The sequence below is a fragment of the Actinomadura coerulea genome (assembly GCF_014208105.1).
Taxonomy (GTDB): domain Bacteria; phylum Actinomycetota; class Actinomycetes; order Streptosporangiales; family Streptosporangiaceae; genus Spirillospora; species Spirillospora coerulea.
Genome location: NZ_JACHMQ010000001.1, coordinates 7300646 through 7357354, shown reverse-complemented (window position 1 = coordinate 7357354; position 56709 = coordinate 7300646). Strand labels below are relative to the sequence as shown.

49 protein-coding genes, 2 tRNA genes and 2 pseudogenes (1 of these 53 running past the window's edge) are annotated in these 56709 nt (G+C 72.1%); 23 read left to right on the top strand and 30 right to left on the bottom strand.

Going from position 1 to position 56709, the window contains the following annotated elements:
- Nucleotides 1–54 precede the first annotated feature (54 nt).
- Together BKA00_RS40955 and BKA00_RS34185 are read right to left on the bottom strand one after the other, a co-directional pair.
- A pseudogene (locus BKA00_RS40955) lies at nucleotides 55–339 on the bottom strand (relaxase/mobilization nuclease domain-containing protein); the annotation flags it as partial.
- 197 nt (nucleotides 340–536) lie between these two features.
- A complete protein-coding gene (locus BKA00_RS34185) occupies nucleotides 537–953 on the bottom strand; it encodes a plasmid mobilization protein (protein WP_420829704.1) in 417 nt (138 codons plus the stop codon).
- Between the two features lie 1499 nt (nucleotides 954–2452).
- Here BKA00_RS34185 and BKA00_RS34180 point away from each other — a divergent pair.
- Complete coding sequence (locus BKA00_RS34180; protein ID WP_185032103.1) at nucleotides 2453–4081, top strand: competence protein CoiA family protein; 1629 nt, start codon at nucleotides 2453–2455, stop codon at nucleotides 4079–4081.
- Nucleotides 4082–4273: 192 nt separating this feature from the next.
- On the opposite strand, the gene BKA00_RS34175 is transcribed toward BKA00_RS34180, so the two are convergent.
- The 6 genes from BKA00_RS34175 to nagA form a co-directional block, all read right to left on the bottom strand.
- Complete coding sequence (locus tag BKA00_RS34175) at nucleotides 4274–4828, bottom strand: PIN domain-containing protein (RefSeq protein ID WP_185032101.1); 555 nt, start codon at nucleotides 4826–4828, stop codon at nucleotides 4274–4276.
- A complete protein-coding gene (locus BKA00_RS34170; protein ID WP_185032099.1) occupies nucleotides 4825–5967 on the bottom strand; it encodes a helix-turn-helix domain-containing protein in 1143 nt (380 codons plus the stop codon). Before BKA00_RS34170 ends, BKA00_RS34175 begins: the two co-directional genes overlap by 4 nt.
- Nucleotides 5968–6912: 945 nt before the next feature.
- A tRNA-Ala gene (locus tag BKA00_RS34165) sits at nucleotides 6913–6986 on the bottom strand.
- 47 nt (nucleotides 6987–7033) lie between these two features.
- Entirely contained in the window at nucleotides 7034–7597 is a 564-nt protein-coding gene (gene sepX, locus BKA00_RS34160; protein ID WP_185032097.1) for a divisome protein SepX/GlpR, read from the bottom strand.
- A 215-nt stretch (nucleotides 7598–7812) separates the two neighbouring features.
- Nucleotides 7813–8466 carry a GNAT family N-acetyltransferase gene (locus tag BKA00_RS34155; protein WP_185035183.1) on the bottom strand — a complete coding sequence of 218 codons (654 nt, stop codon included), beginning with the start codon at nucleotides 8464–8466 and terminating at the stop codon, nucleotides 7813–7815.
- A gap of 58 nt (nucleotides 8467–8524) precedes the next feature.
- Nucleotides 8525–9652: an N-acetylglucosamine-6-phosphate deacetylase gene (gene nagA / locus BKA00_RS34150; protein WP_185032095.1), complete on the bottom strand. Its 1128-nt coding sequence runs from the start codon at nucleotides 9650–9652 to the stop codon at nucleotides 8525–8527.
- A gap of 94 nt (nucleotides 9653–9746) precedes the next feature.
- On the opposite strand from nagA, the gene BKA00_RS34145 reads away from it, so the two are divergent.
- Entirely contained in the window at nucleotides 9747–10580 is an 834-nt protein-coding gene (locus BKA00_RS34145; RefSeq protein ID WP_221493415.1) for a DeoR/GlpR family DNA-binding transcription regulator, read from the top strand.
- Between the two features lie 18 nt (nucleotides 10581–10598).
- Here BKA00_RS34145 and BKA00_RS34140 read toward each other — a convergent pair whose 3' ends face one another.
- The 4 genes from BKA00_RS34140 to galU are packed head-to-tail and all read right to left on the bottom strand — an operon-like array spanning nucleotide 10599 to nucleotide 13718.
- Entirely contained in the window at nucleotides 10599–11072 is a 474-nt protein-coding gene (locus BKA00_RS34140) for a MogA/MoaB family molybdenum cofactor biosynthesis protein (RefSeq protein ID WP_185035179.1), read from the bottom strand.
- Nucleotides 11073–11080: 8 nt separating this feature from the next.
- Entirely contained in the window at nucleotides 11081–11551 is a 471-nt protein-coding gene (gene moaC / locus BKA00_RS34135; protein WP_185035177.1) for a cyclic pyranopterin monophosphate synthase MoaC, read from the bottom strand.
- Between the two features lie 5 nt (nucleotides 11552–11556).
- A complete protein-coding gene (gene glp / locus BKA00_RS34130; protein ID WP_185035175.1) occupies nucleotides 11557–12765 on the bottom strand; it encodes a molybdotransferase-like divisome protein Glp in 1209 nt (402 codons plus the stop codon).
- A 26-nt stretch (nucleotides 12766–12791) separates the two neighbouring features.
- Entirely contained in the window at nucleotides 12792–13718 is a 927-nt protein-coding gene (galU, locus tag BKA00_RS34125; protein ID WP_185032093.1) for a UTP--glucose-1-phosphate uridylyltransferase GalU, read from the bottom strand.
- Here galU and BKA00_RS34120 point away from each other — a divergent pair.
- The 8 genes from BKA00_RS34120 to mscL all read left to right on the top strand — a co-directional run bounded on the left by BKA00_RS34120 (nucleotide 13717) and on the right by mscL (nucleotide 22210).
- Nucleotides 13717–14334: a 5-formyltetrahydrofolate cyclo-ligase gene (locus tag BKA00_RS34120; protein WP_185032091.1), complete on the top strand. Its 618-nt coding sequence runs from the start codon at nucleotides 13717–13719 to the stop codon at nucleotides 14332–14334. The two genes, galU and BKA00_RS34120, sit on opposite strands and share 2 nt — an antisense overlap.
- Before the next feature lie 92 nt (nucleotides 14335–14426).
- Complete coding sequence (locus BKA00_RS34115; RefSeq protein WP_185032089.1) at nucleotides 14427–15416, top strand: NAD(P)-dependent oxidoreductase; 990 nt, start codon at nucleotides 14427–14429, stop codon at nucleotides 15414–15416.
- 103 nt (nucleotides 15417–15519) lie between these two features.
- Nucleotides 15520–17004: a potassium/proton antiporter gene (locus BKA00_RS34110; RefSeq protein ID WP_185032087.1), complete on the top strand. Its 1485-nt coding sequence runs from the start codon at nucleotides 15520–15522 to the stop codon at nucleotides 17002–17004.
- 191 nt (nucleotides 17005–17195) lie between these two features.
- Nucleotides 17196–17561, top strand: a complete 366-nt coding sequence (locus BKA00_RS34105; protein WP_185032085.1) for an FmdB family zinc ribbon protein — start codon at nucleotides 17196–17198, stop codon at nucleotides 17559–17561.
- Between the two features lie 398 nt (nucleotides 17562–17959).
- The gene (locus BKA00_RS34100; protein WP_185032083.1) at nucleotides 17960–20086 is read left to right on the top strand and encodes an MMPL family transporter; all 2127 of its coding nucleotides are present in this window, start codon (nucleotides 17960–17962) and stop codon (nucleotides 20084–20086) included.
- A gap of 119 nt (nucleotides 20087–20205) precedes the next feature.
- Entirely contained in the window at nucleotides 20206–21033 is an 828-nt protein-coding gene (locus BKA00_RS34095; protein ID WP_185032081.1) for an S-methyl-5'-thioadenosine phosphorylase, read from the top strand.
- Nucleotides 21030–21644 (top strand): Flp pilus assembly protein CpaB, encoded by a 615-nt coding sequence (gene cpaB / locus BKA00_RS34090; protein ID WP_185032079.1) that lies wholly within the window; start codon nucleotides 21030–21032, stop codon nucleotides 21642–21644. Before BKA00_RS34095 ends, cpaB begins: the two co-directional genes overlap by 4 nt.
- A 146-nt stretch (nucleotides 21645–21790) precedes the next feature.
- Nucleotides 21791–22210 (top strand): large conductance mechanosensitive channel protein MscL, encoded by a 420-nt coding sequence (gene mscL / locus BKA00_RS34085; RefSeq protein WP_185032077.1) that lies wholly within the window; start codon nucleotides 21791–21793, stop codon nucleotides 22208–22210.
- 16 nt (nucleotides 22211–22226) lie between these two features.
- Here the strand turns inward: mscL and BKA00_RS34080 are convergent, their stop codons facing one another.
- Entirely contained in the window at nucleotides 22227–23264 is a 1038-nt protein-coding gene (locus BKA00_RS34080) for a D-alanyl-D-alanine carboxypeptidase family protein (RefSeq protein WP_185032075.1), read from the bottom strand.
- An 82-nt stretch (nucleotides 23265–23346) separates the two neighbouring features.
- A complete protein-coding gene (locus BKA00_RS34075; protein WP_185032073.1) occupies nucleotides 23347–23784 on the bottom strand; it encodes a hypothetical protein in 438 nt (145 codons plus the stop codon).
- Between the two features lie 130 nt (nucleotides 23785–23914).
- Here BKA00_RS34075 and BKA00_RS34070 point away from each other — a divergent pair.
- Nucleotides 23915–23987: transfer RNA gene (locus BKA00_RS34070), tRNA-Arg, on the top strand.
- A gap of 386 nt (nucleotides 23988–24373) precedes the next feature.
- Here BKA00_RS34070 and BKA00_RS34065 read toward each other — a convergent pair.
- The 3 genes from BKA00_RS34065 to BKA00_RS34055 form a co-directional block, all read right to left on the bottom strand.
- On the bottom strand, nucleotides 24374–24775 hold the full coding sequence (locus tag BKA00_RS34065; protein ID WP_185032071.1) for a hypothetical protein: 402 nt from the start codon (nucleotides 24773–24775) through the stop codon (nucleotides 24374–24376).
- A 475-nt stretch (nucleotides 24776–25250) separates the two neighbouring features.
- Entirely contained in the window at nucleotides 25251–26537 is a 1287-nt protein-coding gene (locus BKA00_RS34060; RefSeq protein ID WP_185032069.1) for a hypothetical protein, read from the bottom strand.
- A 338-nt stretch (nucleotides 26538–26875) separates the two neighbouring features.
- Entirely contained in the window at nucleotides 26876–27565 is a 690-nt protein-coding gene (locus BKA00_RS34055) for a TetR/AcrR family transcriptional regulator (protein ID WP_420829703.1), read from the bottom strand.
- Between the two features lie 164 nt (nucleotides 27566–27729).
- On the opposite strand from BKA00_RS34055, the gene BKA00_RS34050 reads away from it, so the two are divergent.
- The 4 genes from BKA00_RS34050 (at nucleotide 27730) to BKA00_RS34035 (ending at nucleotide 31129) form a co-directional block, all read left to right on the top strand.
- The gene (locus tag BKA00_RS34050) at nucleotides 27730–28971 is read left to right on the top strand and encodes an oxygenase MpaB family protein (protein WP_185032067.1); all 1242 of its coding nucleotides are present in this window, start codon (nucleotides 27730–27732) and stop codon (nucleotides 28969–28971) included.
- Nucleotides 28972–29323: 352 nt separating this feature from the next.
- Nucleotides 29324–29842, top strand: a complete 519-nt coding sequence (locus tag BKA00_RS39520; protein WP_185032065.1) for a GNAT family N-acetyltransferase — start codon at nucleotides 29324–29326, stop codon at nucleotides 29840–29842.
- A 200-nt stretch (nucleotides 29843–30042) separates the two neighbouring features.
- The gene (locus BKA00_RS39515; RefSeq protein WP_230298889.1) at nucleotides 30043–30366 is read left to right on the top strand and encodes a YchJ family protein; all 324 of its coding nucleotides are present in this window, start codon (nucleotides 30043–30045) and stop codon (nucleotides 30364–30366) included.
- A gap of 112 nt (nucleotides 30367–30478) precedes the next feature.
- A complete protein-coding gene (locus tag BKA00_RS34035; protein ID WP_185032061.1) occupies nucleotides 30479–31129 on the top strand; it encodes a hypothetical protein in 651 nt (216 codons plus the stop codon).
- Between the two features lie 15 nt (nucleotides 31130–31144).
- Here the strand turns inward: BKA00_RS34035 and BKA00_RS34030 are convergent, their stop codons facing one another.
- Complete coding sequence (locus BKA00_RS34030; RefSeq protein WP_185032059.1) at nucleotides 31145–32365, bottom strand: MFS transporter; 1221 nt, start codon at nucleotides 32363–32365, stop codon at nucleotides 31145–31147.
- A 60-nt stretch (nucleotides 32366–32425) separates the two neighbouring features.
- On the opposite strand from BKA00_RS34030, the gene BKA00_RS34025 reads away from it, so the two are divergent.
- Nucleotides 32426–33595, top strand: coding sequence for an ROK family protein (locus BKA00_RS34025; RefSeq protein ID WP_221493414.1), 1170 nt, complete (start codon nucleotides 32426–32428; stop codon nucleotides 33593–33595).
- Between the two features lie 24 nt (nucleotides 33596–33619).
- Here BKA00_RS34025 and BKA00_RS34020 read toward each other — a convergent pair whose 3' ends face one another.
- Genes BKA00_RS34020 through BKA00_RS34010 form a run of 3 tightly spaced genes read right to left on the bottom strand, consistent with a single transcriptional unit; the run spans nucleotide 33620 to nucleotide 36044 of the window.
- Nucleotides 33620–34027 carry a cupin domain-containing protein gene (locus BKA00_RS34020; RefSeq protein WP_185032057.1) on the bottom strand — a complete coding sequence of 136 codons (408 nt, stop codon included), beginning with the start codon at nucleotides 34025–34027 and terminating at the stop codon, nucleotides 33620–33622.
- On the bottom strand, nucleotides 34027–34848 hold the full coding sequence (locus tag BKA00_RS34015; protein WP_185032055.1) for a phosphoenolpyruvate hydrolase family protein: 822 nt from the start codon (nucleotides 34846–34848) through the stop codon (nucleotides 34027–34029). Before BKA00_RS34015 ends, BKA00_RS34020 begins: the two co-directional genes overlap by 1 nt.
- A complete protein-coding gene (locus BKA00_RS34010) occupies nucleotides 34845–36044 on the bottom strand; it encodes a Tm-1-like ATP-binding domain-containing protein (protein ID WP_185032053.1) in 1200 nt (399 codons plus the stop codon). Before BKA00_RS34010 ends, BKA00_RS34015 begins: the two co-directional genes overlap by 4 nt.
- 99 nt (nucleotides 36045–36143) lie before the next feature.
- On the opposite strand from BKA00_RS34010, the gene BKA00_RS34005 reads away from it, so the two are divergent.
- A complete protein-coding gene (locus BKA00_RS34005; protein ID WP_185032051.1) occupies nucleotides 36144–36869 on the top strand; it encodes a hypothetical protein in 726 nt (241 codons plus the stop codon).
- A gap of 19 nt (nucleotides 36870–36888) precedes the next feature.
- On the opposite strand, the gene BKA00_RS34000 is transcribed toward BKA00_RS34005, so the two are convergent.
- From BKA00_RS34000 to BKA00_RS33980, 5 genes are all read right to left on the bottom strand, one after another.
- Complete coding sequence (locus BKA00_RS34000) at nucleotides 36889–37581, bottom strand: ABC transporter ATP-binding protein (RefSeq protein ID WP_230298888.1); 693 nt, start codon at nucleotides 37579–37581, stop codon at nucleotides 36889–36891.
- Nucleotides 37578–38507 (bottom strand): ABC transporter ATP-binding protein, encoded by a 930-nt coding sequence (locus BKA00_RS33995; RefSeq protein WP_185032049.1) that lies wholly within the window; start codon nucleotides 38505–38507, stop codon nucleotides 37578–37580. Before BKA00_RS33995 ends, BKA00_RS34000 begins: the two co-directional genes overlap by 4 nt.
- Entirely contained in the window at nucleotides 38507–41071 is a 2565-nt protein-coding gene (gene cas5, locus BKA00_RS33990) for a CRISPR-associated protein Cas5 (RefSeq protein ID WP_185032047.1), read from the bottom strand. The genes BKA00_RS33995 and cas5 overlap by 1 nt, the downstream gene beginning before the upstream one ends.
- Nucleotides 41068–44418, bottom strand: a complete 3351-nt coding sequence (locus tag BKA00_RS40730; protein WP_185032045.1) for an FtsX-like permease family protein — start codon at nucleotides 44416–44418, stop codon at nucleotides 41068–41070. Before BKA00_RS40730 ends, cas5 begins: the two co-directional genes overlap by 4 nt.
- A 115-nt stretch (nucleotides 44419–44533) precedes the next feature.
- Complete coding sequence (locus BKA00_RS33980) at nucleotides 44534–47746, bottom strand: AfsR/SARP family transcriptional regulator (RefSeq protein WP_185032043.1); 3213 nt, start codon at nucleotides 47744–47746, stop codon at nucleotides 44534–44536.
- 219 nt (nucleotides 47747–47965) lie between these two features.
- Between BKA00_RS33980 and BKA00_RS33975 the strand changes: the two genes are divergently transcribed.
- On the top strand, nucleotides 47966–48526 hold the full coding sequence (locus BKA00_RS33975) for a dihydrofolate reductase family protein (protein ID WP_185032041.1): 561 nt from the start codon (nucleotides 47966–47968) through the stop codon (nucleotides 48524–48526).
- A 12-nt stretch (nucleotides 48527–48538) separates the two neighbouring features.
- Here BKA00_RS33975 and BKA00_RS33970 read toward each other — a convergent pair whose 3' ends face one another.
- Entirely contained in the window at nucleotides 48539–49468 is a 930-nt protein-coding gene (locus tag BKA00_RS33970; RefSeq protein ID WP_230298887.1) for a Scr1 family TA system antitoxin-like transcriptional regulator, read from the bottom strand.
- A 367-nt stretch (nucleotides 49469–49835) separates the two neighbouring features.
- Here BKA00_RS33970 and BKA00_RS33965 point away from each other — a divergent pair, with 367 nt between their 5' ends.
- Both BKA00_RS33965 and BKA00_RS33960 read left to right on the top strand, forming a co-directional pair.
- Nucleotides 49836–50189 carry a YciI family protein gene (locus BKA00_RS33965; protein WP_185032037.1) on the top strand — a complete coding sequence of 118 codons (354 nt, stop codon included), beginning with the start codon at nucleotides 49836–49838 and terminating at the stop codon, nucleotides 50187–50189.
- Between the two features lie 204 nt (nucleotides 50190–50393).
- Nucleotides 50394–51578, top strand: coding sequence for an RNA polymerase sigma factor (locus tag BKA00_RS33960; RefSeq protein WP_221494351.1), 1185 nt, complete (start codon nucleotides 50394–50396; stop codon nucleotides 51576–51578).
- Here BKA00_RS33960 and BKA00_RS33955 read toward each other — a convergent pair.
- Nucleotides 51559–52728, bottom strand: coding sequence for an FAD-dependent monooxygenase (locus BKA00_RS33955; RefSeq protein WP_185032035.1), 1170 nt, complete (start codon nucleotides 52726–52728; stop codon nucleotides 51559–51561). The genes BKA00_RS33960 and BKA00_RS33955 overlap by 20 nt on opposite strands.
- Before the next feature lie 262 nt (nucleotides 52729–52990).
- Here BKA00_RS33955 and BKA00_RS33950 point away from each other — a divergent pair, with 262 nt between their 5' ends.
- Nucleotides 52991–53932 carry a threonine/serine dehydratase gene (locus BKA00_RS33950; RefSeq protein ID WP_185032033.1) on the top strand — a complete coding sequence of 314 codons (942 nt, stop codon included), beginning with the start codon at nucleotides 52991–52993 and terminating at the stop codon, nucleotides 53930–53932.
- Between the two features lie 24 nt (nucleotides 53933–53956).
- Here the strand turns inward: BKA00_RS33950 and BKA00_RS33945 are convergent, their stop codons facing one another.
- Nucleotides 53957–55291: a serine hydrolase domain-containing protein gene (locus tag BKA00_RS33945; RefSeq protein ID WP_230298886.1), complete on the bottom strand. Its 1335-nt coding sequence runs from the start codon at nucleotides 55289–55291 to the stop codon at nucleotides 53957–53959.
- Nucleotides 55292–55542: 251 nt separating this feature from the next.
- Between BKA00_RS33945 and BKA00_RS33940 the strand changes: the two genes are divergently transcribed.
- Together BKA00_RS33940 and BKA00_RS33935 are read left to right on the top strand one after the other, a co-directional pair.
- Nucleotides 55543–55983: an Hsp20/alpha crystallin family protein gene (locus tag BKA00_RS33940; protein WP_185032031.1), complete on the top strand. Its 441-nt coding sequence runs from the start codon at nucleotides 55543–55545 to the stop codon at nucleotides 55981–55983.
- Between the two features lie 115 nt (nucleotides 55984–56098).
- Nucleotides 56099–56419, top strand: coding sequence for a MerR family transcriptional regulator (locus tag BKA00_RS33935; protein ID WP_185032028.1), 321 nt, complete (start codon nucleotides 56099–56101; stop codon nucleotides 56417–56419).
- A 68-nt stretch (nucleotides 56420–56487) separates the two neighbouring features.
- Here BKA00_RS33935 and BKA00_RS33930 read toward each other — a convergent pair.
- A pseudogene (locus tag BKA00_RS33930) lies at nucleotides 56488–56709 on the bottom strand (RNA polymerase sigma factor) (its annotated part continues 720 nt past the right edge of the window); the annotation flags it as partial.

The window sequence follows — 56709 nt, the reverse complement described above, 5'->3', positions numbered from 1 at the left end:
GGGACGCGGTGCCGCCGTCCGGTCCGCGGGCGCGGTCCGGCAGAGCCCGTACCGTTGCTCGACGGTCTGGCACGCTGTGCGGGCCTTGAGGTAGTCGCGGGTGATGTTCGGTCGGCGGCCGTCCTCGCGCGCGAGAGTGGCCACGACATGGATGTGATCGCCGGCATGGCGCACGGCGATCCACCGGCATGCCTCGACGTCGCCGCGTGGTGCGATGCCAGTCTGGTGCATCAGCTCCTCAGCGACGTCGGCCCACTCCTCATCCGTCAGGGGACGATCAGTGGGGGCCGTCCGCAGCGAGCATTGCCAGACCGGCACGGCGGGCCGGCTGCGCCTCATCGTCTCCAGCGGAGAACGCAGCACATCTGCCAACGGACGGAGATGACGCTTCCCATCAGCGCGCCTTGCTGGTTCCAGAGCGGCCGGGTGCCGGTACCCGGCAACGATGTGAGGATCGGTGTGCTCGTTTCGCTTGCCGGGTCCGTACAGGTACCGCAGCAGGTTCCCGACATCGGCGCCGCGGGTGACCTTCGCGATCACGGCAGACGTCGACCGAGTTCCACAATGACGGCCTCGGTCCGCCGCACTACCTGAAAGCAATACGCCGCCAACCACGTCACCGATTCCGGAACCTGGCCGTGGGCGTTGGCATGACGCACGAGCTGGTTGAGATTGACCCCAACTGCGTTGACCTGGTGGCTGGCACTGCGCAGCTCGGCATGCATCGCGACGAGTGCCCCGTCCAGGGGACGCTGCTCCCGGATCGCTGTGCGCACCGTCCTTATGACGAATGCGCTACAGGTGAGCCCGGCTCGCGTCGCCGCTGCATGGATCTCCTCGTACTCCACGTCGCTGACGCGGATTCTCAGTTCCCGCTCCCGCCGTCGCCCACCGCCGAGCTTGGCTCGACGCTCCAGCGGCCCCGACCCGCTGCCTCGCTTGGCTGTCGCCATATACCTCCGCCCCTGGCTTTCTGAGGGACCGCGCCCGGTCCCCGCCTGGCCAGTGTGATCTTCCGAGGGGAAGTTATCCACAACAGGTAGCGCTCTACCGGCTATCTTGCATCCCGCGTTGGACACAATGGATGGCCAGTCGAGTTGGCGCGCCAATTTCACACGTGACATGAGAATGACGCGCGATGCCAGGAATTATCACGTCGTCCACCTTCCGGACGAGGCCCTCGAATTCCGCTATAGGAAGTAAAGCAAGAACCGCCGCGAACGTCGCCCGTGCCAGACTCTTCCAAATCGACCCACCCAGCGACGCGGAACATCATCCGCAGGTGTCTCGCGAGGAGCGATGACGGGTCCCGTACAGCCGTCACGCAACTCATGGAGCCCGCAGAACTCCACCCACGCCACCTTGCCATCGCCCCTTCCCGGGTACCTGCCCCACTTGTCACAGGGAGCGCGACGATGAACAGCCCACGTTCACCACCGGCCTCAAAGTCAGGCAGTTGCTCAACTGGCGGCTCGTCCCTGCTGTCCCACACCTCAACGAGCAGCACGGCCTGCCATAGGACAGACGCGGCCTCTACCCAGTTGAGGTGCGCGATCCCGGTGTACGCACCGCGTGTCTGTACGGCTTTCCGGGTCCTCGCCGAACAACCTGATGATTAGGTCTGCGTACCTCCCGGCTTGCTTCGGCGGCGGAGGCTTGTCCCGCAGCAGCGCCGTGACGGTCTCGGCGAGGGTGCCGCGGCGGAATGGGGACACACCACTCACTGCACCGGTAGAGGGTGATGCCTCAGCAGCACCTCGACGATCTTCGCGGTCTCTTCGGGTCGAGATCGTCCCTCCCTTCCGGACCTGCTCTTCCAGGGAGTGGCCATCGACGAGGAGCATGACAATCTAGGGACGTCGTCTACGATCAGCACTTCGTGGACGGAAATGATGCCGGATGGTCTCGCAGCCGCGCGGCGTTGCTGGCCTCCCGCCTGGCGCGGGCAGGAACTCCGGCCGCTCCGTGTCGGACGCGGTCCACGGCACCCGCACCTACTTGCCCACGCCGTCGACATTGAGGATCTCGTCGTGGGCCTTCCAGACCCGCCCGAACCCAGCACCTTGACGAGCCGGTACCGTCCGCCGATCCGGTTTAAGTGCACCTCCTGGGGCACGCGCGTCTCCGCCGTCCGGCGTCGCCTCGAACAGAAGCTGATTATGTCCCTACGGCAGATACCGAACGAGGGCCGGGGATGGCCCCGCCCTCCGTGGACCGAGAAGGCGTCCGGACTTCTGATCGGTAAGCGTGGGCGACCTTACAGCCATCAGGTGGTTAGTGGTGTGGAGCTGTCGGCGTCACTTTGGTCGATGGTGGTCCGCGGGGCTGGCGTGGACAGTCCCGAATGTATTACGTTCCCTGCTTACGCGATGATTGTTGACAGCGGAAGTGATATATGGACCAGCGGTTGGTGCAAACCGCGGTGCTTGGAGGGCCCGACTCCCTTGCGCCCGTGATCATGCCCATGGCGTACGAGGTTGCCATGGGCCTGCGTCTCACCCACCGGGGGACGACGTTCTGGTGCGGGACCTGGCTTGGCGGATGCGGCAGCCAGATCATGACCAAGATCGGGAGAAGGAAAGTTCCGCACTTTGCCCACTATCCCGAGATGGCAAGGAAGTGCAGGCGTGCGAACCTGGACGACTCCAGTGCCGACCATCTCTTCATCAACCGCGACCTGAAGAACTGGCTGGGGACGCAGGGGATCGCGGTGCGGCGGCCGCAGTTCCTCGGTGACATCGAGCAGCAGGGGACCTGCATTGGCCTGCTGCTGGAGACGAGGGACGCGAAGCGGACGATCGCTGTCGTCCTCGACGACCGTGACACTGAAAAGTGGAAACGCCTCTACGACGAGTTCCGCACGGCCCACAAGCCCGTGGACTGGCTGTACTCGCCTACCTCTCGCAACGGGAGGGCGCTTACCAGTGGCCAGGGCACCGGCCTGCTAGCCATGTGCCAGTACGTGGACGGAGAGCGCCGCCTCCGAGTCGGTGCCCGGGACGCCAGCGGCCGGATCAGATGGGCTGACCTGGCCGACTGCCGGATCTCCGGAACCGGCATCGTCCACCCCGACGCGGCCCCGGCAAAGCCGGAACCCCAGCTCTCCCGGCCCGCCGGACAGTTTCGAGACATGAGACCGCCCGGCGCTTCTCCGACCAGGGAGCAGATCGCCGATTACCGGCGGGCGGCAAATGGGCTGCTAATGGACGCGAACGCGGCGCTGTCCAGAGGAGACCGGGATGCGGCGAGGACGGCCGTAGCGCGCTTGAGGCAAGTTCTCGACACCCTGGGCGATGATTATATGGAGCGCAAGTTCAGAATCCTCGCACTACGGGCTGGCGGCGACATCCACACTGTCGAGACCGGCTCAGGCGTTGTCCCTACACTGGGGCGAACTTTGCTGATAGAGGCCGAAGTATCAAAATCTCTCGATGCGGCGTTCGATGCTCTCCGGAAAGGCCACATAGAGTCAGCAAAAAGGCTCCATGGACGAGTTGCCGAGACCCTTACAGGGACGCTAAGTCTGAACGGCGACCTGCAGCGGCGGTCGAGATCATGCGCCGCGCAGATCAGGGACACAGAACAGCGCCGACGAGAAGCCAAGCGCGTACTTCCTCCGGCTCCGGGTGCCACGCGAAACCTTCATGGTTCCGGTGTTCCGAAGCAGGCCTCCGCCTCCGAAGGGCCGGATGAGAACACGCCAGGGAGGCCGATGGTGCAGCAGGTGGCGGCTATGAAGCGCCGGCTGCGCATGGTCAGCCCGAGTGGTCGTTTGCGGCGCGACCTGCATGAGCTGCTCATCAAGCTCCCTCGACACGAGTTCCCGTCCGACCGTCGCCTGTTTGAGACTTACCTGCTCCAGCACTGGCCGGTTTTCTACGCAAGGGCCGCGTCCACCGGGGCGGTTAGAGCGATGCCGGAGATCCTCAGTCCGGCCGGTCGCCAAAGAGAACGGCAGAGCAAGGCGACGTCCGTTCCACGGGCCCGCTGCTCGTGCGGCTGGGAGGGAAAGCCGGGGCGTTTCACCCGCCATACGACTCTGCCCGCACTCCAGGGAAAGGTTCACACACGGCTGGCGTAGCGCCGATGGTCGACCGGGACGCCTATGCCCTTGCAAGGGTGGTGGCTAGGGCGATTTCAAAGTCGAAGGGTGACTGCGGAACGTGACGCTATGTGATCAGCGGGATGGCATGTAGGGGGTTACGGCCGATCGCCTGAATGGTCTGCCTAATCTGCTTGATCTTGGTGATCCTGTGGATACTTAACCGCAGATTTAAATTTCATCATAATCTAGCAACCCGTGCTCAATGACGTGGCGACGAAAACCCCCAGGACCGAAAGGAAGATGATACTCACCTTCCAGGAGGTCGTCAGCCAGCGCCTCGACCATGGCCATAGTTAGCTTTTTCATGCGAATGGCCTGGCAAAGCAAAGGGACGGACGCCGTGACACGAAGTCCCTTCTCCTCGGCGATGCTATGTGCCGTCAAATCATCGATTACTATCTCGCATCCATACAGCTCACCCATTGCGAGTACACCACATTCACCAGTGTTCTTGCCGTCGGCCACTAGACGATCCGCATAACGAGCAAACGTTTGGACAAATCTCGGGTCAGTTGAGCGGTAGACTTTTATCCAGTCGGCATCAAGTACTGCGTGCGTGGCCGAAACGTGGTTCGTGGCAGCGTTGATTTCGCGCTCTACGCTATCAGGAATGAAGACAGGACGACCTTTCGTAAGAAACCGCAGAACCCCCAACCATCCCTGCGCAGAAAAATGTCGCAGCGGACCTGTGTCAAATACCCAGGCATCGTCAGGTACTGTCACGAGACGAACTTCCAGATTTCGTCGGGGCGCCGTTCACGAACCAGAGGTAGATCCGCCTCATTCAGCGTATTTTGGAGGAGGTCAAGAGCCCGCTCACGGCTTATTCTTTCATCGCGGAAGAGGCGAAGCACTGCGCGCGCAAATGGTCCTGGAATTGTCGTTCCTTGCAACTCTTCGAGTGGGACGCGCAGATTCATCTCAATGATGTCGGCTTGGGTTGTTCTGTATTTTCGAATCAAATCGGCGGTGTGGCCGTCAGTCAATCCAAGTTCCTTCAACCGCTTGGCCAGCGTAGCCATGTCGACCCGGAAGTTACTTGCCAGCCGGACTGCCGCACCACGTTCTTCGTATCGTGCAACGAAATCATTCCACTGCCGCATAAGCGCAGCCTCGGGTAGGAGCAGTGCGCGTGCAAAACGATCGAGGCGCGCCTCCATCGGGACGGCATCGTCGGGGCGACTGTCCACCCGCCAGTCGACCCTGTAGTCGTCAGAACATAGGTAGTGGCCGAGTTCATGTGCAAGGGCAAGCCGCCTACGACCGACCTTCATGTGGCTATTCACCAGACAAACACCACCGCGAGGCAGCAAGACCGTCCCGGCATCGGCGCTGTCCTTGCCGATGTCACGAGAAAACGCCAGGAGCCCGATGGCTGCGATGCTGTCGGAGAGTCGTTGAATCGGAGCCTCCGCCGGCAGGGTCATCAGTTCGCGGGCATTCGCAGCAAGCGCCTCGGCCTCGGCATTCGTCGAAGGCGGCACGATGCTCGCCTGACCGACGATGTCAGCGGCATCAAGGCCCAGCTCAGCGACTCCCAATGAGGCGATGAACTCAACCTCATCGGCGAACTTCGCAAGAAGAGCATCGATGCTCGAGTCCGCGGTGTCCAACCCTTGGCTGGACCGATGCGCGACGAGCGCGGGAACGGGATCTTCAAAGAAGCTGGACATGCGTACGCCGAGCACACCAGCGATGTCCGAAAGTTCGAGTGCCGTGACCTTGCGAACGCCGCTCTCGATCTTGTTCACGACCGTACGTTCGAGGCCAACCGCCCTTCCCAGGTCCTCTTGGCTGATGTCAGCACGCTTGCGGGCATCCCGGATGCGTTCACCTAGCGTCTTCGCGTCAATCTCGCCCATGCGTGCGATTCTCGCACACTAGGCCGCGGCCTGCACGCTTCGGTTCCACTACACCATTTATCGATCATGCTCGAGGGTGTCCCCGCACGCCTCACATGCTCTCTGGCCACCGTAGCCGTACCCTCCGAGACTGTCCGACCTGGTTGGCCCTTCCCAGTCCCGGAGGGCGCGTCCGCACGATCGGCGAGGCAGTATGACCGACAGCTTTGCGCGGGCGCGCCTCGGCTTGTGGGGCGGGGACCGAGAGGCCAATGCAGTTGCTTCAGGGAGACGCCGGCGTCTGGGGCGGGGCGTCGGGTGCTGGAAGGTTTGGCCTGCATCGCAGCGGGTTTACCCTCGATGCCTGGCTGTGTGCCCGGTGGCCCGAGGCGACCTGGTGGCGTCCGGCGCGAGTGCGCAGTACCGGCCATCTGCGAGGTTTCTTGATCGCTCGGTGGTGGTGCCAGCCGGCCCGGGAGGCAGGAGCGCATGCGTGCCTCGTGCAGGGCTTCACGGAGAGTGAAGCTGAGTTTGGTGCCGATCCAGCACGCCCTTGTTGTCTGGATGACCGACTACAACACCGTCTGCGTTCGACGTCGGTGCGGTGACGGACCAGAGCGTGGCGCCCCAGGTGGGCGGGATGGACTTGTACCAGCCATCACGGGTGCAGGCGGTGCCATGACCCCGATTCGCGCGTCATACATGCTCAGGAGCCCGTTGATACCGTCTCAGCCCGCGATCAGGGCTCCATCCAGTCATTGACGGGAAGTTGGGCTCCATCGGAGATCTTGATGCATCACCCAGGACGTTTGAGCGTGCGCGGGTGGCAGGTGGTGTGAGGGTTAGGTCTTGCTTGCCGGGGTGTGTCATCTGGTGCCGGTTGGTCTTGATGACATCTCGATGACAAACGATCAAGGGCTTGATCGGAGTATGCTCCGATCAAGCCCTTGACCTGCGAATCCTGGGTGGAGCTGAGGGGATTTGAACCCCTGACCCCCTCGATGCGAACGAGGTGCGCTACCGGACTGCGCCACAGCCCCGAGGACTCCGTAAGGTTAGCAAACATCGGGGACTGCTCGCGCACCGGTCATTCGCCGACGGCGCGGCGGTCGTCGGCGTACTGGTCGAAGACCTCGTCGGGGGTGACGAGCTCGATGACCTCGGCGGGTTCGGCCGTCTCGGCGGCCTCGGCGGCGCGGCGGGTCTGGAGGGCGCGGGCGCGGGCGGCGGCGCGGGCCTGGGCGGCGGCGCGGCGGCGGGCGGTGTCCATGCCCACGGCGACGCGCAGGAGCGCCAGGTGGCCCGCCAGGAGCAGGACCGGGGGCGCGACGATCCACCAGGGCGCGAGGCCGGAGGCGGCGACCGCCACTGCGGTGAGGAGCAGCGCGGCGAGGCCGCTGGTGCGGCGGCGGCGCCGGGCGATGACGGTGGCGCGGCCGACCGGGCGGCGCGGCGCGGAGATCTCCTCGTCGCGGAGCGTCTCCTCCTCGTCGGCGTCATCCTCGGCGGCGGGCTCGTCGGCGGGCTCGTCGGGACGCTTGTGGAGGAGGCGGGAGATTCCCGTGGTCTCGGAGTCGCGGCGCAGCCACATCGGTACCAGGACGACGGCCCAGACGGCGACGATCGCGAGGTAAAGGACGGCGCTGCTCATCGGCCCCACCGTTCCAGGGCACGCTCGTGAGGCGGGCCGACTTTCGGCGCGCGAACGTGCAATGGGAGCAGGGCCACGCCCCGCACGGTACGAGGGGCTGTCAGAGGTTGACGAGCATAAGGGGCGGTGTGTCGCGAGATCGATCTCGCCGTTACTCTCCGTTTGCCGGGACTTCTCGATCGCAGGATTCTTACGGCGGGAAAGTCATGGGCCGCTCAGGTGCGCCGGGGAAATGCCTGTTTCCGCTCCGCCAGCCAGCGGGCGCGCAGGCCACCGGGCACGTCCTCGACGGTGAGGGCGTAGCAGATGTGGTCGCGCCAGGCGCCGTCGATGTGGAGATGGCGGCGCCGAATTCCCTCTTCGCGGAATCCGAGTTTTTCGACGACCCGGCGGCTCGCGGTGTTCTCCGGACGGATATTGGCTTCGAGCCGGTGCAGGCCGACGGTGAAGAAACAGTGGTCGACGGCGAGGGCGACGGCGGTGGGAATGACGCCGCGGCCGGCGACGCGCCTGTCGACCCAGTAGCCGATCTGCGCGGACCGGGCCGAACCCCAGACGATCGCGCCGATGGTGAGCTGACCGGCGAAATCGTCCTCGTGCGTGACGACCCAGGGAAGGGCGAGGCCGTGGCGGGCTTCGCGGCGCATGGTGTGGACCATGCTGATGTACGGGCCGAGGCCGCTGCGGAACAGCGGCGTCTCCGGATTGGTGGGCTCCCAGGGGCGGAGCCAGTCGGCGTTGCGGACCCGCAACTCGCGCCAGACGGCGGCGTCGCGGTGCCGCAGCGGGCGCAGCCCTACAGGGCCCTCGGTCAGGGTGACCGGCCATCCCCGCAAACGTTCCACGGTTCCATGATTCCCTGGTCGCATGTCCGAACGCCATATTGTCCCCGAGAAATCGGGCACGCGGGACGTTCGGCAACCGCCGTCACACGCGGCGGCCGCGTCTCATGACCCAGTCGACGCGCAGGTCGTCGTCCAGGACGACCAGGTCGGCGTCCTTGCCGGGCTCCAGTGACCCTACGCGCGCGTCGATGCCGAGGGCGCGCGCCGGGGTGAGGGACGCGGCCTCGGCGGCGCGCTCGATCGGCAGGCCGACGTCGGCGACGGCGCGGCGGAACGCGTCCGCCATGGTGATCGTGCTGCCCGCGATGGACGTCCCGCCCGCGAGGACGGCGCGGCCGTCGCGGACCTCGACGTCCATCACGCCGAGGCGGTAGTCGCCGTCGCCCATCCCGGCGGCGGCCATCGCGTCGGTGATGAGCGCGACGCGGGGCGCGGCCGCGAACACGAGGCGGGCCACGGCGGGCTCCACATGGACGCCGTCGTTGATCAGTTCGACGGTGACCCGGGGGTCGTTCAGGGCGGCGGCGACCGGCCCGCCCTCGCGGTGGTGCAGCGGGCGCATCGCGTTGAACAGGTGCGTCGCCACGCGCGCGCCGGCGTCGAACGCCGCGCGGGCGGCTTCGCCGGTGCCGTCGGTGTGGCCGACGGCCGCGATCACGCCCGCGTCCACCGCCTCGCGGACGAGGTCGAGGGCGCCCGGCAGCTCCGGGGCGAGGGTGATCATGCGGAGGTGCCCGCGGCCGAGGCGGACCAGGCGGCGGAACTCGGCGGGGTCCGGGTCGCGCAGGAGCGCCGGGTCGTGCGCGCCGCAGCGCGAGCGGGCCAGGTAGGGGCCCTCCAGGTGGATGCCCGCGATCACGCCGTCGGCGGCGAGGCCGGCCAGGCCCTCGACGGCGCCGGCCAGTTCGTCGGTGTCGCCGGTGACGAGGCTCGCCATCGTGGTGGTGGTGCCGTGAGCGAGGTGGAAGGACGCGGCCCGGCGGGCCTCGTCCGGGTTTCCGAGCTGGTAGGAGGCTCCCGCGCCGCCGTGGACGTGCATGTCCACGAAGCCGGGCACGACGTGCCGGCCCGCGAGGTCGATCACTTCGCCGGATCCGGGGCCGGCCGCGATCGTGCCGCCGGCGATGTGGAGGGCGCCGTCGCGGACGCCGTCCGGAAGGACGATCCGCGCGTTGGACAAGGAGACGGTGCCGTCCTCCGGCTTCGCCATGGAATCCCCCAATGCACGCATATGATCGTTGTTGATTGTTCCATGGCCCGATCGCTCAGGTAAGGCCAGGGGCGCGCAGGGCTAGAATCCGCGGATGACCACCTCCCCGGACTCCCGTCCACCCGCAGGAAAGGGGACCGGTGTGACCCGGCACGAGCGCTGGAACGCGCTGCTCGAACTGCTCGCGGACGCCGGGCGGCTCACCGTCGAGGAGGCGTCCCTGCGCATGGGGGTGTCGGCCGCGACGATCCGCCGCGACTTCGACCAGCTCGCGCAGCAGCAGATGCTGACCCGCACCCGCGGCGGCGCCGTCGCGCAGAGCGTCAGCTACGACCTGCCGCTGCGGTACAAGGCGGCGCGGCACGCGACGGAGAAGCAGCGGATCGCGGCGGCGACCGCGGAGCTCGCCGAGCCGGGTTCGATCATCGGGCTGAACGGGGGCACGACGACCTCGGAGGTCGCCCGGGTGCTCGCCACCCGCGCCGACCTGCACGCCGAGGGCCCGACCCCGGCGATCACGATCGTGACGAACGCGCTGAACATCGGCAACGAGCTGGCCGTCCGGCCGCACGTGAAGATCGTCCTGACGGGCGGGGTGCCGCGGCCGCAGTCCTACGAGCTGACCGGGCCGCTCGCCACCGGCATCTTCGACCACGTGACGCTGGACGTGGCGGTCATCGGGGTGAACGGGGTGACGGCGCGGCACGGCGCGACCTGCCACAACGAGGGCGAGGCCGTGGTGAACCGGCTGATGGCCGAGCGCGCCGACCGGGTGGTCGTGGTGGCGGACGGCTCCAAGATCGGCCACCGCGCGTTCGCCCGCATCTGCGGTACCGACGAGATCGACGTCCTGGTGACGGACGCGACCGCGCCCGAGTCCGAACTCGCCGCGTTCACCGAGGCCGGCGTCCACGTCATCCAGGCGTAGCCTCCGGGCGGGCGCGGGCTAGCCCGGGGGGCGGGGGTGGTCGCCGCCGTTGATCTGGTCCACCGCGTGGGGCAGGACGCGGGCGAGGACGGTCATGCCGTCGCGGACGCCGCCGGTCGAGCCGGGCAGGTTGACGATCAGGGTGCGGCCCGCGATGCCGGCGAGGCCGCGCGACAGGATCGCGGCGGGGACCTTCTCGCGGCCCTCCAGCCGGATGGCCTCGGCGATGCCCGGAACCTCCCGCTCGATGACCGGCCTGGTCATCTCGGGGGTCTGGTCGGTGGGGGTGAGGCCGGTGCCGCCGGAGGTGACGACGACGTCGTACCCGGCGGCGACCGCGTCGCGCAGGACGCCGGTGACCGGCTCGCCGTCGGGGACGACGACGGGGCCGTCCACCTGGCAGCCGATGTCCTCCAGCATCTCGACCAGCACGGGGCCGGACCTGTCCTCGTAGACGCCCGCCGCGGCGCGGTTGGAGACGGTGACCGCCATCGCCCTGATCACCGGCGCCACACCCCGGTCTTGCCGCCGGTCTTCTCCTCGACCCGGACGTCGGTGATCACGGCGGCGGGGTCGACGGCCTTCACCATGTCGACCAGCGCGAGCGCGGCGACGGTGACGGAGGTGAGCGCCTCCATCTCCACGCCGGTGCGGTCTGCGGTGCGGGTGACGGCCGTGATCGCGACTCCGTCGTCGCCGACGGCGAGGTCGACGGTGACGCCGTGCAGCGCGATCGGGTGGCACAGCGGGACGAGGTCGGGCACGCGCTTGGCCCCCATGATCCCGGCGATGCGGGCGACGGACAGGGCGTCGCCCTTGGGGATGTCCCCGGCGCGCAGGAGGGCGACGCAGTCGGGCGACAGGCGGACGAACCCCGTGGCCGTGGCCGTCCGGGTCGAGACGTCCTTGGACGACACGTCGACCATGCGGGCCGCTCCCTGGTCGTCCAGATGGGTGAACTCGGACCCCATGGCGCTCATGACGGCAACCTCATGACCTCGACGTGCGAACCGGCCGGCATGGCTTCGACGTCCTCCGGAATCTCGATGAGCGCGTTGGCGGACGACAGGGACCCGAGCTGGTGCGAGCCCTGCACGCCCGCCGCTGTGACGGTGTAGAAGCCCCTGGTGAACGAGAGCTTGCCCCGCAGGAAGTGGCGTAGCCCCGCAGGGGACTTGATGTCCTCGGCGACGACGGCGCTCACCGTGGGGAGTGGTTCTTCTGGCAGCCCCTGCATGACGCGTAGGGCGGGACGGACGAACACCTGGAACGACACGTACGCGCTCACGGGGTTACCAGGGAGCGTGAAGACGGGAATGCCTTCCAGGAGGCCGAACCCCTGCGGCTTGCCGGGACGCATCCGCACCTTGTGGAAATCGACCGTCCCGGTACCGGCGAGCACTTCCTTGACGACGTCCCTGGTGCCCATGGAGACGCCCCCGGTGGTGACGATGGCGTCGGCCCGGACGAGCTGGTCGTGGAGCATCTCCAGGACCTTGGCGGGCTCGTCCTGCACCGTGGCCTGCCGGAAGCCCGTTCCGCCTGCCTCGACCACGGCGGCGGTGAGCATGAAGCTGTTGGACTCCCAGATCTGGCCGGGCGCCAGCGAGGTGCCGGGCTCGCGCAGTTCGTCGCCTGTGGAGACGACCACGATGCGCGGTCTCGGCCGCACCGTGACCCGGGACCGTCCGACCGCCGCGAGCATGCCGATCCGCGCGGCGGTGATCCGGGTGCCGGCCTCGGCGACGACCTCCCCGGCGAGGACGTCCTCCCCCGCCCGGCGGATGTAGTTGCCCGGCGGGGCGGGGCGCGAGATCCGGACGGTGGCGTTGCCGCCGTCCGTCCACTCGACGGGGATGACGGCGTCGGCGCCGGCGGGCAGCGGCGCGCCCGTCATGATCCGGGCGGTCAGGCCGGGCCGGATCGCCGACAGGCCGGAGTCGCCCGCGACGATGTCGCCGACGACGGGCAGCACGACCGGGTCGGTCTCGGTGGCCGCCGCGATGTCGGCCGCGACCACGGCGTAGCCGTCCATCGCGGAGTTGTCGAACGGCGGCAGCGGCACCGGCGCGGACACGGACTCGGCGAGCACCGTGCCCTGCGCCTCCAGCAGTGCCAGGTCAAGCGGCGGCAGCGGCGCCACGCTGCCGAGGATCTCCGTCAGATGCTCGTCGACCGTTCTCATAGCCACGGCCCCAGTCTGACGCCTCGTCACGAATCCGCTGTGTCGCCCACGCCGTCCTGCGTCCGGACGAATTCCCGCAGCCACGGCAGGAACTCCGGCGCCAGATCGGGCCTGTCCGCCGCGAACTGGACGACCGTCCGCAGGTACTCCAGCTTGTTGCCGGTGTCGTAGCGGCGGCCGCGGAACTTGACCCCGTAGACGCCGCCGCCCTGGTCGGCGGGCATGTCGGCGAGGGTGCGCAGCGCGTCGGTCAGCTGGATCTCGCCGCCGCGGCCGGGCGGGGTCTTCTCCAGGACGTCGAACACCGCGGGGTCGCAGACGTAGCGGCCGATAATGATCCAGTTGCTGGGGGCCTCCTCGGCGGCGGGCTTCTCCACGAGGTCGGAGATCCGGACGACGTCGTCCTCGTCCGTCGCCTCGATGGCCGCGCAGCCGTACGCCGACACCTGGTCGGGCTCGACCTCCATCAGCGCGATGACGCTGCCGCCGTACTGGCCGCGCACCTCGATCATGCGCCGCAGCAGCTTGTCGCGGGCGTCGATCATGTCGTCGCCGAGCAGCACCGCGAACGGCTCGCGGCCGACGTGCTGGCGGGCGCAGTGCACCGCGTGCCCGAGGCCGCGCGGCTCGCCCTGCCGGACGTAGTGCATGATCGCCAGATCGCTCGACTCGTGCACGGCCTCCAGGCGCTCGTCGTCGCCCTTGGCGCGCAGCGCCTCCTCGAGCTCGTAGGCTCGGTCGAAGTGGTCCTCGATGGACCGTTTGCTGCGCCCGGTGATCATGAGGACGTCGGACAGCCCGGCGTCGACCGCCTCCTCGACGACGTACTGGATCGCCGGCTTGTCGACGATGGGCAGCATTTCCTTGGGAGTCGCCTTGGTCGCGGGCAAGAATCGGGTACCGAGGCCGGCCGCCGGGACGACCGCTTTGAGCACTGGTGCAATGTCGGCCATGCACCCGACCCTAGCCATCAACGAGGACCACAGCGTGCACCCCATCGTCACGAAGACCGGCCTCCGAGCCGAACTGCTCGCACGACGTGCGGCGATGCCGTCCGAGACGCGCTCCGGCGCGGCGCGCCCGATCCGGGACGCGCTGTTGTCGGTCCCGGAGGTGGAGATGGCCGGGACCATCGCGGCGTACGTCTCCATAGGCGACGAGCCGGACACGCGAAGCCTGCTGTTCGCGCTGTGGAAGCGCGGGGCGTACGTGCTGGTCCCGCGGCTGCTCCCGGACGGCGACCTCGACTGGGCGTCCTACGAGGGGCCCGACTCGCTCGTCCCCGGGGCCCGCGGATGCCTGGAGTCGTCCGAGCCGCCGCGCGGCCCCGGCGCCGTGGCCAGCGCGGACGTCGTACTGGTGCCCGCGGTGGCGGTCGACCGGACGGGCGTGCGCCTCGGCCGCGGCGGCGGCTCCTACGACCGGGCGCTCGCGCGCGTGGGCCCGGCGATCCTCACCGCCGCGCTGCTGTACGACGGGGAACTGGTCGACAGCGTGCCCGCCGAGCCGCACGACCAGCGCGTCCGGGCGGTGGTGACGCCGGCGCGGGGACTGGTCCGCCTGGGCTGACCTGCTCGGCGGCACCGGCCTGCTCGTAGAGTGAGGGGGCCGAGATCGCGAATGGGGGACGCGGTCGGGTACGGCCTGACGGGAGGAGCGAGATGACGGCGCCGTGGCGGATCCTTTCCCTGCCCCCGATCGCGGACGAGATCGTCCAAGGGCTGTTCGCGCCCCTGGGGGACGCCGCCGAGGTCGCGTTCCCGCGGACCAGGGACCGTGCGGGCCTGCTCGACGCGCTCGGCGGCGCCGACCTGGTGATCGGCGACTTCACCGGCCGGCTGGCGCTGGACGCCGGGGCCGTGGCGGCGGCGCCGCGGGTGTCGTTCGTCCAGATGCCCGCGGTCGGGACCGACAGCATCGACGTCGCGGCGTGGGCGGCGGCGGGCGTGCCGGTGGCGAACGCGGCGGGGTTCAACGCGCGCGGGGTCGCCGAGTGGGCGGTCGGCGCGGCGTTCGCGCTGTGCCGCAACCTCGCGCGGGGCGACCGGGCGGTCCGCGCGGGCGGATGGCCGCAGATGGAGATGGCGGCGCTCGGTCCGCGCGAGATCCACACGCAGCGGGTCGGCATCGTCGGGTTCGGCGCGATCGGCGCCGAGGCCGCGCGGCTGTTCGCGGCGCTGGGCTGCGCGGTGTCGTACTGGACGAGGCGGAGGCGTCCCCAGGCGGCGGCGACGTACCGGGAGCTGGACGAGCTCATGGCGATGTCCGACATCCTCGTCATCGCCCTGCCGCTGACCGAGGAGACCAAGGGGCTGATAGGTCCGGAGCGTCTCGCCCTGCTGCCGGACAAGGCGCTCCTGGTGAACGTGGCGCGCGGGGGCATCGCGCCGGACGGCGCCGTCCTCGCCGCGCTGGACTCGGGACGCCTCGCCGGGGCGGCCCTGGACGTGTTCGAGCAGGAGCCGCTTCCGGAGGGGCATCCGCTGCGCTCCCGCGAGGACGTCCTGCTGTCGCCGCACGCCGCGGGGGCGTCCGTCCAGTCGCAGCTGAACCTGCTCGGGATGGTCCGCGACAACGTCACCGCGGTCGTTCAGGGACGAGACGTACAGAACGTGGTGAACGGGCTTAATCCACAGGTCATCCGGCGATAGCGGCCATCCCGGACACGCCGTCCCTCAACCGTAAATATGCGATTCGTCCGCGAATCTGTAGGATTCCTAAACGATCAACTTTGACGACCCCGAAGGGTGGGATGTGCACCTCGACATCTGGCTACTCCTCGGGGCCACGCTCGTACTCAGCGCCATCATCGCGGTCCGGCTGTCGCACCAGGCAGGCCTTCCCACGCTGCTGGCGTACATGGGCCTCGGCCTTCTCATCGGCGAGTCCGGCCCCCTCCACATCCGGTTCGACAACGCGGAACTGGCCGAGACGCTCGGCCTCGCGGCCCTCGTGCTCATCCTCGCCGAGGGCGGCGTCACCACCAGCTGGCGGCGCGTGCGGCCCTCGGTGCCGGCCGCGCTCAGCGTCTCCACCCTCGGCACCCTGATCAGTATCGTCGTCGTGGCGCTCGCCGCCATGTGGCTCGTCGGCATGGAGTGGCGCCCCGCGTTCCTGCTCGCCGCCGTGCTCGCCCCCACCGACGCGGCCGCGGTGTTCTCGGTGCTGCGGCGGCTGCCCCTGCCGTCCCGGCTGACCGGCCTGCTGGAGGCCGAGTCCGGCTTCAACGACGCCCCCGTCGTGATCATCGTGGTCGCGCTCAGCGCCCACACCACGGCCCCCAACCTCGCCGAACTGCTCGGCGTCATGGTCTACGAGCTGGTCGCGGGCGCCATCGTCGGCGTCGCGATCGGCTGGCTGGGTGCGCAGGCGCTGCGCCGCGTCGCGCTCCCCGCGTCCGGCCTCTACCCCATCGCCGTGCTGTCGCTGTCCATCGGCTCCTACGGGGCCGCCTCCCTGATGCACGCCAGCGGGTTCCTCGCCGTCTACGTCAGCGCCCTCGTCCTCGGGAACGCGCGGCTTCCGCACCGGCCCGCCACCCGGGGCTTCGCCGAGGGCGTCGGCTGGCTCGCGCAGATCGGGCTGTTCGTGATGCTGGGCCTGCTCGCCGATCCCGGCGACCTCCCGGGCCAGATCCTGCCGGCGCTCGTCATCGGCTTCGTCCTGCTGCTGGTGGCCCGGCCCCTGTCGGTCGTGCTCTCCACGATCGGGTTCCGCCTGTCGTGGGGCGAGAAGGTGTTCGCGTCCTGGGCGGGGCTGCGGGGAGCCGTCCCGATCGTCCTGGCCACCATCCCGATGGTCGCGGACGTGGAGCACGCCGACCGGCTCTTCGCGATCGTGTTCAACATCGTCGTGCTGTTCACCCTGCTCCAGGGGCCGACGCTGCCGCTGGCCTCGCGCCTGTGCCGCCTCACCAGCGACGAGCAGACCCGCGAGCTGGACGTCGAGGCCGCGCCGCTGGAGGAGCTGCACGCCGACCTGCTGGAGGTGCGGATCCCCGGCGACTCGCTGATGAGCGGCGTGGAGATCTTCGAGCTGCGGCTGCCGCCCGGCGCGTCCATCACCCTCGTCGTGCGGGACGGGGCGAGCTTCGTGCCCGAGTCCACCACCCCCTTGCAGGCGGGCGACACCCTGCTGGTCGTGACCACCGCCGAGGTGCGCGAGGCCACCGAGCGCAGGCTCCGCGCGGTCAGCCGCAAGGGCAGGCTGGCGGGCTGGTTCGGCGAGAAGGGCCAGTGACCCGGAGTCCCGCGGCGCCCTGGTGCCGCGGGGCCGGGGTCCCGCGGCACCGGAAGGACGCCCAGGTCCCGCGACGCGACGCCCGGGAACATCCCGGGGGCGAATCCTGTTCCACGCATGGGTACCATTAGCAGTCGTCTAGAGTGAGTGCCAGTCCGGCTCGCGCCGGTCTGAGTCAGCGAGGAGGAACCGTGCCGACGTATCAGTACGTTTGCACCGAGTGCGGCGAGCCTCTAGAGGTCGTGCAGAAGTTCAGCGACGACGCGCTGACCGAGTGCCCGGCGTGCACCGGCAGGCTCCGCAAGGTCTTCTCCGCCGCGGGGATCATCTTCAAGGGTTCGGGCTTCTACCGCACCGACAGCCGCGGCTCCGGCAAGTCGTCCTCCACCGCGGGGGCCTCGTCGAACGGCTCGTCCAACGGATCGTCCAACGGCTCCTCCGGCGACTCGGGCGGCTCCTCGGGCGACTCCGCCAAGCCGAGCTCGTCCTCGTCGTCGTCCGACTCGTCGTCGTCCTCGTCGACCGGCAAGTCGTCGTCCTCCGAAAAGGTCGCCTGACCTTCTAGGCATCTCCGCTCGCACCGGGGGATCGGGTCGATCCCCCGGTCTTCGCCGTGTCCAAAGCCGTCGCCTACACCTTCAGGGGTAGGCGGCGGCTTTCGTTTGCGTCGGACGACGTAGCTCAGGTCCGTCCTGACGCCGGAGGCGCGGCCGCGCGCCTTTCGGGACCATGGAGGAGACAGGCAGGAGACGGGGAGCGATCCCCGGCACGGCAGGGCCTTCCCGTCGCACGACTTGACTTAGCTCTATTTTAGAGAGACTCTAGTAGTGAGAGTCTTACCCCTCCGCGACGCCGTTCAAAGTCGCGACATTACTTGACATGTCTCGATCGACGAGAGACTCTTGGCGCGAACGCGATATAACTCGATTTGCCCGGTGCACACAGGAGAGGAACCATGAGCGCACCTAGCCCGGCTCCCCCGAGGCCGCGGACACACCGCCTGGCCGGACTGATCGCCGGAAGGCGCACCAAATGGGCCGTCCTGGCCCTGTGGATCGTCCTGCTGGCCGCTCTCGGCCCCCTCGCCGGCAAGCTCGGCGACGTCGAGAAGAACGACGCGGCGTCCTGGCTGCCCGCCGGGGCCGAGTCCACCCAGGTCGTGGAGCTGCAGGAGCGGTTCCGCAAGGACGAGACGATGCTCGCCGTCATCGTCTACGAGCGGGCCGGCGGGATCACCGCGGCCGACAGGGCCAAGGCCCAGTCCGACGTCGCCGCGTTCCAGAAGCTGCCCGGAGCGCAGCAGGCCCAGGGGCCGTTCCCGTCGAAGGACGGCAAGGCCCTGCAGACCCTCGTGCCCCTGACGGACGAGGACCTCACCGCCGCCGTCGACCAGGCGCGCGACCTCGCCGAGCGCGGACCCCCCGGACTGGCCTCGCACGTCACCGGCCCCGCCGGCGGCGGCGCCGACCAGTTCGAGGTCTTCCAGAGCCTGGACGGCTTCCTGCTCATGGCCGCCGGCCTCGTCGTCATCGTCCTGCTGCTGTTCATCTACCGCAGCCCCGTCCTGTGGTTCGTCCCCGTGCTGAGCGCCGTCTTCGCCCTGGGGCTCGCCCAGTCGACCGTGTACCTGCTCGCCAAGTACGCGGACCTCACCGTCAACGGCCAGAGCGCCGGCATCCTCACCGTCCTCGTCTTCGGTGTCGCCACCGACTACGCCCTGCTGCTCGTCGCCCGCTACAGGGAGGAACTGCACCGGCACGAGGACCGGCACGAGGCCATGGCCTACGCGCTGCACCGTGCCGCGCCCGCCGTCATCGCCTCCGCCGCCACCGTCGCCGTCGGCCTGCTGTGCCTGATGCTCGCCGACATGAACTCCACCGCCGGCATGGGACCCGTGGCCGCCGCGGGCGTCCTCACCGCTCTCGCCGCCATGACGACCCTCCTGCCCGCCCTCCTGGTCATCTGCGGCCGCTGGCTGTTCTGGCCGCTGATCCCCCGCTACGACGCCAAGTACCTCAAGCCCGAGGCGTACGAGGCCGAGCACGGCGTCTGGAGCCGCGTCGCAGGGATGGTCGGCAAGCGCCCGCGCGCGCTCTGGGCCCTGACCATGCTCGGCCTCATCGTCCTCACGCTCGGGCTGGGCTCGCTCAAGGCGGACGGCCTGTCGGACGCGGGCCAGTTCACCGGCAAGCCCGACTCGGTGAAGGGCTCGGAGGTCATCGCACGGCACTACGCCGCCGGTTCGGGCTCCCCGGCCCTCGTCATCGGCAAGGCCCCGGCGTCCGGCCAGATCGCCCAGGCCGTGCGCGGGACGCCCGGCGTCGCCGAGGTCAGCGCCCCCGCCACCGCGGGCGGCCTGGTCAAGTACGAGGCCACGCTGAAGGACGCCGCGGACAGCGGGGCCGCCCGCGCGACCATCGACCGGCTGCGGGCCGCGGTGCACGCCGTCCCGTCCGCGGACGCCAAGGTCGGCGGGACGACCGCGACGTACCTGGACATCAAGCGCGCTTCCGCCCGCGACAACAAGGTCATCATCCCGATCGTGCTGGCCGTGGTGCTGATCATCCTCATCGCGCTGCTGCGCGCCGTCGTCGCGCCGCTGCTGATGATGGGCACCGTGGTGCTGTCGTTCCTCGCCTCGCTCGGCGCCTGCGCGGTCATCTTCGAGCACCTCTTCGGGTTCGAGGGGACCGACTCCGGCTTCCCGCTGCTGGCCTTCATCTTCCTGGTCGCGCTGGGGGTCGACTACAACATCTTCCTGATGCACCGCGTCCGGGAGGAGTCGCAGGCCCTCGGCACGCGGCGCGGCATCCAGCGGGGCCTCACCGTCACCGGCGGTGTGATCACCTCGGCCGGGCTCGTCCTCGCGGCCACGTTCGCCTCCATGGTCACACTGCCGCTGGTGTTCATGGTCGAGATGGGCTTCGCGGTCGCCTTCGGCGTCCTGCTCGACACCCTCGTCGTCCGGTCGCTGCTGCTGCCCGCCCTGTCCTACGACATCGGACGGCGGATCTGGACGCCGGGACGGCTCGCCAAGGAGGCGCCCGCCGCGCAGGCCAAGGTGCTGGACCCGGTCGGCTGACGTCCGGGAACGCGGAAGGGCCCGGCTCCGGCCGGGCCCTTCGTCGTGCGGCGGCGGAGTTATCCACAATCGGCGGACGGCCTGCCGGGGGCGGGGGCCGGGTGGCTAGGGTCGGCGGCATGTCCACTCAGGCTTCCGCGTCCCAGCCCGTCGCCGAGATCGGGGTCATCGGCGGCTCCGGCTTCTATTCGTTCCTCGACGACATCGAGGAGGTGCGGGTCGACACCCCCTACGGCCCGCCCAGCGACCCCATCGCGATCGGCGAGCTGGCGGGCCGCCGCGTCGCCTTCGTCCCCCGGCACGGCCGCGACCACCGCTTCCCCCCGCACAAGATCCCCTACCGGGCCAACCTGTGGGCGCTGCGGTCCCTCGGCGTCCGCCAGGTGCTGGCCCCGTGCGCGGTCGGCTCCCTGACCCCCGACCTCGGGCCCGGCACGCTGGCCGTCCCCGACCAGCTCGCCGACCGGACGTCGGGGCGCGACCAGACCTACTACGACCAGGGCGCCGCCGTCCACGTCTCCTTCTCCGACCCGTACTGCCCGACCGGCCGCCGCGCCGCCGTCGAGTCCGCGCGGGCCTCGGGGTGGCCCCCGGTCGACCGCGGCACGCTCGTCGTCATCGAGGGCCCCCGCTTCTCGACCCGGGCCGAGTCCCGGTGGTTCGCCTCCCAGGGCTGGACCCTGATCGGGATGACCGGCCACCCGGAGGCCGTCCTCGCCCGCGAGCTGGCGCTCTGCTACACCTCGCTCTGCCTGGTGACCGACCTCGACGCGGGCATCGAGGAGGGCGAGGGCGTCACGATGGAGGAGGTCCTGCGCGTCTTCGGCGAGAACATCGACCGGCTCCGCGGCGTCGTCGCCGACGTCGTCAAGGCGCTGCCCGCCCAGCGCACCTGCGCCTGCGCCACCGTCCTGGACGGCATCAAGCTCCCCCTGGAGCTGCCGTGAGCGCCCGCTTATCCCGCCTGCGGCGGCCGCTGGCGGCACTGTTCGCCGCGGCCGCCGCGGGCCTGGCACTGCAGGCGCTGCGCCCCGGGCCGCCGCCGTCCGTCCGCGTCCTCGCCGCCGCCCGCGACCTGCCCGCCGGGACGCCCCTCGGCACGGCCGACCTGCGCCACCTCGACCTGCCGCCGTCCGCCGTCCCGTCGGGCGCGCTCCGCGCGGGCGGCGCGGGCCGCGTCCTCGCCGGCCCCATGCGCCGCGGCGAACCCCTCACCGACGCCCGCGTCGTCGGCGCCGGACTCCTGCGCGGCTACGGCCCCGGCACGGTCGCCGCACCGGTCCGGCTGGCCGACGCGGGCGCCGCCCGCCTCGTCCGCCCCGGCGACCGCGTGGACGTCCTGACCGTCCCGTCCGCGCCCGACGCCGCGAACGGCCCCCGCCCCCGCTGGGACGGCGCCCGCGTGGTGGTGTCGGAGGTCCCGGTCATAGCGATCCCTCCCCCGGACGAGAACGGCCCCCAGGACGGCGCCCTGGTCGTCCTGGCGACCGATCGCCCCCAAGCCGTCGCCCTGGCCGCCGCCGCAGCACCCCTGACCCTGACGATCACTGCCCCTTGACCCCAGGCGGACGACGACCACCGCCCTCGACTTCGGGCAGGTGAGGTGGGTCGACTTGGCTAAACAGGGAGGACTTCATTACGATCCGTAGCCGTTTCAGGCGCCCTCACAGCCAGGGGCGCTACCCCCACCAACCTGGAGCCGGCATGAGCGGATTCAAGAAGTTCCTCCTCCGCGGGAACCTTGTCGAACTCGCGGTGGCGTTCGTCGTCGGAGCGGCGTTCGCCGGGCTCGTGAAGGACTTCGCGAGTTCCTTCATCACCCCGTTGATCGCCCTTCTCGGAGGCAAGCCCGACTACACGCGCCTCGCCGTCACCATCGACGGCACCACGTTCCCGTACGGGGTCTTCGTGACCTCGGCGATCGCGTTCTTCATCACGGCCGTGATCGTCTACTTCCTGGTCGTGCTCCCGACGACCAAGCTGATCGAGCGGATGGACCGCGGCAAGGAGGCCACCGAGCGCGAGTGCCCGCAGTGCCTCAGCGACATCCCGGTGCTGGCCCGCCGCTGCCGCTACTGCACCGCGGAGGTCGTCCCCGCCAACGAGGTGCCGTCCCCCCGCTGACGCCGGGCGGCCCGGCTCAGCCGTTCTCCGTCCCGAACTCCCAGTGCCAGGGCTCGAAGGGGTTGCTGTAGGCCCAGGCGGGGTGGATCCATCCGTACTTCCCGGCGTGGGCCTCCATCCAGTTGAACTGGGTGGAACCCGAGCTCTGCACACCACCGCACAGGTCGAGCGCCTGCCCCTTGCCGTGGTTGCTCGTCCCGGGGACGGCCGCGAAGCCGGGCCGCTGCGCGTAGACGCGGTGCTGCTCGGACAGGCTCCGGTAGGCGTCCGTCACGCACATGTCGCGGCCGAAACTGCGCTTGTACGCCTCGTTCAGCTTGTAGAAGGCGAGCGCCGCGTCCGCCCGCAGCATGTGCCCGTTCTTCTGCGGCAGGGGGCACAGGTACTTCGACGGGATGAGCCCGTTGGGGAACTTCTTCGCGTCCTTCGCCAGCGACCTGTCGCACCCGAGTTCGAGCCGCTTCTGCCGCGTCATCGCCAGCTTGTCGAGCATCGCGTTGAGCTGCCTGGTCAGCTGCGCCGACCGGCTCTTCAGCCCGTCCACCTCCTGCTGGAGGCGGGTCTGCTCGACCGCGTTGCGCGACTGGAGCTCCTGCGCCGTGGAGGCGAGCCGCTTCCGCCGGTCCTGGAGCTCGTCGGCACGGTCCACAAGCGCCTGCTGCGACGTCGCCATCAGCGTCACGTCCGCCGTCGACCGCAGCGCCGTGCTCGGATCGCCGCCCCCGAAGATCGCCATGGAGCCGGTCGCGCCGCTCTGCTGGTAGGAGGTGTTCGCGAGCCTGGCCAGCGGTTCGCGTATCCGGTTCAGCTCCGCCTCGGCCCCCGCGAGGTCCTTCAGCGTGGCGCGCAGCTTCACCTGCGACCCGGCCAGGTCCTTCTTCCGGGTCTCCATCTGCTTGGTGGCCTTCTCGAGCTCGGTGCGCGCCTTCGTCGCCTCGCGGCGCAGCGATTCAAGCGAGTCGGCCCCCGCGGCCGCGTTCGCGGCGCCGTGCGGTGAGAGCGTCGCCATCACCAGGAAGACCGCGGTCAGCGCCGCCGACCGGGGGTTCGGCACGGTGGTTTTCCTCCTGATGCCCAAAAGCGGAACAGCGGCAGAACGCTACTACAGGTTCTACGATGACCTGTCCGTAACCGGTTCAGCGACTTCGGTGATGTTCGCACCACCGGCGCATCCACCAGACGTCCTCCCAGCCGGCGGGGCACGGCCGCCGCCCCCGCACGGACGGGGAGGGCGCCGGCGCGGGCGCCCGCCTGCGCGGCGTCACCACCGGCCTGGGCGCCCGCTTCGGCGGCTTGGTCGCCACCTGAGGCTCCGCCTCCGGCGGCACGTACGCCCCGAACGTCGGCTCACCCTCCGGCGCCGCCGGCGCCAGGCTCCGCGCGGGCCCGCCCGCCGACTCCGGCCCCTCCCGCACGGGCTCGTCCCGCAGCCCGAACGCGATCACCGACGCCACCAGCACGGGCACCGCGAACGCCGCGGCGACGACCGTGATCCGCCTGCCGCGCGGTGAGTCCTCGCCCACCGCGTCCAAGGCGTCCCGGTCCTTCGGCTGCCCACGATGCCGTCCCGTCACGGAACGGAAGCGTACCCACACCGCCCCCGCCCGGCCTAGAGCCCGGCGCGCATAAGAGGGAGCGCTCACCACTCCCCTTCCCCTACCCTGTAGGTGCCGTCCGCTACGCTCTACCCGCGAGCGACGACACGCCTCCGTAGCTCAGGGGATAGAGCACCGCTCTCCTAAAGCGGGTGCCGCAGGTTCGAATCCTGCCGGAGGCGCTTTTCCTGCCACCGCCAAGGGCCTTTGGCCGACGCGTGTGCGCCTGGCGGACATCTGTGGGTCTGAGGTCGGCGCGGCCCGGTGCCGGTCGCCGTCTCCGCGCTGGTGCTGTTCAGGCGTCCTCCCGAGTCCTCGGCGATCGCACGTCGCGCACTCATCTCCCAACGAAAGCGGCCCTTCTCCCAAAGGAGAAGGGCCGCTTTGTGGAAAGCGCACAATGCAGGACGGTGCGCTTCAGGTGAGAAATCGGCCCGGTTCGACGGAGCCGAGGGTTTCAGTCGACCGCCGGCTTCACGCCGGGGCCGTGGAAGGGGGCGCCGTGGCGGCGTCCTCTTCCTGGTGCTTCTGACGATGGAACCGCGCAGGCCAGGGGCCTACGGCGCGATTACCACGCTCGCCACGCCACCGCGGAGGCCAGAGCGGTGTGCTCCGCCCAGTCGTACCCGTACGGGGTGTACTCCTCCTGGAGGTACTTCAGCATGACGTACTCCCGCAGGAAGCAGCCCGCCGACGTGTACTCCACGACGGTGGTCCGCAGGATGGCGACCCGCCGCACGGTGACCCGCGCCACGAGGAACCTCACCACGGTGACGCGCAACGTGGCGAGGTCCAGCACGGGGATCCACACCGCGTCGTACTCCACCACGACCAGCTTCACCAGGGCGAGCTCGGTGAAGCCGACCCTGGGGAAGCCGCCCCGGGTGATGGCGGGCCCGGCGTAGCGGACGGGGGGGAGACCGGCCCCGGGACGGGAGGTCACGAGACGGCGGTCGTTGGTCGGGTTCATGATGATTACCCAGCCTTTCGGGCTTTGGTCACGTGCTGCACTAGGCAGGGGCCCCGCTGAGCAGGACTTGATCAAGACCGTACGGAGTCGAAGCCGGAAGGCAACACCGAGCCGGCGGGGCGAGCTGAGTCACATCGCCTGCACGGCGATGTGAGACCGCCGGTGGACGGCCACTCGTGAACGGCGGAAGCGGCCACTCGTGGAACGGTCGGAAGGGTCGGCCGGGACCGTCAGGCTCACCGGCACGTGTTATCGAGTGGCGGTCCCGGTCCGAGAGCGCCGCCGAGTCGGCCGAAGCGAGTAGCCGATCCGGCCCTCGGTCACGAATTCGGATTCGTACCAGCCTCGGACAATGGGGAAAGGCCGGGCGGCGCGCGAGTGCGCCGCCCGGCCTTCGGGTGGATGGGTTGAGTGCCCGGGCCGAGCCTAAGCCGGGCCGGGCCGGGTCATTCCTGGCCGTGAGACCGCCGCACGGTCAGCTTTCTCGCGGCGAACCGGCCAACCTTTCGATGAACTCCTCCTTGGCCGTGTCATCCCGAAGTCCGTCGAACTCCGTCCAGACGGTCCGCGCGGTTTCGGCGGACAGGCCGGCAGCGTCGATGGCGTCGGCGAGTTTGACGTTCGCGTGCGATTGAGCCGTCCGCCAGCAGTACGTGACGGCGAGTTCGCGAAGACCCGGGTGCATGGCATCCAGGTTCCCCGCGATCCAATCCCGAGTGTTCTGCACCATTCGCTCGTGACCGGGACGCAGCAGTTCCTGAACGTCCGCGCCCTCGCGTTCGCGACGGGCCGCGAAGCGCGCGTGATTTCCGATCGCCTCGCGGACGGCGCGCAGCACGCCCTCGCAGACCCGGGGGCCGGTGTAGCGGGCGGACCGGTGCACCGGGTTGATCCCCTTCGCGGGCGGCTCGTCCCTGAACAGCCCCTGCACGGGACGGCCCTGGACGTCGATCCCCTCGGGTGTCGTCTTCGGTCCGCTGGTCAGGACCTCGATCAGCACGAGCGCGTCGTTCGCCCGGAAGGTCAGACCCTCCAGGTCCGGGTCGTCCGGCAGCACGAGGAGGTTCTTGCCGCCTTTGCCGCTCTCGGCGTCGAGGTCGAACAGGTACCCCCGGTCCGCGTCCGGGTTCGGGTCGTGGTGCGCCGCCGCCCGGAACAGGTACAGTCCGCGCACCAGGGTTCCCCTGGCAAGCGGCCAGTACATCTGCTTCAGGGCCGCGCGGGCCGTACCGCGCATTCCGTTGTCGAGCAGGACGACGTCCTGCCGCGGTTCGGGCTCGTCGACGGGCAGGCCCAGCCGACGCAGGAGCGTCGTCAGGTTCCGAGCGGCGTCGGCGATCTCTTCGGGGGAGGGGTCCGGCCACGCCATCGTCCCGAGCATGGCGTCCAGTTCGGGGAAGGTCCTGCCGTGGTTGTGCTTCAGGTCCGCCAGTGCGCTCCTGACGATGCTCCGGTTGAGGGGGAGATCGACGATGTCCAGCCCCGGCTCGAAGGCGAGGACGATCATGCGGCAGTTCTCGCCGTCGCGGCCGACCGATGCGAGGGTCGCGCCGCTCGCGGCCGCCGCCCGGATGTCTCCGAGCATGCGGTGCACGGCCCGGACGTAGAACGGCGCGATCGTCACCCACGCGGCGTCGTACGCGTCGCGCAGGGCCGACGCCACGGTGTCCCGTTCGGCCGCCGACGCGAACCGGAAGAGCCCTTCGGTGTTGAGGATCGACCTCAGAGAGGTCTCACGTTCTTTCCTGTCTCGTTTGTTCAAGCAAGCCGCCATTGCGACACACTTCCTGTCTTGTTTTTGTGTTCTTCACGGCCTTTGCCGTAAAGGTCATAGTACCGATTTGATATCCGACGTCAAGGTTTCGCCGTCAAGCTTCTTCCCCTTTGTGGGCGCACATCAGCCACATATCACAAAACCCTGCGCCTCGCCATTCAGAGTCGCATATCGGGGACTTTTTCACGCGTGCTGACGTACCGCCGGGACCGGGGAACAGGCGGGTTCGCCATGGCGGCGTTGCGGGCGCTTTTCCAGGGCGGCGACGGAAGGGTGCTCGCGGGGACATCCGCCGCACAGGAGGGGTGGCCGCGCACCCTGGCAGGTCAGGGGCGGTCGAGGCGGGGTTCTCTCGGTTCCAGCATGGGGACGAGGAAGCGGTGGGCCAGGGCGGCCAGCCGGGCGTCGTCGTCGAGGTCGATGATGTGGCTGGGGACGGCCAGGAGCGAGCCCGATATCCGGACCATCATCTCGGCCACGAAATCGATGTCCAGGTCGTCCGACACGTTGCCCGCGCGCTGCTCGCGGCGGAGCTGGTCGGCCACGAACCGCCGCACGGTGGCGAGGGTCCGGCCTCCGTCACCGGTCAGGGACGGCAGGAGCAGGTCCGGTTCCGTGGCGATCAGGCCGCCGATCAGGGGGTTGCGCCGGATGGCGCGCAGCGAGCTCACGAAGCCGAGGACCACCCGGTCGGCGGCCGTCTCGGCCTGCCGGATGTCGATGAGGAACTGGTCGAAATAGCGGCGGAACTCCCGCCGCACCACCTGTTCCACCAGGGCGTCCTTCGTGGCGAACCGCCGGTAGACGGTGATCCGCGAGACGCCTGCCCGCCGGGCAACGTCGTCCATCGTGGAGCGCTGGATGCCCATCCGGCAGAACTGCGCGTAGGCCGCGTCGAGGACGCGCGACCGGGTCTCGTCCACGTCGCCGACCTGTTCGACCGCCTCGACGTACACGCTGTCCAGCAGCGACCCCGAGTCCGACGACTCCATGAGGAACGACAGCACAGGTTCCACGATCCCCTCCCGAGACACCGATTCTGCCCGAATCGTCCATGTACGTCACGAAGGGTCTTGTGACGGGCGCCACTGTGTGCTCTCATGATGCCAGACCCTGATACGCAGAAGCACAATGTGTTTCATCGTATCAGGAGTCCTCGTCGGCCCGAGGAGGGAAAGGCATGGAACAACCCAGCAGGCGCAACGTGCTGATGACGGGCGGGGTGCTCGGGGCGCTCGGGGCGCTGAGCGTCGCGGCGCCCGCACAGGCCAGACCGCTGTGGACGTGGTCGCCCACGGGGTCGGTCGTGGGCGCCGGCAAGGGCGTCGACCCGCGGTGGGTCTGGGACGAGGAGGCCGACCCGCTCGTCGCCTCGCTGATCGACCGGGGCGACGTCCCGAAGGTCAACCAGCTGCTCAAGACGTGGACCAAGAACGGCCAGGCGCTGCCGGCCGGGCTGCCGGCGGACCTGAAGCAGTTCATCGAGAAGGCCCGCCGACTGCCGTCGTGGGCCGACCAGACGAAGCTCGCCACCGCGTTCAAGTTCAACCAGAAGCGGGGCACCTACCTCGGCGTCAGCTACGGCTTCGCCAGCGGGATGATGAGCACGGTCATCCCCCACGAGGCGCGCGCGGTCTACTACTCCAAGGGCGGCGCGGACATGAGGGACCGCATCACCAAGACCGCCAAGCTCGGCTACGACATCGGCACCAGGAACGCGTTCCTGCCCGACGGCGAGATGATCGTCACCTGCGTCAAGACGCGGCTGGCCCACGCGGGCGTGCGCCACCTGCTGCCGCAGTCCCCGTACTGGTCCAAGGTCGCCGACGAGCAGATCCCGATCAGCCAGGCGGACATGATGGTCACCTGGCACAGCCTTCCCACCACGGTCATGAAGCAGCTGACCAGGTGGAAGGTCCCGATCCCCGCCGACGAGTCCGCGGCGTTCCTGCACTCCTGGCAGCTGACCGCGCACATGCTCGGCATCCTGGACGAGTACATCCCCAACTCGTGGGACGAGGCCAACGCGCAGGCCGCGCAGGTCCTCGACCCGGTCCTCGCCCCGACCCCCGAGGGCGTCAAGCTGGCCGACATCCTGCTCCACCTCGGCGTCACCATCGACGGCGGCATCCTCACCACGCACATCCTCGGCGCGCTCACCCGCTACATGCTCGGCGACCAGATCTGCGGCTGGCTGCAGATCCCGCGCGAGCCGTTGTGGGACCCGGCCTTCGAGGCCTTCTGGCCGACCTTCGTCGCCATCAAGGAGGGCCTGCTCAAGATCACGGACGCTCCCCCCGGCCTGCTGCAGATCTACTGGGCCTTCGACGAGATCATCCGCCTGGGGACCCTGCTCTTCCTGTCCGGGGGCAACCTCCCGATCAGCATCCAGATCCCCACGGCCAACAACCCGAACTACTGATCGCGACGGTCCCACCCCACGGCCTCCCGGAAGGACACACACGTGTCCCCGCCCCCCCGCGCCGGAGGCGCCGGGCGGAAACGAAGCGGAGAGGGCCCGGCGGCCGCCGGGCCCTCTCAGTGGTGTCCAGCGGGTGGACGGTGTCGCCGGGCGCCCCGGAGCCTGAGTCGTCACCGCCGCCGGCAGGCCGGACGGCGCGCGTTCCGCCGCCCGCGCAGGCGGCCGGACACGGGAATGGTAATGAGCATGGGCGATGTCGTTACCGGACGAGGGCTCTTTTCTTGCGGGACCAGGGAGTGGTTGTGGCGTTTAGTTTGAAATGGCGGGTATTTCCATCTGGCACACTGGGGGCGTGACGGCTACTGATCCGGTGATCCGGCTGGGGCGTCCGGGAGATGCGTCCGCCTTGGTGGAATTGCAGCACATTCTGGACAACGAGACGGAGTTCATGCTTCTGGAGCCCGGCGAGCGGGAGCCGGACCTCGAACCGCTGAAGCTGCGCCTGGCCGCCCGCGCCGAAGGCCGCGACCTGTCGTACCTGGTCATGGCGCTGGACGGGCCGGCGGCGGTGGGCTACGTCGACGTGTCGGTGCTGCCCTTCGCCCGGGCCCGGCGCACCGGCTACGTGGTCGCCGGGGTGCGGTCCGGCCACGGCGGACGGGGGCTGGGCGGGGCCCTGCTGAAGGCGGCGCTGCGGGAGGCGCGGACGCGCGGGATGCGACGTCTGGAACTTACCGTCATGGAGCAGAATCGCCACGCCCTTGCCCTTTACCTGAATTGCGGTTTCCAGGTGGAAGGGCTCCGGCGCGCGGCGCTGGACGTCCAGGGGCACCGGATCAACGAGTACTACATGGGCCTGCTGCTGGACTGAGCCGGGCGGAGACGATGCCGCCCCAACCGCCTCGCCCACGCGCCCTGCGCTCCGGCCTCGTACCGGACGTCGGCGGGCCGCCGGGCCAGGGCGCAGGCTCGTCGCCGGCGCGCCGGTACCGTTTCGCAAGGCAGAATCGGACGGTGGCGAAAAGATGTCCGTGCGGGGTCGGCTCCCGGTATCGGGATTGCTGCGGCCCGTTGCACCGGGGTGAGGAGACGGCCGAGACGGCCGTCCGGTTGATGCGGTCGCGGTTCAGCGCGTTCGCGGTGGAGGACGAGGCGTACCTGCTCGCGACCTGGCATCCGGCGACCCGTCCGGAGCGGATCGGGTTCGACGACGGCACGCGCTGGACGCGGCTTGAGGTCGTCCGCACCGAGGGCGGCGGACCGGAGGACGACAGGGGCCTCGTGGAGTTCCGCGCCCATTACCTGGCGGGAACGGAGCCCGGAGAAATGCACGAGGTCAGCCGGTTCGTGCGGCACGACGGCAGGTGGGTCTACGTCCGCGGCAAAGTGAGCTGACATTCCACCGTACGGGCGAGCGGCATCGCCCGTACGGGGGAAGGACGGCCCGGGCATGCGCTGAGAACGTGTGGAGGCGGGCCAGGGACGCCCGCGGAAAAGGGGAATCCGCATGTCACGGAAAAGGCGTGCCGTGGTCGCCGGAATGGCCGTGCTCTGCGCGGCCGGGGCGGTCGGCACCGGCAGCGCGATGGCGCAGGACAAGGGGCCGCTCCCGAAGGAGGCCCACGTGACCGGGGACGCGTGGCTGAAGTACCCGGGCGATCCCGAGTACCCGTACCGGCGGTTCGTCGTGGACGCGCACGGCGGTCCGTGGAAGTTCGTCAACGGCAAGATGGTCATGGGCGCGGCGCGCGGCACGGTGAAGTTCGACCATTACGCGCCGGACGAGCCCGGAGGGCCGTCGAAGCACCACTGGGGCTCGATCAAGGTCGACTACGTGATGGCGTCCGGCCCGGTCGCGGTCGTGTCGGGGATCCGGCAGGACGAGAACGGCGTTCCGCCGAACCAGAAGCGCGCGAACCTGACGTTCTACCAGTCTCCGCGCGGCCACACATTCGACCGGATGGGCTTCAGCTGGGGCGTCGTCCTCCCGCAGTGCCAGCAGATGGGCGTGGGGCCGGCGCCGTTCAGCACCAACAGTTCGGGTCCTTTCGGGAAATGGCTGAAAGGGTACACGGTGAAGGACGCGCCCTTGCAGCTCCCGACCGGTGACTTCCAGCCGCCGGACAACCCCGCCGACTGCTCGTTCGCCGACGAGTAGGCTCCCGGCGCCCGGTCACCAGGCCGTTTCCGTTCTGAGCCGCCGTCCGCAGCGGACCAGCAGCACCAGCAGCAGGACGGGCGCGACGAGCGCGGCGGCGCGAAGGGTGGTGAGGTCGGCGAGCGCCCCGAGCGCGAGCGGGGCGACGCCGATCGCCACCCCGGACGCGAGCGCGCACCGCGCCGCCGCCCGCACCGGCTCGGACGGCCGCGCGGCGAGCGCCTGCCCGAGGATCACCGGGTACAGCAGCGCCACCCCGAGCCCGGTCACCACGAGCCCGGCGACGGCGACCGGCGCGGGCGACGCCCACAGCACCGCGAACCCGCCGAGCCCGACGGCCGTGGCGAGGGCGAGCAGCCGGTCCGGCCGTCCTGCGCGCCGCACGACCGGGCCCGCGGCCGCCCGCCCGGCGGCCATCCCGAGGACGAATCCCGCCGACAGCGTGGCCGCGCTCCCCGACCCCAGCCCCTTGACGCTCCCGAGGAAGTCCGCCGCCCAGAAGACCATGCAGAACTCCACGCCCACCGCCAGCACGAGATCGGTCCACCGTCCCCAGAACCCCACCGCGCCGCGATCTCCCTCGCCGCCGACCGGCCTGCCGCCGGGCTCGGTGCCCGCGGTCCCGGATGGCCGGACACCGGCCGCGGCGGCGGGAACGGGGACCGGGGGCCGGGGCGGACGGGTGAGAAGAAGGAGGGTGGCGGCGGCCAGCAGGGGCGGGGCGGCGAAAGCGGGCCGCCAGCCGAGGCCGTGGGCCAGGGCGGCGCCGATGAGGATCGGGGAGACGACGGACGCGGCGCTGGACACCGCGTTGGCCTCACCGATTTGGATCGTTCCATCACCGTCCTGCGCGGCGCGCAGGGCCGTCGGGACGAGTTGGACGAGGCCCGCTCCGCCGAGTCCGAGGACGAGGGCGCCGGCGGCCGTTCCGAGGCGTTCGCCGGAGGCGGCCAGGAGGGCGGCGCCGCCGACGAGGGCGGTCAGGGCCGCCGGGACCGCGTACCGCCCGAGCCGCGCGGCCAGGCGGTGCCCGACCAGACCGACGATCACCAGCCCGAGGGCGAAGGCGGACGGGTAGAGGGCGGCCTCGACGCGGGGCAGGCCGCGCTCCTCCCGCAGCTCGGGCAGGATCGCGCCGAGCGCGGTGAGCAGGTAGCCGAGGCATCCGAGGGCGGCGTACAGGCCGAGCGTCTCCGCTGTCCGCCCGGTGGCCGGGCCCGTGCCGGCGGGCTTCATCGGCGCCTCCCCATTAAACTCGTAGGGCGAGGATAAGTCCGGCACGCCAGGATGTCACCCATGGAGCCGATGACCGCGCACTCCGCGCGCGCCCTGCGCAGCCAGGGCGCGCTGGCCATGCTCCGCCACGTCCACGCGCGCCCGTCCGCCAAGCGCGCGGACGCCGCGCGGGCGCTGGGGCTGAGCAGCGGGTCCGCGACCGAGATCACGAGCCGGTTGAAGGCGGCCCGGCTGCTCGACGAGGAGGCGTCCCCCCTGACCGGCGGGCGCGGCCGCCCCTCCCCGGCGCTCGTGCCCCACCGCGACGGCCCGCTGGTGTGCGTCGTGGACGTCAGCCACGAGCGGTGGCGGGCCGCCTGCGTCGAACTGGGCGGCCGCGTCGTCGCGCAGGAGGCCGGCGGCCACTCCGGCACCCCGGACGTCCTCAGGACGCTCGGCCACCACGTGTCGGCTCTGCGCGTTCGCTACGGCCACCGCCTCCGCGCGGTGTCCGCGTGCGTCGCGGGCACGGTCAGCGCGACCACGGTCGTCCAGGCGTCGGGCATGGGGTGGCGCGACGTGGACCTCGAACCGCTCCGCCCGCCCGGGATCCCCCTGCTCGTCGGCAACGACGCCTCGCTCGCCGGGCTGGCGGAGGCCAGGCGCGGGGCGGGCGCGGGCGCGCGGGTCGTCCTGCACCTGACGGTCGAGGTGGGGGTCGGCGGCATCCTCGTCGTGGACGGGCGGCCGGTGGACGGCGCCACGGGCGCGGGCGGCGAGTTCGGCCACATGCCGTTCGGCGACCCCTCGCTCCGGTGCCCCTGCGGCGCCCGCGGCTGCTGGGACCTGGAGGTCGACGGCCGCGCCATGGCCCGCGCGCTCGGCCGCCCCGCCCCCCGGGACCCGCGCACGGCGGCCGGGCACGTGATCGCCGCCGCGGCGTCCGACCCGGCGGCCCGCTCGGCCGTCGAGGCCGCCGCGCACGCGCTGGGACGGGGCATCGGCGCCCTCGCCAACGCCCTCGACCCCGGCGTGGTCACGATCTCCGGCCTGGCCACCGGCCTGGCCGCGACGGCGCCCGCGGCCCTGGAGACCGGCTACTCCGCGGGCCTGATGCGCTACCGCCGTGCGGCGCCGCCGCCCATCCTGCCCTCGACGCTCGGCCCGCAGGGCCCCCTGACCGGGGCCGCGGACGCCGCCTTCGACCTGCTCCTCACCGAGGAGGGCCTGGCCGCCTGGTCCCGCGCCTGAGCCCGAGCGCCCGGCCGGGACGGGTCAGGCGGGGCGCCATTCGGGGATGGCGCCCGGTTCGTGGAGGCAGTGGTCGGGGGCGGCCTCCAGGGCCTTCTCCTCGCCGCCGGGGGTGTAAGTGACGATCAGGCGCAGCGGGCGCCATGTCATGTTGTAGGTGGAGTGCCACACGCCCTTGGGGATGTGGACGGCGTCACCCTCGCGGATCAGGAAGGGCTCGCCGTCGTCGACCATCTGCGCGGCCTCGCCGGAGATCACGTAGATGACCTCCTCGGCGTCCGGATGGTGGTGCCGGGCGTGGCCCTTGCCGGGGTTGACGATCACCTCCCCCAGGGTGCTGCCCGCCCCGGGCACCGCGGACGGGGTGACGAACCACTTGATCGACCCCCAGTCGAAGGTCGCGGTCGCCACGTCACCGGGGTTCCTCAGCATCAGATCTCCAGGTTCTTGAAGGCCGCGACCTGCGCGGTGACGGCCTTCTCGGTGGGGAGCCTCTCGACGGAGGAGGCGCCGAAGAAGCCGGCGACGCCCTCCGTCCGGGACAGGACGTGGGCGGCGTCGGCCGGTTCGGCGATGGGGCCGCCGTGGCACAGCACGAGGACGTCGGGACGGACGGCGGCCGCGGCGTCCCGCATGGCCTGGACGCGCTCGACGGCCTCGTCCAGCGTCAGGGAAGTCCCGGCGCCGATGCTGCCCTTGGTGGTGAGGCCCACGTGCGGGACGAGCACGTCGGCGCCGGCCTCGGCCATCGCCCGCGCCTGGTCCTCGTCGAAGACGTAGGGGGCGGTGACCAGGCCGCGCTCGTGGGCGAGCCGCACCATCTCGACCTCCAGGCCGTACCCCATGCCGGTCTCTTCGAGGTTCTGCCGGAAGACGCCGTCGTAGAGCCCGACCGTGGGGAAGTTCTGCACGCCCGCGAACCCCATGGCCTTGAGCTGGTCGAGGAAGACCGGCATCACCCGGAACGGGTCGGTGCCGCACACCCCGGCCAGGACGGGCGTGTCCCGGACGACGGGCAGCACCTCCGAGGCCATCTCCACGACGATCTGGTTGGCGTCCCCGTAGGGCAGCAGGCCGGCCAGCGACCCGCGTCCGGCCATCCGGTAGCGGCCCGAGTTGTAGATGATGATCAGGTCGGCGCCGCCCGCCTCGGCGCACTTGGCGGACAGCCCGGTGCCCGCGCCCGCGCCGATGACGGGCCTGCCCTCCGCGACGGTGTTCCGCAGCCGGAACAGGACGGTCTCGCGGTTCACTTCGCGCCCTCCGAGATCAGCCGGTGCAGCCGGTCGGCCATCGCCCGCCCGAACCGCGGGTCGTTGATGTGCATGTCGAGCATCTCCGCGTCCGCGACCTCCTCCAGCGCCATGAAGCACGCCACGTCGGCCACCGGATCATGGAACGGCATGCCCGGGGCGTCCAGCGCCGACACGCCCTTGAGCGGGACGAACAGCGCGGTGGGCCCGGTGGCGCCCGCCAGCTTGGACGCCATCCGGCGCCCCAGCTCGCCCATCTCCTCGGCCGTCGTCCGCATCAGCGTCACGGTCGGGTTGTGGACGTACAGCAGGCGCTGCCCGAACCGGTCGGGGACGGTCTCGCGCGGCCCGAAGTTGACCATGTCGAGGGCGCCGGGCGCCACGACCTGCGGGACGCCGCGCCGCCCGGCCGCCGTGAGCCGGTCGGGTCCCGCCGACAGGACGCCGCCCACGAGGTCGTCCGCCAGCTCGGTGGTGGTCAGGTCGAGGACCCCGGCCAGCAGGCCGCTCTCCACGAGCCCTTCGAGCGCCCGTCCCCCGGCGCCCGTCGCGTGGAAGACGAGCACCTCGTAGCCCAGTTCGTCCAGCCGCTCCCGGGCGGCGTCCACCGCCGGGGTCGTGACCCCGAACATGGACGCCCCGACGAGGGGCCGCTCGTCCGGGGCGGGCTCCGGGACGGCGTGCGCCTTCGCCATCCCGGCCGCCGCCGCGGCGGCGTTCCCGAGGATCAGGCGCGACAGCCGGTTCACGCCCGCGATGTCGACGACGCTGTAGGTGAGCGTGACGTCCTTGGCGCCCACGTAGGGCGAGACGTCCCCCGACGCCATCGTCGACACGATCAGTTTGGGCAGTCCGATGGGCAGGTCCCGGACGGCCCGCGCGGCGATCGACGATCCGCCGCTCCCACCGACGGCGAGCACGGCGTCCACCCGGTCCAGCGCGGCGAGGACGATCGCCGCGCCCTCCCCCATCGCCGTGACGGCCGCGCCCCGGTCTCCGGCGTCCCGCAGTGCCTGCAGCGAGGTGCCCCCGGCCTGCGCGACCTCCTCGGCGGAGACGTCGGCCTCCACCTCGGACGGTCCGATCCCCGCGTCCACGAGCACGGTGTCGCAGCCCAGCTCGCGCACCCGCTCGCGGAGCCACGCGTACTCCGCACCCTTGGTGTCGAGCGTCCCCACCAATACGACGGTCGCCATCGAGCCCCCTCCGTTCCCCCGATACCGATTCCCCCGACGATCACCTCGCAAGCCTCTCCCCGATTGCCGCATCGCTCATTGGAACGGGACAATCAGGACGTGTCCCAGCCTTCCCTCACCGGAATCCTGCGCAGCACCGTCGCGACCGTGCTCACGCTCCTGGCCGCCGTCGCCTTCGTGGCCTTCGCCGTGGCCCTGGCGGTCACGAACGTCCCGGACGGCACCCGGGACCTGGACGCCTACAGGGCCGCGCCGCGCTGCCCGGCCGCGCCGCCCGGGCCGGCCGAGTGCCGCTGGACGCGGGAGTTCACCGTGTCCGGCGTCCGTCTGACGTCGAAGCGGGGCGAACTCGACACCGTCACCCTGACCGACGCGGACGGCGGCAGGCAGAGGACGGCCTACACCGACCGGGGCCCGGTCATCGGCGACCTCGCCAAGGGCGACCGGGTCACCGGCACCGTCTGGCGCGGGCGGCTGACCGAGGTCGCGGCGCGCGGCGAGTCGCAGGACACCGACGCCGCCCCGGACGACCTGCGCGCCCGGTACCTCATCGCCGGGCTGATCATGATCCCGCCCGGCGTCCTCGTCGCGGCGGCGTGCGTCTGGAGGCTGGGCCGCCGCACCGTCCCGAACCCGAGCCGGGGCATGGTCGCCACCCTCGGCCTGGCCGTCGGCGTCTTCTTCGCCGGCCTCTTCTCCCCGGTCGTCGCGAGCGGGGCGGGGGAGGACCTCCGGGTCACGGCGGCCGTCTGGCTGCCCATCGCCGCCCTCATGGCCGTCGGGGCCCGCGTCTACACGATCCGGGGACGGAACCTGGCCGGGTGACGGTCAGGCGGGGTGACGGTCAGGCGGGGACGGACGCCTCGGTGACGGAGCCGTCCTCCAGGGTCAGGACGCGGTCGGCCTCGGCGAGGAGGCTCTCGTCATGGGTCGCCATCAGGACGGTCACGCCCTCGCTGGAGACGACCGCGCGGAGCAGCGGCATGATGGCGGCGGCGGTCTCGGAGTCGAGCTGGCCCGTGGGCTCGTCGGCCAGGAGCAGGCGGGGGCGGTTGGCGAGGGCGCGGGCGATCGCCACGCGCTGGCGCTGGCCGCCGGACAGCTCGTAGGGGCGCTGCAGCGCGTGGTCGGCCAGGCCGACGAGGCTCAGCAGGACGCGGACCCGCTCGTCCCGCTCGGCGGGCGGCGTGCGGACGAGGCGCAGCGGGACCTCGACGTTCTCGGCGGCCGACAGGACGGGGATGAGGCCGTGCGACTGGAACACGTAGCCGATGCCGTCGCGGCGCAGGGCGAGCAGCTCGTCCTCGGAGAGCGCGCCGACGTCGCGGCCGTCGACGCGGACGGTGCCGCCGTCCGGGCTGTCCAGGCCGCCGATCAGGTTGAGGAGGGTCGTCTTGCCCGAGCCCGAGCGGCCCCGGACGGCGACGATCTCGCCGGGCGCGACGGTGAAGGACGCCCCGCGCAGCGCCGGGACCTCGATCCTGCCCGCCCGGAACGTCCGGACCAGCCCCTCCACGGCCACCATCGGCGCGGTCATCGGTTCTCCTCCTGGTCGGGCCAGACGCCGACATGGTCGCTCTCCAGGGCGAGGCGGACGCGGTCGCGCAGGTCCAGCGCCTCGGTGAAGCCCTTCGGCAGCTGGACGCGGCCGACCCGGTCGAGGAGGGCGTACTCCTCGACGACGCGGGTCCCGTCGTCCTCGGAGCGGCGGCGGACCTCGACGCTGGTGCGGCCGTCGCGGATGCCGACGGTCCGGTCGACGCGCTCGGACACCTGCGCGTCGTGGGTGACGACGACGGTGGTGGTGCCGAGCTCCTCGTTGACGCGGCGCAGGGCGGCGAACACCCCGGCGGCGGTGGCGGTGTCGAGCTCGCCGGTCGGCTCGTCGGCCAGCACGACCCGGGGTTCGTTGGCGACGGCCACGGCGATCGCGATGCGCTGCTGCTGGCCGCCGGACAGCTCGGCCGGGCGGCGGCCCGCGCAGTCGCCGACGTCCAGCATGCCGAGCAGCTCGGCGGCGCGGGTGGCGCGCTCGCGGCGCGACCGCCCGGCGAACCTCATGGGCAGCTCGACGTTCTGCGCGGCGGTCAGGTACGGCAGGAGGTTGCGGGACGTCTGCTGCCAGACGAACCCGACCTTCTCGCGCCGGAACTCCAGCCGCTCCTTGGACGCCATGGTGAGCAGGTCCGAGCCGGCGACGCGGGCGACGCCGGCGGTCGGCACGTCCAGCCCGGACAGGATGTTCAGCAGCGTCGACTTCCCCGACCCGGACGCGCCGACGATGGCGACGAGCTCGCCGGGGTCGACCAGCAGGTCGAGTCCCTGGAGGGCGACGACCTCGACGCCGTCGGTCTTGTAGATGCGCACCAGGTTGTCGCAGACGATGTGGGCGCCCTCGCCGTAGACGGGGCCGCGTTCGGCGGCCCGGCGCTCCAGTTCGGCGAGATCGGTCGTGTCGGTCATCAGTCCCCCGTTCTCAGGGCGTTGCCGGGGTCGGCGTCGAAGGCGCGGTCGACCGCGACGGCGGCGGCGGCCGCCAGCAGCAGCGCGGCGAGCAGGCCGAGCAGCGCCGGCAGTCCCGGGACGTGCGCGGTGACGGCGAAGCCGCCGGTGTAGGGGCGCAGGTCCACGGCCGGTCCGGTGATCTCCGGGAGCAGCAGGCCGAGGACCCACCCGGCGCCGACCGCGCACAGCAGGACGGGCGCGATCTCCACGAGGGCGAGGCGGCGGCTCTGCCGGCGGCTCAGCCCGAGGGCGCGCAGGTGGGCGGTCATCCGGCCGCGGGCGCGGGCGCCCACGACGAGCACGAGCAGGACGGCGAGGAGCCCGTACACGCCGCCCGCGAGGGCGCCGTTGCGGAAGGTCTCGTGGACGACCGACACCAGCGGCAGCCCCGTCATCTCCCGCAGCACCCGCTGCCGCAGCACGATGTCGTCCCCCGGGGCCGCGGCGCGCAGCGCCTTGACGTCGATGTGGTCGCCTGCGACGAAGACGTGGGACGGGAATCCCGTCGCACTGGCGACCGTCCGGTAGGGAACGATCACGAAGGCGCTGTTCTTCTCCTGACCGGGGAAGCGCGCGATCTGGCCGGACGGCTCGACGGTCACCGGGTCCATGCCGGCGCGGCTGAGCGTCACGGTGCCGGAGCCCAGGGTGCGGGCGGCCAGGGGCGACACCAGCGCGCCCGAGGTGTCCGGGATGCCGGGCACCTCGGGGGCGAGCCTCCGGTAGGCGTCGAGGTCCACGCCGACCACGGTCATCGGCGCCTGGTCGGTGGCGGACGAGGCCTGCACGATGACCTTGACCCGGACTGCGCCGGTGACGCCGGGCACCGCGCGGATGCGGCGGAGCCCGGCCTCGTCCAGCGACCCCGCCTCGACCCGCGCCTCGGCGCCGGTCTCGGCCCAGGAGGCGCGCTCCTGCCCGTTCCGCAGCGCGGTGTCCACGGTCGAGGTGAAGCCGGCGATGGTCGCGGCCAGCAGCAGGACGGCCAGCGGCAGCGCCCCGACGAGGTTCTGCCGGGACGCGCGGGCGAGGCCGATGAACGCGACGGCCCCGGTCCGCCGCCGCAGCAGCGGCCCGGCCGCGCGCAGCAGGTACGGGTAGGCGCGCAGGACGAGCACGCCGAGCGCCGCGCCGAGCAGGGCGGGGACGGCGGCGACGAGCGGGTCGGTGCCGGCGGACGCGCCGCGCTCGCGCAGCAGCACGACGCCGATCATCGCGAGCACCACCAGCAGGCCGTCCATGACGAGCCGCCGCCGGGACGGCCGCGCCGCGACGAGGTCGTCGCGCCGTTCGGTGACCGAGCCGAGCCCGCCGCCGCGCTCCCGCAGGACCATGACCGCCGAGACGCCCAGCGCGGCCAGGACGAGCAGCCCGATCGCGACCAGCGAGGCGGTCTGCGGCGGACCGGCGTCCAGGAGCCGGCCGGCCGCGTACCCGAGCAGGGCGGCCGGGACGGCGGCGAGCGCGGTCAGACCGCAGGCGGGCGCGGCGAGCTGGCGCAGCGACGCGCCGCGGGCCCGCATCACGCCGAGGATCGGGCGGAGCCGCTCACCGAGCAGCCCGGCGGCGAGCAGCAGCAGCCCGGCGGCCACGGCGACGAGGCCGCCGAAGGCGAGGCCGACGACGGACTGGGCGGCGTGGAGCCGTCCGAGGAACTCCTTCAGCCGGTTGTCCAGGGCGGTGGAGACCTCGCAGGGGAAGAGGTCGGCGCGCCCTTCGACGGCTGAGCGGAAGGCGTCGAGGTCGCGGACCATGACGCGGGTCTGCTCGGCGCTGACCACGCCGGTGCGGACCGGGAACCGCCAGTCGTAGGTGAGCTTCAGGTGCGGGTCGCGCGTGAGGCGCGAGTATGCGGAGGCGTCGATCAGCGCCGTACCCGCGTCGGCCTCGATGGTGCTGTTGGGGAGGTACTCGATGGTCGGGTGCAGGATCCGGGCGCGCGGCCCCCAGAACTGGTCGGCTTTCACCGGTGCGTACAGGCCGCTGACGCGAACGCTCATGCCGCCGAGATCGATCCGGTCGCCGAGCTTGTAGCCGAGTTGGTCGGCGTACCTCTTGGCGATCGCCACGTTCATGTCGCCGCTCGTCTGCCCCGGCTTGTTGAAGGGGTAGTGGCCTGAGACGAAGCGGATGCGCTGCCAGGCGCCCGGCTCCCAGCCGAGGTAGAGGATCCTCGGGCGGCGGAACTCCCCCTCGACGCGGTCGCCCGGGGATGTCACCGACGACTCGGGCTCGCCGGTGACCTCGGCCAGGGAGCGGGGCAGCCGGTCCCGCCAGGCGAGGGCGTTGGCGGCCAGGGCCGCCTCGCTTGGGACGGCGGCGAAGGCGGCGGCGCCGCCCGCCTCCCCCTTCACGTGGATGTCGGCGTCGGCGCCGAAGGCGGCGGCCGCGGCGCGGTCGTACCCGGCGGTCGTCCGGGACGGGACGGCGACGGCGAGCAGCGCCGACACCAGCATCAGCACGGCCAGCGCGGTGAGCGGCGCCCACTGCGCGCGGACGAGCCGCATCCCGGCACTCCTCATCGGTCCTCCCCCACGCGCAGCCCGGCACCGAGGTTCCGGCGCCGCAGCGTCCGGATGACCGGCGCGAGCACGAGCCCGAGCACCGCCGCCACCCCGCCGAGGACGGCCAGCACCACGGGCCATTGGACGACCAGATCGGCGGGCGGGTACGGCTCGGCGGCCTGCACGCTCAGCACCACGTGCGGGACGACGAGCCTCGCCACGACCAGGCCGAGGACCGTCCCGCCGAGCAGGCCGAGCCCGACGAGGTAGGCCTGCTCGATCGCGAGCATCCCGGCGACCTGCCGGGGCGGCACGCCGAGCGCCCGCAGCACCGCGAACTCCCGGTGGCGCTCGCCGGCGGTCACCGCCGCGTTCACCACGAACGCGATGACGGCGAACGCCAGCGCCGCGGCGAAGCCGAGGACGAGCGCGCCCTGGAGCGCCGCGCCCAGCGGGGCGTCGCGGAGCCGGGAGCGGGTCTCGACGCGGTCGGCCGCGACCTCGCCCCAGGCGGGATGGCGGGCCAGTTCCCTTGCGGCCGGGGCGGTGCGGCCGCCGCGCGCCGACGCCCACCATTCCCGCGGCGTGATGGTCTCGCCGCCCGAACCGTCCACGGCGAGCCGCGACTGGGTGAGGGTGGGCAGGTCGACCAGGACGCCCGGCCTGCCGGGCGGCACGCTCGGCAGCGCGGGCGCGATGCCGGCGACCTTGACGGGCTGGTCGCCGTCGATGGTGTTCACGGTGACGGTGCCGCCGACGCCGACCTTGGCGCGGCTCGCCATCTCCTTGGTGATGACACCCGGCACGACCGGGAGCAGGTCGGTGTTCTTGGTGTCGTGCGAGGGCGGGTGGGACGTGCCGAGCATCGCGTGGACGGCCGTGCCGGTCGCGTAGCCGTAGAAGCCCTGGCGATCGAGGGTGGGCGACGAGGGGATCGTGAGGGTCGCCAGCGCGTCCTTGCTCTCCTTGGCGGTAGTCCTGAGCGGATGCTCCAGGTCCTGCGGTTTGGCGAACGCGTCCCAGCGGGACCCCGCGGGCCGCGCGGCCCGGCCGGTGCCCTCGCCGGCGATGCTCCGCAGCTCCAGGTCGAGCCTGCCCGAGATCTTGTTGTCGTCGTAGTTGAAGTGGACGCCGCGGACCGCCAGCGGGAAGGAGGGCACGCCGTCCTTTCCCGCGAGCCGAGCGGTGTCGAGGGCGATGGTGTGCTCGTCGCCGTCCGCGTCGATGCCGGGCAGGGGCACCTGCCGGGTGAGCCCGTCGGCGTCGACGATGCTCACCACGAACTTGTAGCCCTCGCCGAGCGGCGGCACGTAGTCGGGGGGCACTTCGGGCTCCGGACCGGAGCGGCTGAGGCGCAGGTCGAACAGGAGCCGCTTCGGCGTGCCGGGGACGGTCAGCGCCGGGACGGCCGGACGCAGCCGCGCCAGCTCGTCCAGCCGCAGGTCGTTCCGCAGGCCCGGAGCGACGCGCAGGAGCGGGCCGAGCTTCCTCGCGTCGACGCCGAGCAGCGTCGCGGGTTCGGTGCCGAGGTCGGCGTCCATGCGCAGCACCCCGCTCGCGGCCGAGACGCCCGGCAGCGCCGCGAACCGCCCGGCCTGCCCGAGCGGCTCCGGGCGGCCCTCCCGGGCCGAGGCGGCCAGCCGCAGGTCGGCGCCGCTCTGGAAGTCGGCCTGGTCGGTCTGCGACCGCCGCCAGGTCGCCATCGTCGTGACCGACAGGACCCCGACGGCCATCGCCATCACCAGCAGCAGGACGGGCCCGGTGTAGCGGAGCTGGCGCCGCCCGACCTGCCGGGTGCCGAGGACGGCCACGAGGCCGCGCCCGCGGGTCGCGATCCGCTCGGCCACACGGGTGACGGCGGGCACGAGGCGGAGCAGGAGGACGCCGCCGGCGAGCAGGGCCAGGGCCGGGCCGGACACGATGAACGGGTCGATGCCGCCCGTGCCGCCGCCGGGGTCGCCGCCGCCCGCGCCGTCCGCCCCGTACCGGGTGAGCTGCCAGATCGCGAGTCCGGCGACCAGCAGCAGCGCGAGGTCGGTGCCCGAGCCGCGCAGGCCGCCGCGGCCCTGCCGCCCGATGCCGGCCTGGGCCTCCACGAAGGTCCGGTTCGCGCCGCGCAGCGTCGGGACCGTCAGGACGACGGCGCAGGCCAGCGCCGTCAGCACCGAGACGGTCCACAGCGGCAGGAGCGGCCCGGCGTCCAGCCGCAGCCCCGAGTCCCGGACCGCGGGCGCGTGCCCGGCCAGGCGCAGCAGCGGGCCGGCCAGCAGCGGGCCGAGCACCGCGGCGGGCAGCACGATCAGCAGGCCCTCGGCGAGGCCGAGCCGGGCGAGCTGGCGCATGCCGAGGCCGCGGGTGCGCAGCAGCGCGACCTCGCCGCGCCGGTGGTCGGCGAGCAGCCGCGCGACCAGCGACCACGCGCAGCCCGCCAGCAGGACGAGCTGGATCACCGGGATGAGCATCGTGGACCGCGCGACCTGGAGCGCGGTGCGCAGCTGCGCGGTCAGGTCGGGCAGGTCGGTCGCGACGCTGAACTGCGCGCCGTCGCCGACCCTCTTGAAGGTGTCGCCGCCGGCGGCCACCCGGTCGCCGAGGGGGCCGAGCTCGCCCGGCTCGACGCCGCGCAGGTCCGGCATGACGGTGAAGCGCGCCTCGGATCCCGTGCCGGTGAACCGGGCGGCGAAGACCTGGGGCCGCACCACGAACGGCCCGTGGCTCGTGTAGGTGAGCCGTTCGACGCCGGTGGTGATGAGCTTGTCGTCCTGCCAGAAGTAGTCCTGCGGGTCGGGGACGTCGAACAGCCCGACGACGCGCACCTTCACGACCGACTTCTTGTCGACGCGGCCGTGCAGCGTGAGGACGTCGTCCACGCCGGCGTGCATCGCGCGGGCGGCGGCGCCGGGCAGGGCCGCCTCGACCTCGACCTCCCCGGAGCCCGTGCCCGAGGCCGCGCCGGGCCAGCGTCCCTCGGTGAGCCGCGCGTGCTTCTCGATCCCGGTGTAGGTCTCGAACGCCGTCAGCTCGGGGTGGTCGCTCTTCTCCTGGCCGGGCAGCGTGTAGGAGTCGCTGCGGACGCTCATCGAGACCGCCAGCGGGACGTCCCGGTAGATCTGCTTGAGCGCCCGGTCGACCTTGCCCTGGACCGCGGGGAGGCCGTTCGCCGGGACGTGGGTGCCGAGCGTCGTCCCGACCGACTCGAACGTCGCGTCCGCCAGCGTGCGGCGCAGGCCCTCGCGGGTCACCGATCCGGTGTAGCCGACCAGGGCCGCGAGGACGGTCGTGGCGAACAGGGCGGTGGCGCAGGCGGCCAGCACCAGCGTCCGATCGCCGATGATCCGGCTGAGCACCAACCCCCGTCGTCCCACGGGAGGTGATGATCATCCCGTGTGAGGAGGGCCACAAGGGGTCGTGACGATTCCGCGACCATTCGCAACCTTCCTGCAATAAGGAGGAGTCGCCCCCGCCCCGTCCGCCCCTCCCCTACCGGCCGGCCCAGACGGACGCGCCCTCGGGAGGGACGGTCTCCGCCCGGCGCAGGATCTCCGCCGGGTCGAGGCCCGCGCCCGCGGCGAACGCGTCCGGCCCGGCGGCGTCCCCGATCCGCGCGGCGGCCCGGTCGATGTCGTCCCGCTCGACGGGGGCGGGCGGCACGCCGGCCGCCTCCCGGATCGCCGCCGCCTTCCCGAGGGCCGCCGCCGCGTCCCGGCTCCGGCCGGCGAGGGCCAGCGCGCAGGCCAGCCCCTCCAGGGCGCCCGCCAGGTCCCGCGGCGCCGCCAGCCTGATCGCGACGGCCAGCGCGTCCCGCTGGTACCGGACGGCGGACGCCGCGTCGCCCCGCGCCTCCGCCGCGCGGCCCAGCCCCGTCTGGATCATCGGCAGGTACAGGGGCGGGAACTCCTCCGGCGACGCCGCCGCCAGCAGGGGCCGCATCCGGTCCTCGGCGTCCTCCAGCCGCCCCTCGCGCTCCGCCGCCAGGCCGAGGCCGATGTCGGCGAACATGGCCGCGGGCGCGAACCCCTGCTCCGCCGCGACGCGCCGCGCCCGCCCGAACAGCCGCCGCGCGGACGCGTGGTCGCGGCGCAGGTAGGCGATCCAGCCGCGCCACGCCATCCGCATGGCGACGTCCGGCCACATCCGCAGCTCCTCGGCGATCCGCTGCGCGTCGTGATGGAGCCGCTCGGCCCGGTCGTAGTCGCCGGTCAGCTCCGCCAGCCCGCCGAGCCACTCCACCGCCTGGAGCCGCCCCCAGCGGTCGCCGGCCTCGTCGAACAGCACGGCGGCCCGTTCGGCGTCGCGCTCCAGCGCGGCGGGCTCGCCGCGCGCGTGGGCGTGCATGGCGCGCTGGACGAGCGCCGCCGCCTCGCCCCACCGGTCGCCGGACGCGCGGAACCCCGCGAGCGCCTCCTCCAGCCGCGCGGCGCACTCGCCGGTATCGTCCAGTTCGGCCCGGGCGAACGTCAGGAACCAGCGCGCCCACGCCTTCAGGCGGTCGTCGCCGGTGGCGTCCACGAGCGCGAGGGCCTCGTCGCGGCGGGCCTTCCAGTCGCCGGGCGCGCCCTTGAGCACGGCCAGCCCCGCACGCCACGCCAGCGCGCGGGCCCGGACGTCCGGCGATCCGCCGTCCCGCGCGAGCGCGGCCTCCAGCGACCGCAGCGCCTCGGTCAGCCGTCCGCGCAGGAACCAGTACCAGGCGAGCGCGTTGACCAGCCGCAGCGCCTCGTCCGCCGACCCTGCGGCGTCGAGCGCGGCCCGCAGGTTCGCCGACTCGACGTCGAGCCTCGCCAGCCAGCGCGCCTGCTCGGGCCCGGTCAGGCGGTCCGCCGCGCGCTCGGCCAGGGCCAGGTGGTGGGCGCTGTGCGCGGCCTCGGCGCGCCGCGTCTCCCCCGCCTCCGCCAGCCGCTCCGCCGCGTAGGCGGCGACGGACTCCAGCAGCCGGTACCGGGGGCCCTCGCCGGGACGCTCCGTCATCACGACCAGCGAGCGGTCGACCAGCCGCACCAGGACGTCGAGGACCTCCGCTTCCCGGACCTCCCCGCCCGCGCACACCGCCTCGGCCGAGTCGGCCGTGCAGCCGTCGGCGTGCACCGACAGCCGGCGCAGCACCGCGCGCTCCGGCCCGGTCAGCAGGTCCCAGCTCCAGTCGATCACCGCGGTGAGCGTGCGCTGCCGGGCCGGGGCGCCGCGGTGACCGGACGACAGCAGCCGGAACCGGTCGTCGATCCGGTCGACGAGCCCCTCGACCCCGAGCGTCCGCACCCGGGTCGCGGCCAGTTCGAGGGCGAGCGGGATGCCGTCCAGCCTGCGGCACAACTCCCCGACCGGTCCGGCGGTGTCCCCGTCCAGGCGGAAGTCCCGCGACGCCGCCCGCGCCCGCTCCGCGAACAGCCGGACCGCGCTCGACGCCTCCGGATCGTCACCGCGGCCCGGGACGTCCAGCGGCGGGACGGTCCACACGACCTCGCCCGGCAGGCCGAGCGGCTCCCGGCTCGTCGCCAGCACGCGCACCCCGGGCACCCCGCGCAGCAGCCGGTCGGCCAGCTCGGCGGCCTGCTCGACCACGTGCTCGCAGTTGTCCAGGACGAGCAGCAGCCGGCGGGCGCCGAGCGCCGCCGCCAGCCGGTCGAGCGCCGCCGCCGGCGCGCCGGGCGCGTCCCGGATGTCGAGGATCGCCGTCACGACCTCCGCGAGGTCGGGCACGGTCGAGCGCTCCAGGGCCGCCAGCTCCGCCATCCACACGCCGTCGCCGAACGCGTCCGCGAGCCCGGCCGCCGTCTCGACCGCCAGGCGCGTCTTGCCGACCCCGCCCGGACCGGTCAGCGTGACCAGCCGGTCGGTGCCGATCCGCGCCCGGATCTCCCGGACCGCGCCGTCCCGCCCGATCAGCCGGGTCGGCGGGACGGGCAGGTTCGACCGCGGGCGCGGCGGCTCCGGGGCGGCCGGCCCGCCCAGGGCGGGGTCCTGCCGCAGGACGGCCCGCTGGAGTTCGGCCAGTTCGAGGCCCGGGTCCAGGCCCAGCTCCTCGGCGAGCAGCACCCGGTACCTCTCGTAGCCCTCCAGCGCCTCGTTCTGCCGTCCGGCCCGGTAGAGGGCCCGCATGTGCGCGGCCCTCAGCCGCTCGCGCAGCGGGTGCTCCTCGACGGCGGCGCCGAGCTCGGCCGCCAGCGCGCCGTGCTCGCCGAGGGCCAGCCGCACCTCGGCGTGCTCCTCCAGCGCGGTCAGCCGCAGCTCCTCCAGCCTCGCCACCGCCGGGCGCGCGAACTCCTCGTCGCGGAAGTCGGCGAGCGCGGGCCCGCGCCACCGCCCGAGCGCCTCCGCCAGCAGCGCCGCCCTCTCCTTCGGCTCCGCCGCTCCGCGCGCCCGCTCGACCAGCGACCGGAAGCTCCGGGCGTCCACCCGCTCGGCGGCGGCGCCCAGCAGGTACCCGGCCGGGCGCGACTCCACCAGGGCCCGCGCGCCCGGCTCGGCGTCCTCCAGGACGCGGCGCAGCTGCGACACCTTCGCCGACAGCGCGCCCATCGGGTTGCCGGGCGGCGCGTCGCCCCACAGGTCGTCGATCAGCCGGTCGGCGGGCACCGGCCGGCCCTCGTGCACGAGCAGGTCCGCCAGCAGCGCCCGCACCTTCAGCCCCGGCACGGGCACGAGCCCGCCGTCGTCGGTCCAGACCGCGAGCGGCCCGAGCACCCCGAAACGCATCTTCTGACCCTAATGTGAACCCGTCGGTGGAGGGCACGCCCATTGCGTGGCCGTCGAGGAGTCCGGTCACCGCGCGACCTGCCCAAGGGCACCGTCCGCCACCTGGCCGGACGCCTCAGGGCGGCCGCGGGAAAGGAAGCGTAAGGATCCGGTAAACGCTCTCGCGCACAGTGGTCCCAGCGCGCCGGAAGGCGAACGATCAACCCGACGGAGGAGACCATGCGCAAGATCATCAACTCGACGTACGTGTCGCTCGACGGCGTCATCGAGAACCCGCAGAACTGGACCTCGGCGTACTTCCAGGACGAGGCCGCCGCCTACGCCAGGGAACTGCTGTTCTCCTGCGGCGCCATCCTGATGGGCCGCAAGACGTTCGACGGCTTCTCCCAGGCGTGGCCGGCCATGGAGGAGGCGACCGGCGACTTCGGCGTCCGGATGAACAGCCTGCCCCACTACGTCGTGTCCGACTCCCTCCGCAAGCCCGGCTGGGGCGACACGACGGCGATCCCGCGGGCGGAGGCCGTCGCTGAGATCACCAAGCTGAGGGAGCAGGACGGTCAGGACATCCTGCAGTACGGCTTCGGGCCGGTGTCCCGGACGCTCGTCGAGCACGGCCTGCTGGACGAGCTGCGCCTGTGGATCCACCCGGTGCTCGTCGGCGCCCGCGAGACCGGCGAGCTGCTCAACGCCGACGAGTTCTCGGCGACGTTCGAGCTGGCCGGCACCGAGGTCTTCAAGACCGGTGTCATCATCGCCACCTACGTCCCCACCGCGCGGTAGGAAGCGTTCAGGTCACCCTGTGGCCCGGCGCGGCGTCCCGTCGAGCCGGGCCAGGGCGGCCCCGAGGATCGCGCGGGTGCGGTCCGGGGGCTCGGCCTGGACGCCGGCGCGGTTCAGGGCGTCGCGGTAGCGGGCGATGTCGGACGCCCGGTCCGGGTAGAGCGCGCAGGTGAGCTGCTCCAGGTAGACCACGTCGGGCAGCTCCGGCTCGGCGAACCGCAGCAGCGTCATCGGGCCGCCCTCCGCCGCGGGCCCGCCCGAGGCGAAGGGCACGATCTGCACGGTGACGTTCGGCAGCTCGGCCATCTCGATCAGGTGCTCGATCTGGGCGCGCATCGTGGCGCGGCCGCCGACCGTCCGGCACAGCGCCGCCTCGTCCAGCACCGCCCACAGCCGCAGCGGGGCCGGACGCTCGAACACCCGGCGGCGCCGCATCCGCAGCTCCACCCGCCGCTCGATCTCCTCGGACCCCGCCTCCGGGTGGCGGGCCTTGATCAGGGCACGGGCGTAGTCCCTGGTCTGCAGCAGCTCGGGGACGTCCTGGATCTCGTACACGCGGACGAGCACGGCGCCCTGCTCCAGCCCCAGGTAGGGCTCGAACCACGAGGGGACCACGTCGCCGAACGGCTGCCACCAGCCCGGCGCGTTGGCGTGCTCCGCCAGCTCCAGCAGCGGCTCGCGCAGCGACGGGTCGGTGACGCCGTAGAGGGTCAGCAGGTCGGCGACATCGCGCTCTTTGTAGCCGACGCGGCCGAGCTCCATCCGGCTGATCTTGGAGTGCGAGCCGCGGATCTCGTACCCGGCGGCCTCGGTGGTGATCCCGGCGGCCTCCCGGTGGCGGCGCAGCTGCGCGCCGACCAGCAGCCGCAGCACGGTCGGGCCCGCCTCCCGGTGGTCCTGGGCGACGCGGGCGCGGTCGCCCTCCGGCTCGGCGGCGCTCACGAGTCCCCGCGCCCCGCGGCGCGGCACCGGCCGCGCGGCGCCGTCCCCCCGGCGCGCGGCATGGACGGCCCACCGGTCGCCGGTGCCGGAACTCCCATGGGACGCCCTCCTCGACGTGCGAGAAAACTTTCCACCGGATGAAGTTACTCGTTGGAGACTCACTTGCCCACTAGTCCGGAATGTCCTTTTCAATGGGCATCTCGGTGTATGTACGGAAGCATCCGGCTTGAGAGCGCCATGACCTGGCACGATACGGGGGCAGGAAAAAAATCCAGAAGATCTCGGCCGGGATGTCGATCCGGTCACACCTTCTTCGACGCGTTCGTGACAGGCCGGGAGGCACCGGCCGGTGAGCAGAGGAGACGACATGCGGTTCCTGATGATGACGACGGACGACGGTTCCGCGCCCGCCGGGGCGCCGGACGAGAAGCTGCAGACGGAGATGGGCCGGTTCATCGAGGAGATGTCCCGGAGCGGGGTGCTGCTCGCGACCGGCGGGCTGGAGCCCGGCGGCACCCGGATCAAGTCGTCCGGCGGCAAGGTCACCGTCCTCGACGGCCCGTTCGCCGAGGCGAAGGAGACGGTCGTCGGGTTCGCGCTCATCGAGGTGGGCACCCGCGAGGAGGCGATCGAGCTGTCCAAGCGCTTCTGGGCGATCGTCGGCGACGGCGAGGGCGTCATCCAGCAGGTCTTCGGGCCGGAGGACCTCCCCGGCCAGTGAGCGCCGCGCCCGGCGGGGCGTCCGGCCGGGCCGGGCGTCCGCCGAGGTTGCGCGGCGGCCGGTGCGGGTGCTCTCATCGGCGGCGTGAAGGCATCGGACGAGCCCGGGGCGCGGAAGGCGCCCGCGCGGGGCGCGAGCGTGCACGCGACCGTCGACGCGGTGTGGCGGCTGGAGGCCGCCCGCATCATCGCCGGTCTCGCCCGCATGGTGAACGACATCGGGCTCGCCGAGGAACTCGCGCAGGACGCGCTGGTCGCCGCGCTCGAACAGTGGCCGGAGTCAGGCGTCCCGGACAACCCGGGCGCCTGGCTCATGGCCGTCGGCAAGCGCCGCGCCGTCGACCGGATCCGGCGGCTGCGGCGGCTCGAAGGCAAGATCGAGGAGATGGGCCGCGACCTGGAGACCCAGGCGCCGCCCGAGGAGTTCGACGTTCCGGACGACGACCGCATCGAGGACGACGTCCTCCGGCTGATCTTCACCGCCTGCCACCCGGTGCTGTCCGCGCAGGCGCGGGTCGCGCTGACGCTGCGCATGCTCGGCGGCCTCACCACCGAGGAGATCGCGCACGCGTTCCTCGTCCCGGAGGCGACCGTGGCGCAGCGGATCGTCCGGGCCAAGCGGACGCTCTCGGAGGCGAACGTCCCGTTCGAGGTGCCGCAGGGGCCGGGCCGCGCGGCCCGGCTGGCGTCCGTGCTGGAGGTCGTCTACCTCGTCTTCAACGAGGGGTACGCCGCCAGCGCCGGAGACGCCTGGGTGCGGGCGGACCTGTGCCGCGAGGCGCTGCGCCTCGGCCGCGTCCTCGCGGAGCTGGCCCCCGGCGAGCCCGAGGTGCACGGGCTCGCCGCGCTGATGGAGATCCAGGCGTCCCGCACCCGGGCGCGCACCGGGCCGTCCGGGGAGCCCGTCCCGCTGGCGGCGCAGGACCGCGGCAAGTGGGACCGGCTCCTCATCCACCGCGGGTACGAGGCGCTGCTGCGCGCGAAGAGGATCGGCGAGCCGCCCGGCCCGTACGTCCTTCAGGCGGCGATCGCCGCCTGCCACGCGCAGGCCCCCTCCGCCGAGGACACCGACTGGGCGCGGATCGCGTCCCTGTACGAGATCCTCGCCCGCGTCGCGCCGTCCCCCGTCGTGGAGCTGAACCGGGCCGTGGCGGTCGGCATGGCGGACGGCCCCGAGAAGGGCCTGGAGCTCGCCGACGCCCTGGTGGACGAGCCCGCCCTGCGCGGCTACCACCTGCTGCCGAGCGTCCGCGGCGACCTGCTCGCCCGCCTCGGCCGCCGGGACGAGGCCCGGGAGCAGTTCGAGCGCGCCGCGGAGCTCACCCGCAACGCGCCCGAACGCGAGGTCCTGCTGGCCCGCGCCGCCTCGCTCAGTAGTCCCGCACCGTGAACGAGCCGACGATCTCCCCGAAGTCCTGGAAGTCGACGGCCTCGGCCTCGGCCTCGCCGCCCGTCTCGGCGTTGCGCTGCGCTTCCACCCGCGCCTTGTTGGTCAGCGCCAGCTCCTGGTTCGCGGCGACGTACCCGCGCAGCTCCTTCTCGTAGTCCGCGAACGCCGCGCGGTGGTCGCCGCCCGCCGCCTTCAGCTCCCCTGCCAGCACGTACGCGCCCACGAGGGCCATGCTCGTGCCCTGCCCGGACAGCGGCGACCCGCAGTAGCCCGCGTCCCCGAGCAGGACGACCCGCCCGCTCGACCAGGAGTCCATGTGGATCTGCGCCATCGAGTCGAAGTGGAAGTCGGCCGCGTCCCACATCGTCTCCACCAGCTCCGGCAGCACCCAGCCGCCGCCCGCCAGCGCGTCCGCCATGATCTTCTTCTGCGCGGCGGTGTCGCGGTGGTCGTACTCGATCGGCCGCTCGGACTCGAACCCCAGGTAGACGCGGACCTCCTCGTTGCCGCGGACGCTCATCACGCCGCCGCCCCAGCTGCTGCCCGGCACCTGGTGGAACACCTGCCAGCGGTCCAGGCCGAGGAAGTTCGGGGCCGTCCACACCGACAGGTAGGTCCCGAGGTGGGTGATGAAGTCCTTCTCCGGCCCGAACACCAGCCGGCGCGTGTTGGAATGCGCGCCGTCGGCGCCGACGACCAGGTCGAACGTGCGGACCGTCCCGCTCTGGAAGATCACCCGCACCCCGTCGTCGCCCTGCTCCAGCCCGGCGATCGAGTCGCCGTACAGGTACTCGACGCCGTCGCCGGCCGCGTCCGCCAGGATCGCGGACAGGTCGTCGCGCAGGATCTCCACGTCGGGGCTGCCCAGGTCGCCGCCGGTGAGCGTGTACTCCTCGCTGCGGTACAGCTCGTTGCCGTCCCCGTCCACCATGGACATGCCGCGCATCTCAACGCGCTGCTCGCGGATCCGGTCGAGGACGCCCATCCGCTCGGCGACCTCCAGCGCCGGCCCGCGCACGTCGACCGCCTGCCCGCCTGCCCGCGGCCCGGGCGTCACCTCCACGACCGTCACGCCGAACCCGTACCGCCGCAGCCAGTACGCCAGCGCGGGCCCGCCGATGCTCGCACCCGAGATGAGGACGTTCTTCATGGGGACCTCCCTAGTCCGGCGGGACGTGCGTCCCGCGCCGAGGAAGAGACTCGCCGCACCCGCTGACCGACCTCGCACCACAGGCTGACCGGCGTCCGGAGCGTTGCGGAGGACGACGGTCAGCGGCCCTTACCGGGGGGCTTGGGGGCGCCCCCCAAACGACGCTGACGAGGGCGGGAGGCGTTTCGTCGGGGGGTGGGTGGCGCGATGGGGTGTCATGTCCCAAACTGGCGTTGGGTGCTGATGACGCGGAGGGAAACCGGTGATCGATCGCTCAGACGTCCAGGCCGCGGCGGGGCGTGTCGCGGGCCATGTCCGCCGCACGCCGACGGTCGAGGTCGAGCCGGGGCCGCTCGCGCCCACCGCGCGGATGTGGCTGAAGCTCGAACTGACGCAGCACACGGGGTCGTTCAAGGCGCGCGGTGCGTTCAACCACATCCTGGCGGCGCGGGACGAGGGACGGCTTCCGGAGACCGGGGTCGTCGCGGCCTCCGGCGGCAACGCGGGGCTGGCCTTCGCGTACGCGGCGGCGCGGGCGGGCGTCCCGGCCGAGGTGTACGTGCCGGAGACGGCGCCCGCGGTGAAGGTCGCGCGGCTGCGGGCCCTCGGCGCCGCGGTCGTGCAGGTCGGCACCCGGTACGCCGAGGCGCAGGACGCCGCGACCAAGCGCGCCGCCGACACCGGCGCGCTGTTCTGCCACGCCTACGACCTGCCGGAGGTGTGCGCCGGCCAGGGCACGCTCGGCCTGGAGGTGCTGGAGCAGACCGGCGGCGAGATCGACACGGTCCTGCTGGCGGTCGGCGGCGGAGGGCTGATGGCGGGCGTCGCCGCCGCGCTCGAAGGGCGGGCGCGCGTCGTCGGCGTCGAGCCCGTGACGATCCCGACCCTCGAACGCGCCCTGCACGCCGGACGCCCCGTGGACGTGGAGGTCTCGGGGGTCGCCGCCGACTCCCTCGGCGCGACCCGGGCCGGCGAGATCGCGTTCGCGGTCGCCTCCCGGGCCGGGGTCCGTCCCGTCCTGGTCACCGACGAGGCGATCGTCGAGGCCCGCCGGTTCGTGTGGCGGGAGTACCGCCTGGTCGTCGAGCACGGCACGGCCGCCGCCGTGGCCGCGCTCCGCGGCGGCGCCTACCGGCCGTCCGCCGGGGAGCGCGTCGCGGTCGTCCTGTGCGGCGCCAACACCGACCCGTCCGACCTGGCCTGACGGCGCAGGACGGTCAGCCGCGTCTCATCCGGCGGCGCGCACGGCCTGGAGCGGCAGCAGCCGCACCTGCGCCGCGGGACGGACCGTGCCGGTCACCGGCCGGCTGCCGCACAGGGCCTCCACCACGTGCGCGGCCAGCGCGTTGTCGATCGGGTGCGGGACGGGCGTTCCGCCGGCGCTGAGCTGCTGGTACTTCATCAGGTTGAAGGTCAGCGAGATCTGCCGCTCGCCCCCGGCGGACGACAGGGACTGGGTCCCGGCGCCGAAGACCGCGCCGTCGTGCCCCCAGAACGTCCCGCACGGAAGGTCGAGGGAGTAGAGCCCGAGGCCGTAGCTCATCAGGACGTTGCCGTCCGCGTCCTTCACCGGGACGGTCCGCTGCATCTGCGCCAGAGCGTCCGGCCCGATGAGGTCGCCGGTGAGGAGCCTGCGGTAGAAGCGGTTGAGGTCGTCCATGGTGGAGACCAGCGCGCCCGCCGTCCAGGCCCAGCTCATGTCGAAGGTGCTGTAGTCGCGGGGCGGCGTCACATGCTGGTAGAGCGACTCGTACATCCGCGGGTGCGGGCCCGCGATCCAGGGCGTGGAAGGGAAGTAGGTGTGCTTCAGCCCGGCCTTGCGGATGACGTTCCGGGTGATGTACTCCTCCGCCTTGGCCCCGGTCACCTTCTCCAGGAGCACACCGGCGATGACGTAGTTGGTGTTGGAGTACGACCAGCGCTCCCCCGGCTCACCCGTGCGCGGCGCCCGCAGCCCCCAGGCGATGAGCTGGGCGGGCGGCACGTCGCGGAACCGGTACTCGTCCAGGCTGTCGGCGGACAGCTCCCGCAGCGAGGGGAACGCCGGGAAGATGTAGTCGCCGATGCCGCTCGTGTGGTCGAGCAGCATCCGCACGGTCGTCTGCTCGCCGGCGCGTCCCGGGATGAGGCCGGGCAGGTAGCGGGCGACCGGAGCGTCGAGGTCGACGCGGCCCCGCTCGACCTGCTGGAGGATCGCGGTGGCGACGAACGACTTGGTGATGCTGCCGATCCGCTGGCGCATGCCCGGGGTCACCGGCCGCCCCGTGCGGACGTCGGCGACACCGGCCGCGCCGTCCCACTCCCTGCGGCCGTCCCGGACCTCGGAGAACAGCCCGTACATCCCGGCGTCGTGCGTGGCGTCCAGGGTGGCCCGCAGCTTGGCGGGGTCGAACGGGACGGTCGGCGGCTGCGCGGCGGTGATCACGGACGGGCCCACGTCCGGCCCGGCCGCCGCCGTCGCCGCGGCCTGGGCCGTCGCCAACGTCAGAACGAGCGCCGCACCCGCGGCCGCGCCCCTGGCGGCGCCGCGCCTCGCCAGCCGTCCCAGCCCTCTGGACATCATCCCCGTCTTTCCACGCCGACCGCGCCCCGAAGGGGGCCTTTTCTAGATCATCCACTCTCTCATCCCGGGAGTGAAAGCGGTCCCGGAGCCACGAAAACGGGTCGATGCCGACACTGTGACTGGACGGCCGCGGCGACGGGGCTTGACACCGGCCCTCCAGTTTCCTACAACTGGAGTTGCAAGTTTCCTCTTGTGCGAGGAACAGGTAATCGGCGCACGCCAGGCGCCGAGGTCTTCGGAGGTGATGTCCCGTGTTGCTGACGTCGATCGACCCGTTCGTGCAGGAGTTCGAGCGTCAGTTCGACCGCGCGGTCCGCCAGGCCGCCGGCCAGGGCGGCGGCGCCGGCATGCCGATGGACGGCATCCGCCGCGCCGACGACGTCGTCCTGCGGTTCGACCTGCCGGGGATCGACCCCGGCTCCATCGAGGTCACCGTCGACCGCGGTGTGCTCTCGGTGACCGCGCGGCGCGAGGAGGAGTTCGGCGAGGAGGAGCGCGTCTTCGTCCGCGAGCGGATCATGGGCTCCTTCACCCGCCGGGTCTACCTGTCGGAGCACCTGGACGCCGAGGCGATCGAGGCCGCCTACGACAACGGCGTCCTCGCCGTCCGCATCCCGGTGCTGGAGCGGGCGCGGCCCCGGAAGGTGGCCGTCCAGCAGTCCGGCGCCGGCCAGAAGGCGATCAGGAACTGACGCGCGGCGTCCGGGCGGCCCCGGCCCGCGCGGCTCGCCGAAGGCCGCGCCGACCGGGGCCGCCCGCGTCTTCCGGCGGTTCGCCGGTACCGCGACGGCACCGAGGAGGCCCCCCATGAACCTGCCGTTCGACGACGAGCACGCCGCCCTGTTCACGGTGGGGCAGGTGGCGCAGATGCTGGACGTCCAGCAGGCGTTCCTGCGCCGCGTCGACGACCACCGGGTCGTCTCCCCCCAGCGCTCGACCGGCGGCCAGCGCCGCTACAGCCGCCACGAGATCGGCCGCATCCAGGAGGTCGTCTCGATGATGGGCGAGGGCATGACGCTGCCCGCCATCCGGCGCATCTTCGAGCTCCAGCACGAGGTGGCCGAACTCACCCGCGAGCGCGACGAACTCGCCCGGCGGCTGGCCGCAGGCCCCGGCTCCGCGACCTGACGCCCCGGGCGGGCGCGGGCGCGCGGAGGCGGGCGCGGGCCTCCGCCGCGCCGGGGCCGGCCGGCGGCTCAGCCGAGCAGGTCCGCGAGGGTCTCGCGGCGGGAGGGGTGGCGCAGCTTGTGCATGCCCTTGGACTCGATCTGCCGGATGCGCTCGCGCGTCACCCCGTAGACCTTGCCGACCTCCTCCAGGGTCTTGGGCTCGCCGCCCGACAGCCCGAACCGCAGCGAGATGACGCCGGCCTCGCGCTCGGTGAGGGTCTCCAGGACGGCGTCGAGCCGCCCGCGCAG

What these genes read in the sequence shown, in the direction of transcription:
- BKA00_RS34185 (WP_420829704.1), bottom strand. Translation starts at nt 953, where the DNA reads ATGGCGACAGCCAAGCGAGGCAGCGGGTCGGGGCCGCTGGAGCGTCGA.
- BKA00_RS34170 (WP_185032099.1), bottom strand. Translation starts at nt 5,967, where the DNA reads ATGGGCGAGATTGACGCGAAGACGCTAGGTGAACGCATCCGGGATGCC.
- sepX (WP_185032097.1), bottom strand. Translation starts at nt 7,597, where the DNA reads ATGAGCAGCGCCGTCCTTTACCTCGCGATCGTCGCCGTCTGGGCCGTC.
- BKA00_RS34155 (WP_185035183.1), bottom strand. Translation starts at nt 8,466, where the DNA reads ATGCGACCAGGGAATCATGGAACCGTGGAACGTTTGCGGGGATGGCCG.
- nagA (WP_185032095.1), bottom strand. Translation starts at nt 9,652, where the DNA reads ATGGCGAAGCCGGAGGACGGCACCGTCTCCTTGTCCAACGCGCGGATC.
- BKA00_RS34145 (WP_221493415.1), top strand. Translation starts at nt 9,747, where the DNA reads ATGACCACCTCCCCGGACTCCCGTCCACCCGCAGGAAAGGGGACCGGT.
- BKA00_RS34140 (WP_185035179.1), bottom strand. Translation starts at nt 11,072, where the DNA reads ATGGCGGTCACCGTCTCCAACCGCGCCGCGGCGGGCGTCTACGAGGAC.
- moaC (WP_185035177.1), bottom strand. Translation starts at nt 11,551, where the DNA reads ATGGGGTCCGAGTTCACCCATCTGGACGACCAGGGAGCGGCCCGCATG.
- glp (WP_185035175.1), bottom strand. Translation starts at nt 12,765, where the DNA reads ATGAGAACGGTCGACGAGCATCTGACGGAGATCCTCGGCAGCGTGGCG.
- BKA00_RS34120 (WP_185032091.1), top strand. Translation starts at nt 13,717, where the DNA reads ATGCACCCGACCCTAGCCATCAACGAGGACCACAGCGTGCACCCCATC.
- galU (WP_185032093.1), bottom strand. Translation starts at nt 13,718, where the DNA reads ATGGCCGACATTGCACCAGTGCTCAAAGCGGTCGTCCCGGCGGCCGGC.
- BKA00_RS34115 (WP_185032089.1), top strand. Translation starts at nt 14,427, where the DNA reads ATGACGGCGCCGTGGCGGATCCTTTCCCTGCCCCCGATCGCGGACGAG.
- BKA00_RS34100 (WP_185032083.1), top strand. Translation starts at nt 17,960, where the DNA reads ATGAGCGCACCTAGCCCGGCTCCCCCGAGGCCGCGGACACACCGCCTG.
- BKA00_RS34095 (WP_185032081.1), top strand. Translation starts at nt 20,206, where the DNA reads ATGTCCACTCAGGCTTCCGCGTCCCAGCCCGTCGCCGAGATCGGGGTC.
- mscL (WP_185032077.1), top strand. Translation starts at nt 21,791, where the DNA reads ATGAGCGGATTCAAGAAGTTCCTCCTCCGCGGGAACCTTGTCGAACTC.
- BKA00_RS34065 (WP_185032071.1), bottom strand. Translation starts at nt 24,775, where the DNA reads ATGAACCCGACCAACGACCGCCGTCTCGTGACCTCCCGTCCCGGGGCC.
- BKA00_RS34050 (WP_185032067.1), top strand. Translation starts at nt 27,730, where the DNA reads ATGGAACAACCCAGCAGGCGCAACGTGCTGATGACGGGCGGGGTGCTC.
- BKA00_RS34035 (WP_185032061.1), top strand. Translation starts at nt 30,479, where the DNA reads ATGTCACGGAAAAGGCGTGCCGTGGTCGCCGGAATGGCCGTGCTCTGC.
- BKA00_RS34030 (WP_185032059.1), bottom strand. Translation starts at nt 32,365, where the DNA reads ATGAAGCCCGCCGGCACGGGCCCGGCCACCGGGCGGACAGCGGAGACG.
- BKA00_RS34025 (WP_221493414.1), top strand. Translation starts at nt 32,426, where the DNA reads ATGGAGCCGATGACCGCGCACTCCGCGCGCGCCCTGCGCAGCCAGGGC.
- BKA00_RS34020 (WP_185032057.1), bottom strand. Translation starts at nt 34,027, where the DNA reads ATGCTGAGGAACCCCGGTGACGTGGCGACCGCGACCTTCGACTGGGGG.
- BKA00_RS34010 (WP_185032053.1), bottom strand. Translation starts at nt 36,044, where the DNA reads ATGGCGACCGTCGTATTGGTGGGGACGCTCGACACCAAGGGTGCGGAG.
- BKA00_RS34000 (WP_230298888.1), bottom strand. Translation starts at nt 37,581, where the DNA reads ATGACCGCGCCGATGGTGGCCGTGGAGGGGCTGGTCCGGACGTTCCGG.
- BKA00_RS33995 (WP_185032049.1), bottom strand. Translation starts at nt 38,507, where the DNA reads ATGACCGACACGACCGATCTCGCCGAACTGGAGCGCCGGGCCGCCGAA.
- cas5 (WP_185032047.1), bottom strand. Translation starts at nt 41,071, where the DNA reads ATGAGGAGTGCCGGGATGCGGCTCGTCCGCGCGCAGTGGGCGCCGCTC.
- BKA00_RS33980 (WP_185032043.1), bottom strand. Translation starts at nt 47,746, where the DNA reads ATGCGTTTCGGGGTGCTCGGGCCGCTCGCGGTCTGGACCGACGACGGC.
- BKA00_RS33975 (WP_185032041.1), top strand. Translation starts at nt 47,966, where the DNA reads ATGCGCAAGATCATCAACTCGACGTACGTGTCGCTCGACGGCGTCATC.
- BKA00_RS33965 (WP_185032037.1), top strand. Translation starts at nt 49,836, where the DNA reads ATGCGGTTCCTGATGATGACGACGGACGACGGTTCCGCGCCCGCCGGG.
- BKA00_RS33960 (WP_221494351.1), top strand. Translation starts at nt 50,394, where the DNA reads ATGGTGAACGACATCGGGCTCGCCGAGGAACTCGCGCAGGACGCGCTG.
- BKA00_RS33955 (WP_185032035.1), bottom strand. Translation starts at nt 52,728, where the DNA reads ATGAAGAACGTCCTCATCTCGGGTGCGAGCATCGGCGGGCCCGCGCTG.
- BKA00_RS33945 (WP_230298886.1), bottom strand. Translation starts at nt 55,291, where the DNA reads ATGATGTCCAGAGGGCTGGGACGGCTGGCGAGGCGCGGCGCCGCCAGG.
- BKA00_RS33935 (WP_185032028.1), top strand. Translation starts at nt 56,099, where the DNA reads ATGAACCTGCCGTTCGACGACGAGCACGCCGCCCTGTTCACGGTGGGG.